General features: G+C 41.8%; 54 protein-coding genes and 3 tRNA genes (2 of these 57 only partly in view). 17 read left to right on the forward strand and 40 right to left on the reverse strand.

What is annotated here, in order from left to right; translation table 11 throughout:
* Positions 1-81 carry the 5' end (the start) of a hypothetical protein gene (locus tag EL162_RS08335; RefSeq protein WP_126331391.1) on the reverse strand. Its footprint begins 420 nt before the window's first position, so the window shows 81 of its 501 coding nt (coding positions 1-81); its start codon is at positions 79-81; its stop codon lies off the left edge, out of view.
* Positions 1-275, reverse strand: partial view of a polymorphic toxin-type HINT domain-containing protein gene (locus EL162_RS10410; protein WP_126331721.1) — the 5' portion only. It extends 31 nt beyond the left edge of the window; the window shows 275 of its 306 coding nt (coding positions 1-275); the start codon lies at positions 273-275; its stop codon lies beyond the left edge, outside the window. The genes EL162_RS08335 and EL162_RS10410 overlap by 112 nt, the downstream gene beginning before the upstream one ends.
* Positions 271-549: a colicin immunity domain-containing protein gene (locus EL162_RS08345; protein ID WP_115368544.1), complete on the reverse strand. Its 279-nt coding sequence runs from the start codon at positions 547-549 to the stop codon at positions 271-273. The genes EL162_RS10410 and EL162_RS08345 overlap by 5 nt, the downstream gene beginning before the upstream one ends.
* Positions 546-830, reverse strand: coding sequence for a colicin D domain-containing protein (locus tag EL162_RS10055; protein ID WP_227543395.1), 285 nt, complete (start codon positions 828-830; stop codon positions 546-548). The genes EL162_RS08345 and EL162_RS10055 overlap by 4 nt, the downstream gene beginning before the upstream one ends.
* Before the next feature lie 203 nt (positions 831-1033).
* The gene (locus EL162_RS08355; protein WP_126331393.1) at positions 1034-1726 is read right to left on the reverse strand and encodes a hypothetical protein; all 693 of its coding nucleotides are present in this window, start codon (positions 1724-1726) and stop codon (positions 1034-1036) included.
* 53 nt (positions 1727-1779) lie between these two features.
* Positions 1780-2190 carry a hypothetical protein gene (locus EL162_RS08360; RefSeq protein WP_126331394.1) on the reverse strand — a complete coding sequence of 137 codons (411 nt, stop codon included), beginning with the start codon at positions 2188-2190 and terminating at the stop codon, positions 1780-1782.
* A complete protein-coding gene (locus EL162_RS08365; protein ID WP_126331395.1) occupies positions 2187-2966 on the reverse strand; it encodes a hypothetical protein in 780 nt (259 codons plus the stop codon). The genes EL162_RS08360 and EL162_RS08365 overlap by 4 nt, the downstream gene beginning before the upstream one ends.
* On the reverse strand, positions 2963-3550 hold the full coding sequence (locus EL162_RS08370) for a hypothetical protein (RefSeq protein WP_126331396.1): 588 nt from the start codon (positions 3548-3550) through the stop codon (positions 2963-2965). The genes EL162_RS08365 and EL162_RS08370 overlap by 4 nt, the downstream gene beginning before the upstream one ends.
* A gap of 14 nt (positions 3551-3564) precedes the next feature.
* Positions 3565-5304 carry a hypothetical protein gene (locus tag EL162_RS08375; protein ID WP_126331397.1) on the reverse strand — a complete coding sequence of 580 codons (1740 nt, stop codon included), beginning with the start codon at positions 5302-5304 and terminating at the stop codon, positions 3565-3567.
* On the reverse strand, positions 5301-5747 hold the full coding sequence (locus EL162_RS08380) for a hypothetical protein (protein ID WP_126331398.1): 447 nt from the start codon (positions 5745-5747) through the stop codon (positions 5301-5303). Before EL162_RS08380 ends, EL162_RS08375 begins: the two co-directional genes overlap by 4 nt.
* A 15-nt stretch (positions 5748-5762) precedes the next feature.
* A complete protein-coding gene (locus EL162_RS10330) occupies positions 5763-6731 on the reverse strand; it encodes a hypothetical protein (RefSeq protein WP_126331399.1) in 969 nt (322 codons plus the stop codon).
* Positions 6732-6737: 6 nt separating this feature from the next.
* Positions 6738-7037 carry a hypothetical protein gene (locus EL162_RS08390; protein WP_126331400.1) on the reverse strand — a complete coding sequence of 100 codons (300 nt, stop codon included), beginning with the start codon at positions 7035-7037 and terminating at the stop codon, positions 6738-6740.
* A gap of 1 nt (position 7038) precedes the next feature.
* On the reverse strand, positions 7039-7932 hold the full coding sequence (locus EL162_RS08395) for a hypothetical protein (RefSeq protein WP_126331401.1): 894 nt from the start codon (positions 7930-7932) through the stop codon (positions 7039-7041).
* 81 nt (positions 7933-8013) lie between these two features.
* Positions 8014-8346: a hypothetical protein gene (locus tag EL162_RS08400; RefSeq protein ID WP_126331402.1), complete on the reverse strand. Its 333-nt coding sequence runs from the start codon at positions 8344-8346 to the stop codon at positions 8014-8016.
* A complete protein-coding gene (locus EL162_RS08405) occupies positions 8346-9122 on the reverse strand; it encodes a hypothetical protein (RefSeq protein ID WP_126331403.1) in 777 nt (258 codons plus the stop codon). The genes EL162_RS08400 and EL162_RS08405 overlap by 1 nt, the downstream gene beginning before the upstream one ends.
* A 442-nt stretch (positions 9123-9564) precedes the next feature.
* On the reverse strand, positions 9565-18024 hold the full coding sequence (locus EL162_RS08410; RefSeq protein WP_170161442.1) for a two-partner secretion domain-containing protein: 8460 nt from the start codon (positions 18022-18024) through the stop codon (positions 9565-9567).
* Entirely contained in the window at positions 17969-18283 is a 315-nt protein-coding gene (locus tag EL162_RS10415; RefSeq protein ID WP_126330325.1) for an ESPR domain-containing protein, read from the reverse strand. The genes EL162_RS08410 and EL162_RS10415 overlap by 56 nt, the downstream gene beginning before the upstream one ends.
* A gap of 165 nt (positions 18284-18448) precedes the next feature.
* Between EL162_RS10415 and EL162_RS08420 the strand changes: the two genes are divergently transcribed.
* Positions 18449-20329, forward strand: coding sequence for a ShlB/FhaC/HecB family hemolysin secretion/activation protein (locus tag EL162_RS08420; protein WP_170161443.1), 1881 nt, complete (start codon positions 18449-18451; stop codon positions 20327-20329).
* Between the two features lie 516 nt (positions 20330-20845).
* On the opposite strand, the gene EL162_RS08425 is transcribed toward EL162_RS08420, so the two are convergent.
* A complete protein-coding gene (locus EL162_RS08425) occupies positions 20846-21166 on the reverse strand; it encodes a hypothetical protein (RefSeq protein WP_126331406.1) in 321 nt (106 codons plus the stop codon).
* A 40-nt stretch (positions 21167-21206) separates the two neighbouring features.
* Positions 21207-22418 (reverse strand): NADH:flavin oxidoreductase/NADH oxidase family protein, encoded by a 1212-nt coding sequence (locus EL162_RS08430; RefSeq protein WP_126331407.1) that lies wholly within the window; start codon positions 22416-22418, stop codon positions 21207-21209.
* Between the two features lie 1393 nt (positions 22419-23811).
* On the opposite strand from EL162_RS08430, the gene EL162_RS08435 reads away from it, so the two are divergent.
* Both EL162_RS08435 and EL162_RS08440 read left to right on the forward strand, forming a co-directional pair.
* Entirely contained in the window at positions 23812-24294 is a 483-nt protein-coding gene (locus EL162_RS08435) for a hypothetical protein (protein WP_126331408.1), read from the forward strand.
* A gap of 36 nt (positions 24295-24330) precedes the next feature.
* Positions 24331-24885 (forward strand): DUF6630 family protein, encoded by a 555-nt coding sequence (locus EL162_RS08440; protein ID WP_126331409.1) that lies wholly within the window; start codon positions 24331-24333, stop codon positions 24883-24885.
* 145 nt (positions 24886-25030) lie between these two features.
* Here EL162_RS08440 and EL162_RS08445 read toward each other — a convergent pair whose 3' ends face one another.
* From EL162_RS08445 to EL162_RS08455, 3 genes are all read right to left on the reverse strand, one after another.
* Entirely contained in the window at positions 25031-26032 is a 1002-nt protein-coding gene (locus tag EL162_RS08445) for an NADP-dependent oxidoreductase (RefSeq protein WP_126331722.1), read from the reverse strand.
* A 788-nt stretch (positions 26033-26820) separates the two neighbouring features.
* Complete coding sequence (locus EL162_RS08450) at positions 26821-27282, reverse strand: DMT family transporter (RefSeq protein WP_076556220.1); 462 nt, start codon at positions 27280-27282, stop codon at positions 26821-26823.
* A 537-nt stretch (positions 27283-27819) separates the two neighbouring features.
* Positions 27820-28149, reverse strand: coding sequence for an ArsR/SmtB family transcription factor (locus EL162_RS08455; protein WP_076556218.1), 330 nt, complete (start codon positions 28147-28149; stop codon positions 27820-27822).
* 276 nt (positions 28150-28425) lie between these two features.
* Between EL162_RS08455 and EL162_RS08460 the strand changes: the two genes are divergently transcribed.
* The 4 genes from EL162_RS08460 (at position 28426) to EL162_RS08475 (ending at position 32090) form a co-directional block, all read left to right on the forward strand.
* Entirely contained in the window at positions 28426-28899 is a 474-nt protein-coding gene (locus EL162_RS08460) for a YiiD C-terminal domain-containing protein (RefSeq protein ID WP_126331410.1), read from the forward strand.
* A gap of 173 nt (positions 28900-29072) precedes the next feature.
* The gene (locus tag EL162_RS08465; protein WP_126331411.1) at positions 29073-29504 is read left to right on the forward strand and encodes an organic hydroperoxide resistance protein; all 432 of its coding nucleotides are present in this window, start codon (positions 29073-29075) and stop codon (positions 29502-29504) included.
* Between the two features lie 265 nt (positions 29505-29769).
* On the forward strand, positions 29770-31305 hold the full coding sequence (locus tag EL162_RS08470; protein WP_126331412.1) for a methyltransferase regulatory domain-containing protein: 1536 nt from the start codon (positions 29770-29772) through the stop codon (positions 31303-31305).
* A gap of 23 nt (positions 31306-31328) precedes the next feature.
* Positions 31329-32090, forward strand: coding sequence for a BUD32 family EKC/KEOPS complex subunit (locus tag EL162_RS08475; protein WP_126331413.1), 762 nt, complete (start codon positions 31329-31331; stop codon positions 32088-32090).
* A 50-nt stretch (positions 32091-32140) separates the two neighbouring features.
* Here EL162_RS08475 and EL162_RS08480 read toward each other — a convergent pair whose 3' ends face one another.
* The 12 genes from EL162_RS08480 to EL162_RS08535 form a co-directional block, all read right to left on the reverse strand.
* Complete coding sequence (locus EL162_RS08480; protein ID WP_126331414.1) at positions 32141-36286, reverse strand: exodeoxyribonuclease V subunit gamma; 4146 nt, start codon at positions 36284-36286, stop codon at positions 32141-32143.
* Between the two features lie 124 nt (positions 36287-36410).
* The gene (gene lptB / locus EL162_RS08485) at positions 36411-37136 is read right to left on the reverse strand and encodes an LPS export ABC transporter ATP-binding protein (RefSeq protein WP_126331415.1); all 726 of its coding nucleotides are present in this window, start codon (positions 37134-37136) and stop codon (positions 36411-36413) included.
* Positions 37137-37145: 9 nt separating this feature from the next.
* Positions 37146-37673 carry a lipopolysaccharide transport periplasmic protein LptA gene (gene lptA / locus EL162_RS08490; RefSeq protein WP_076555723.1) on the reverse strand — a complete coding sequence of 176 codons (528 nt, stop codon included), beginning with the start codon at positions 37671-37673 and terminating at the stop codon, positions 37146-37148.
* 51 nt (positions 37674-37724) lie between these two features.
* On the reverse strand, positions 37725-38300 hold the full coding sequence (lptC, locus tag EL162_RS08495) for an LPS export ABC transporter periplasmic protein LptC (protein WP_076555722.1): 576 nt from the start codon (positions 38298-38300) through the stop codon (positions 37725-37727).
* A gap of 26 nt (positions 38301-38326) precedes the next feature.
* On the reverse strand, positions 38327-38851 hold the full coding sequence (locus EL162_RS08500) for a KdsC family phosphatase (protein ID WP_126331416.1): 525 nt from the start codon (positions 38849-38851) through the stop codon (positions 38327-38329).
* Positions 38852-39168: 317 nt separating this feature from the next.
* Positions 39169-40143 (reverse strand): KpsF/GutQ family sugar-phosphate isomerase, encoded by a 975-nt coding sequence (locus tag EL162_RS08505; RefSeq protein WP_126331417.1) that lies wholly within the window; start codon positions 40141-40143, stop codon positions 39169-39171.
* 253 nt (positions 40144-40396) lie between these two features.
* On the reverse strand, positions 40397-41032 hold the full coding sequence (gene hfq, locus EL162_RS08510) for an RNA chaperone Hfq (RefSeq protein WP_126331418.1): 636 nt from the start codon (positions 41030-41032) through the stop codon (positions 40397-40399).
* Between the two features lie 45 nt (positions 41033-41077).
* Entirely contained in the window at positions 41078-42196 is a 1119-nt protein-coding gene (gene miaA / locus EL162_RS08515; protein ID WP_126331419.1) for a tRNA (adenosine(37)-N6)-dimethylallyltransferase MiaA, read from the reverse strand.
* A complete protein-coding gene (gene tsaE / locus EL162_RS08520) occupies positions 42196-42648 on the reverse strand; it encodes a tRNA (adenosine(37)-N6)-threonylcarbamoyltransferase complex ATPase subunit type 1 TsaE (RefSeq protein WP_126331420.1) in 453 nt (150 codons plus the stop codon). The genes miaA and tsaE overlap by 1 nt, the downstream gene beginning before the upstream one ends.
* The gene (locus tag EL162_RS08525) at positions 42645-43244 is read right to left on the reverse strand and encodes a 6-pyruvoyl trahydropterin synthase family protein (RefSeq protein ID WP_126331421.1); all 600 of its coding nucleotides are present in this window, start codon (positions 43242-43244) and stop codon (positions 42645-42647) included. The genes tsaE and EL162_RS08525 overlap by 4 nt, the downstream gene beginning before the upstream one ends.
* A gap of 127 nt (positions 43245-43371) precedes the next feature.
* Positions 43372-44622 (reverse strand): saccharopine dehydrogenase family protein, encoded by a 1251-nt coding sequence (locus EL162_RS08530; protein ID WP_126331422.1) that lies wholly within the window; start codon positions 44620-44622, stop codon positions 43372-43374.
* Positions 44623-44806: 184 nt separating this feature from the next.
* Positions 44807-46009, reverse strand: coding sequence for a carboxynorspermidine decarboxylase (locus tag EL162_RS08535; RefSeq protein ID WP_126331423.1), 1203 nt, complete (start codon positions 46007-46009; stop codon positions 44807-44809).
* A 242-nt stretch (positions 46010-46251) separates the two neighbouring features.
* On the opposite strand from EL162_RS08535, the gene EL162_RS08540 reads away from it, so the two are divergent.
* Entirely contained in the window at positions 46252-47022 is a 771-nt protein-coding gene (locus EL162_RS08540; RefSeq protein WP_227516576.1) for a hypothetical protein, read from the forward strand.
* A gap of 54 nt (positions 47023-47076) precedes the next feature.
* Here EL162_RS08540 and EL162_RS08545 read toward each other — a convergent pair whose 3' ends face one another.
* From EL162_RS08545 to nrdB, 3 genes are all read right to left on the reverse strand, one after another.
* On the reverse strand, positions 47077-47811 hold the full coding sequence (locus tag EL162_RS08545; RefSeq protein ID WP_126331424.1) for a hypothetical protein: 735 nt from the start codon (positions 47809-47811) through the stop codon (positions 47077-47079).
* 121 nt (positions 47812-47932) lie between these two features.
* Positions 47933-48250 (reverse strand): 2Fe-2S iron-sulfur cluster-binding protein, encoded by a 318-nt coding sequence (locus EL162_RS08550; RefSeq protein ID WP_126331425.1) that lies wholly within the window; start codon positions 48248-48250, stop codon positions 47933-47935.
* Positions 48251-48322: 72 nt separating this feature from the next.
* Positions 48323-49453: a class Ia ribonucleoside-diphosphate reductase subunit beta gene (gene nrdB / locus EL162_RS08555; RefSeq protein ID WP_126331426.1), complete on the reverse strand. Its 1131-nt coding sequence runs from the start codon at positions 49451-49453 to the stop codon at positions 48323-48325.
* Positions 49454-49750: 297 nt separating this feature from the next.
* Here nrdB and EL162_RS08560 point away from each other — a divergent pair, with 297 nt between their 5' ends.
* Complete coding sequence (locus EL162_RS08560; protein ID WP_126331427.1) at positions 49751-50164, forward strand: ACP-like domain-containing protein; 414 nt, start codon at positions 49751-49753, stop codon at positions 50162-50164.
* Between the two features lie 41 nt (positions 50165-50205).
* Here EL162_RS08560 and EL162_RS08565 read toward each other — a convergent pair whose 3' ends face one another.
* Positions 50206-51450, reverse strand: a complete 1245-nt coding sequence (locus tag EL162_RS08565) for an O-succinylhomoserine sulfhydrylase (protein ID WP_126331428.1) — start codon at positions 51448-51450, stop codon at positions 50206-50208.
* Positions 51451-51753: 303 nt separating this feature from the next.
* Between EL162_RS08565 and EL162_RS08570 the strand changes: the two genes are divergently transcribed.
* Both EL162_RS08570 and EL162_RS08575 read left to right on the forward strand, forming a co-directional pair.
* Positions 51754-52842, forward strand: a complete 1089-nt coding sequence (locus tag EL162_RS08570; protein WP_126331429.1) for a sulfate ABC transporter substrate-binding protein — start codon at positions 51754-51756, stop codon at positions 52840-52842.
* A gap of 262 nt (positions 52843-53104) precedes the next feature.
* Positions 53105-53180: transfer RNA gene (locus EL162_RS08575), tRNA-Gly, on the forward strand.
* 85 nt (positions 53181-53265) lie between these two features.
* On the opposite strand, the gene EL162_RS08580 is transcribed toward EL162_RS08575, so the two are convergent.
* Both EL162_RS08580 and EL162_RS08585 read right to left on the reverse strand, forming a co-directional pair.
* A complete protein-coding gene (locus EL162_RS08580) occupies positions 53266-53625 on the reverse strand; it encodes a hypothetical protein (protein ID WP_126331430.1) in 360 nt (119 codons plus the stop codon).
* A gap of 181 nt (positions 53626-53806) precedes the next feature.
* On the reverse strand, positions 53807-54508 hold the full coding sequence (locus EL162_RS08585; protein ID WP_126331383.1) for an IS1 family transposase: 702 nt from the start codon (positions 54506-54508) through the stop codon (positions 53807-53809).
* Positions 54509-54616: 108 nt separating this feature from the next.
* Between EL162_RS08585 and EL162_RS10340 the strand changes: the two genes are divergently transcribed.
* The 6 genes from EL162_RS10340 (at position 54617) to EL162_RS08610 (ending at position 57324) form a co-directional block, all read left to right on the forward strand.
* A complete protein-coding gene (locus tag EL162_RS10340; protein WP_259772323.1) occupies positions 54617-54799 on the forward strand; it encodes an arsenate reductase/protein-tyrosine-phosphatase family protein in 183 nt (60 codons plus the stop codon).
* Positions 54771-55076 (forward strand): arsenate reductase/protein-tyrosine-phosphatase family protein, encoded by a 306-nt coding sequence (locus tag EL162_RS08590; protein WP_259772324.1) that lies wholly within the window; start codon positions 54771-54773, stop codon positions 55074-55076. Before EL162_RS10340 ends, EL162_RS08590 begins: the two co-directional genes overlap by 29 nt.
* A 69-nt stretch (positions 55077-55145) precedes the next feature.
* Positions 55146-56189, forward strand: coding sequence for a UDP-N-acetylmuramate dehydrogenase (murB, locus tag EL162_RS08595; RefSeq protein WP_126331431.1), 1044 nt, complete (start codon positions 55146-55148; stop codon positions 56187-56189).
* Positions 56173-56901 (forward strand): YdcF family protein, encoded by a 729-nt coding sequence (locus EL162_RS08600; protein WP_227516563.1) that lies wholly within the window; start codon positions 56173-56175, stop codon positions 56899-56901. The genes murB and EL162_RS08600 overlap by 17 nt, the downstream gene beginning before the upstream one ends.
* Positions 56902-57102: 201 nt before the next feature.
* A tRNA-Ser gene (locus EL162_RS08605) sits at positions 57103-57193 on the forward strand.
* A gap of 40 nt (positions 57194-57233) precedes the next feature.
* Positions 57234-57324: transfer RNA gene (locus EL162_RS08610), tRNA-Ser, on the forward strand.
* Positions 57325-57671 lie beyond the last annotated feature (347 nt).

A 57671-nucleotide genomic window follows, 5' to 3' on the forward strand; every position in this document is an offset into this window, starting at 1 on the left:
ACTCGCAGGACTACCCAACAAATCATTATCAGGCTCATATCCATTTGGGGTGTCTTTATAAGCAAAGATGCTTTTAGCCAACCAGTCTCTTTAATCCAAAATGAGTGTTCTGCTGTGGTTTCTAGGGTTTCTATTTCTCCTTGGTTGTTTTTGACCGTGACTTGGAAAATGGGTTGGTCAGGCGTTGCTTTGGTGGCAATGACAGGGCGATAGCCATATTCTGAGGTGATGTCATTTCGTGTCCAAATCAGCTCACCATCTGTGAAGGTTTTAATTACAAAGACTTTCGAACAACACTAACTCCTCAGATATTTTTGAGAATAATTCCGCCTCATTGAACTCATATTCTTCTTTGTCGCTTTCTGGGTTGTATAAATCAACCATATAAAATATTGAAGATAAGAATAAATTTAACTTTTCTTCATCCATAATTGAAAGCCCCAAATCCGCCTCGATTCTCCATAGCTCAATATAGGCATTCACAAAGCAACTAGCATCGATTCTTTCAGCCACATATGCTTTTGTGAAATTTAATAGCGTTACACTCATCTTAATACTCCATTTTTAAAAAAATTCTCATATTGTGCAGTGCCAGGCACTAAGCGAAAGCCAGTATTAAAGCTTCCATCTTTTGTCACCACAACAATATTATGAGAAATTTTATTGTAAAAAACTTTTGAATCTGGTACAAAACCATAAGTACCAAACTGAATTGTATCTGGGCTTCTCATATGGTTTTTGATAGCCTCACCAAACTGATTAATAGTTTGTGTGTTTTTCTTGGTGGTAACAATGCCAAAATCCGCAGCGTGTTTAAATTTTTTATCCAATTGTCTTGGACTGATTTCTTTTAAGGAGGCAATATTGGTAGCTTTCTGACTAAATTGTTGATAATTCGAAGATTGTCTAGCTGTTTGACTATTAGCTACATTTGCCTCAACTTTTGCTCTTTGAGTTTGCTCTACCGCCTTATCAAGTTCTTTTTTGCTCTTAAAAGAACGAATGACTTTGACACCTGCTTTACCTGCGACTTTTAAACATAGCCACCACCAGCGGTCGCAACGATAAAGGCAACTTCTTCTTTTGTGGTGGGTGCTAGTATGGATGCAGCAACCTTAAGATGTTCAGGGTAATCTCTGCATTGGCTAGCATCTCGTTTGCAGGCATTTAATTGAGCAATAATTTGTCTATCACTGCACTCTACACCTGTACAAGCTTCGCCATTGATTCCAGAGGCTTCATAACTCCAAACCCCATCGCTCTCCTTCTCCCCCTCCAACTGCGCCTTGTTCTCATCCAAGATTGCTTGATTTTGAAGGGTTGTTTGTGTATCTTTGCCATCCCCAAGCTGTGCTTTGATGGGGTTGATTTTGTCTTTATTAGCACTGATGGCAGCTTCGGTGTTGAGCTTGGCGGCAAGTCCTGCTAGGTCTGCCAAGGTTTTGTTTTTGTCACCACGAACATGGTCTAGTTCATGAGCTAGGGTTTGGATACTATCTTGTCTTAGTTCATCATGAATGTCAATGACGGTAAGTTCTTTATTGGTGGCTCCTTGTATGCCTTGGTGGGCAGTGATACTGGTAAGAAGTACTTCTGTACTAACTCCTGTAGCATCAGCTAAGGCTTGCAAAGCCTCTTGGCTTAGGGTTAGATTGTGATACTCGCCTTTTTGATAGGCATCTAATATAGCACCTACTTCTAGGTAGTCTTGGATGACTTTTGCCATTTTGGCAGGGGCTTTGGCACTTTCAATAGCTTGGGTTAGGGTTTGGTTGCCTGTTAAGACATTTGAATAAAGGAGGGTTCTTTATCATACATTATGGGTAAAATCTCATAAATATTAAGCATAACTGCAAATCTTTCCCCCATAAAATATTCCCTATCATGCCTAATAGTTTCTATAAATATTTTTGAATTTATTTTATAAATATAAAAAAAATCATTATAATGGTTTATTATTTCTAATTTATTAGTATTTTCAGTCAGACATATTGAATATGGATTAAATAATTCTGATTTTTCTCTAATAAATGCAAATAATTCTTCACTAATTTCAATTAGTTTCTCCACTTGACCAAAACCATTTTCTAAATTGCAACTTAAAAAAAATTGCTCACAATATCTATAGATTACAAAATTATCTTTTTTATTATTTGATAAGTAATAGATGAATAGTAATTTTTCATTCATTTTTTATCTCCAAGTGTGATTTCTGTAATGATTAAATGATCTTTGGTTAAATCAGCAATGCCTTCTGTTGTCCCATTAGCAGTTTTGCCACCTAATAACCACTGAGAATTAGCACCTCTTTCGTTTCCAGATGGTATTTTAACATCTAAACCATTTGGACTGATATGAAATATTTTTGTATCAGCTTTAGACAAATAACCATCGCCCAAACTAAGCTTTCTTTCAATATAGGATAAATTTCCACCTGATTCTTTTAGAAGTTTATCCAGTTCTTTCTTGGGCAAAATAAACGCTTCTGAAGACCCAATCGTTTGATACTTTTGAATATCCGACTGCTTTACAAATCTTACAGCCCCATCCGACCAAGAGCTTTCCCAATTTTGGATATATGCTGGAGAAAGATATGATGATGGGTCTGGTCTTTTTCCACTCGGAGTTTGGTAAATTTTTTCGTATAAATCATCTATTACAATATCAGATTTTAATTGAACACCATTTTGACCTAAAAATCCCTGCATTATTTGTGGATTTCTAACAATTGTTGGGACTTCCCAAAAATACTCTCTAGGCAAAGAATTGTCTAGCAAATTATTATCCACATTCACATTATTGTCAATAACTGTTTTGGGATTAGCATCCAATCTTGATAATGCGTTTGCACCATCAATCACCCCATCCGCACTCTTGGCAATTACAACTGCACTAACGCCAGTACCTAAACCTGTGCCAAGTTTGATAAGATTGGCATTTTGTTCATCTACACCAAGGTGTTTCAAACAAAGTTACTATCATCAAATATTTGAAATTCTGTGTTAGTTTTTGTAATTCTATAGCAATAATTAAACCATTCTTGTGACCATCTTATATGCCTAAATTTAAAATCTTTTAAAATTAATTGATTTTTATTTACAAAATTATAAAAAAGCTCAACATCAAGTAAGGGATCTATTGATAAACTTTGAATAATTGAATGATCATTTAGTTCTGGCAAAAAAGGCAATAAAAATGGATATCCCATTTCATCATCAGTATGGTCTATTGAAAAAAAACCCAATTTATTTTCATAGTTTTCATCACAATATTCTTCTGAAAAAAATCTAGTCTCCATAATTGAACACATATTTTCTTCAAGAATTAAACAATTATAATTATGAAAGGAATCAAAGTTTTCATAAAGTTTTTTGAGTAAACCAAATGGTAAATAGCATTTTTTTCTTTTATACGGACCAAGGTAGGATAAGTCAACAATAACCCCCTCATGATCAAATAATCCCCAGTATCTACTGTAACTTCTTAAATTACGACCAATTGTTATTCTCTTAAAATTAACAATATTGGTATAAACATAATCTAAACTCATAATTTTACTCCAAGTTATTTTTTAGAAAAATTGCTTAAATTTTGCAATGGTATTATTACATTTCCAAGTTCGTCTACAACAATGATTTTTCTGTCACCAACTTTATCTTTGCTAAAATTCCCAAGTTTTCCTTTTATGTGATTAATATCAGAAGCTTGAGAATTCGCAGGAACTTGAACAGCTATAATATCACTCCCTCCTTCTCCTATGGCTTTATCTAGATCATTTCTAACTTGATTTTCAAAAGCCCTAGAACTTCCAGTAGATGCCTTTACTTGAATGGTTTTTAATTGAGTTATCCTATCATAAGATGAAATCGTGATTACATCTGGCCCAGCTACATTATCTCCAGCAATTTTTACAATAGAACCTGATGGGGCAGTTGCTTGAAGTATAACTTCTGCACTTTCAAATGTTAATTTTGCACCTGATTTAGAATGCTCATCCACAAGTTGTTGTATGTCTCGCTTGTTTGGATAGATGGTTCTAGGTACATCAAAAGTTACCATATCATGCTTTGGTATATCTCCACGACCATCAGCAGTATAGTTTTGATAAGGATTATCCACATTCACATTATTGTCAATAACTGTTTTAGGATTAGCATCCAATCTTGATAATGCGTTTGCACCATCAATCACCCCATCCGCACTCTTGGCAATTACAACTGCACTAACACCAGTACCTAAACCTGTGCCAAGTTTGATAAGGTTAGCATTTTGTTCATCCACACCAAGATTTTTTAGTCCAAGTGAAGCGATTTGTTCGTCAATGGATTCATTGTAATTGACAAAAGCAGTTGAAACATTATCAACACCATCAACAATGATTGCTGTGGCAACCACACAACCTGCGACACTAGGGCAAGTTGTAAGGGTGGTTACACCTCCAATAACCTCTCCAATACCCAAAGCAGCTTGAGCAAGGGGCAGTCCTTTTTCCAATCCTGCTTGAATAAGTTTTTGGGTAGCTATGCCATTTTGAATTTTATCATAATAATAGACGTCAGATTTTTTGAATTCCCTGAACTGCTCATCACTCCAAATATACTTTTCATCTCTCATTTGTTCAATAAATTCTTTTTTATAAAATAAAATATCGTCTTTATCAGTGCGAGTTTGAGCCTCCTTTGCATTCATAAGGGTATCATTTGCATAATATTTGTTGCCAATGAAAGGGATAAAAATTGAATCAGAAACTCCCATCTCTTTCATAGCTTGACTGACTAACTTATAAAATTCTTCATCGTTTGCTTTAAAGACATCTGGATAGTTTTGCTGCAAATAATCATAAACCATTTTTTGGGTGCCATTAAACATTTTATGGCGAGCAAGTTGTTCTCCATCTCTAGTTGTAATAATATACTGCCAATTTTCTGTGTTTTTTACCCAGTCCTTAAAGAAGGTCTTATTATTCCCCTTAAGCAATGCTTGATTTTGAAGGGTTGTTTGTGCGTCTTCGCCATTCCCTAGCTGTGCTTTGATGGGGTTGATTTTGTCTTTATTAGCACTGATGGCAGCTTCGGTATTGAGCTTGGCGGCAAGTCCTGCTAAATCTGCCAAGGTTTTGTTTTTGCCACCACGAACATGGTCTAGTTCATGAGCTAGGGTTTGGATACTATCTTGTCTTAGTTCATCATGAATGTCAATGACGGTAAGTTCTTTATTGGTGGCTCCTTGTATGCCTTGTTGGGCAGTGATACTGGTAAGTAGTACTTCGGTGCTGATGCCTACGGCATTAAAGAGGCATATCAATCATCATAATCTGCCAGATAATCATTATAATCAATAATCTCAATAATAAATAAGTTATTTTTTTGTGCTAATCGCTGAATATCATTCAACACATCTTGATTGGGGATGAAAATAAGGTCTGTTCTATCATACCCACCCTTGACTAGAATTTTCTTTTCATGATAGTAAATTTCTTTCAGGGATTTTTCCCTTAAACTATTCAATAAAATTTTCTGAAAATTTTTTGATATTGTCTTGAAAACATTACCAGTTTTTACATCTTCAACAAAATCAGAAATTTCAGTATAAAAACTTAAAAATCTTTTTTCTCCCTTGAGGTATTCATCTATTTTCTTGTTATCTTTTGCAATATCAAAGGTTAAAATTTGACAGTCATCAGCTTCCGCCTCTGTAAGCCAATGATCAAAACAAGATAAATAACAAACGTACATAAAATTATTCATAAAAATTACCTATTGTTATTTTCGTAAATATATACCATCTTTTGAGAGTGTGCCTATTCTGTTGCCATGCTTATCTAATAGTTTCCAGTAACTTCCACCATGAGCGGTTGGCTTTCCAGCTGCATTATCTTTAACCAACATATAACCCTTATCATTCCTATATGCTGGCTTTCCGTTGTACTTAAAGTTATTACTAGAACCTCTTGTGAATTTAGATAAATCAACCTTATCCCCCTTCTGCATATTACTACTAACTTCAACATAGTCATCCTCAGGCGGAGGCTCAGGAGGTGGCGTAGAGGCAACTTGGGAAGTCTGAGGAGGTGCGTTATTGGCTTTATTTTCTGATTTCTTTTTATCAGAACTAAAAATCCCAACTGTATAATCAATAATAGTATTGGTCGCATCTCTTGCTGCTTTTTGCGTGCTTTTAAAACCATCTTCAACTGCATCAGAACATGCCTCTGTTGCACTACAGACCGCAACTCCAGCTCCAGCAGCTAACGCTGTCAACTCCGTTGCACCAATTGCCGCAACTCCTGCTGCAGGTGCTGCATTCAACCGTAGTAAATCTTGATTTTGTTGAAACTCAAGCAGGTATTGGTCAAAATACTCTTGTTCTTCGGGACTTAACTGACTTCTAACTTCTTCAATCTTTTTAAGAATCAGAATGCTTTTATAGGCATCACTGGCGATATCATAACCTAATTCAATATCACTGACAATGTCATCTTTAATTTTGTTAAGGTTTTGACCTAACCCCACCTGCTCCTTTTTAATCTCCTGTCTGCCTGTTTTGGTGAATATTCTGGTATCCACTGTGGTATTAAAGTCAAGACCACCTGTTTTTTGGTCTTTGATGACTTTTTGGGTGTTTAGGGCATCGGTGTTGATGTTTGTTTGGCTAAGGTCGGTGGTGGTTTGGCGTTGTCCGTTATGGGTGATGGCATCAGTTTGGGTGGTTGTGGGTTGGGCTAATAGCAATTTTTTTTATTGTTTGTAAAAATCATTTTTTACCATATCCACAATTAATAAGCAATCATTATAATTTTTTATAAACAAAGATATACTATTAGGAAATTCCTCCCAAACAATCTTAATGACTTCATCCTGAAAATACACTTGACCAACCCCAAAATCAATGTATTGCTCATAATAGCCATAGCGTAAATTATTTTTTTCACAAAATTTTTTTATAGTATCCTCAATGCTATTATGAAAGCAATACATACATTCTGCTGAAAGCTCTATATCCAATATATACATATTGTCAGATTTTATAATATTCATGTTATCTATTAAAACCTTTTGGTGCGAAGTCTAAGTCTGAACCATCTGCTTTACTAGCAGAATCTATAATTTCTTTCCAAGTCTTTCCTTTTTGTCTCAAATAATGAGCGGTTGGACCCAAAGCATTTCCGTATTTTTCAATATTTCTTAATTCTATCTCTCTTAACTTCTCAGGAGGGGTATTTCCTCTGTATTTAACTTTGAGTTCGTTTCTTTTATTTATAGCCCAAACAGCTACCTCTTCTTCGGTCTTTCCTTGACTTAACATTCTTTGCGTATGGCTAGATATAGATTGAACTTCATTAACATATTCCATCCTTAAATTTGCTATTGGTTTTCCGTTAACAATATTTGATTCAAATTGAGAGCCGTCTCTATAAACATTGTTCTCAATCCTCTTAGCCTCCGCCACCGCCTTATTTAGTTCATCTTTACCCTTAAAAGAACGAATGACTTTGACACCTGCTTTACCTGCAACTTTTAATACATAGCCACCACCAGCAGTCGCAACAAGAAAAGCAACTTCTCCAGGGGATGTTGGCACAAGTAACGAAGCAATATTCTTTGCTCTACTGACACTTCTTGCCCATATATAGGCTGAGCAATCACTGGAGCTAACACCTGCCTGACGACATTCTTTTTGTCGAGTTTTCCCCACACCCTGAGCAACACCTGGCTGATCCCAAACCTCATCCCCACTCTCCGTCCCCTCAACTCTTTGCATTTCATTGGCATTGAGTAGTGCTTGATTGTCTTGTTTGATAGCAAGTTGCTCTTCTGGACTTAGGTTTTGCAGGGTTTTTTCAGTTGGTGTGATGGTTTGTCTATGGGTGCCTATCTCCTCTTGGTTAAGACTGGTACCGATATTATAAGCAAAGTTACCGATTTTGCCCATTCTTGTGGCAGAAGTTTCACCTTGTCCATTGTGGTGGGCGATTTCGTGGTTTAGGTTTTGTAGCTATTATAAAGGACTATCTTATGACCTCATGGATACAGATTTAATTGATAAATTATTATCAACAATTAATTCAAGAAATTTATTATCAAAATAACCAGGAATTTCTTTAAAAAATACTTTAATATTATTGTTAAATAAAGTAATTCTATCAACTCCTTCCTCGTATAGATGAGATATTAAAAAATCATTGCAATATAGCTTAATATCAATAAAATCATAGCAATCTGTAAGTATACTTAGCTTAAATTTTTGATAATAAAATGTTGTTAATTGTGTAAAATCATCATTCAGTATGCTATCGCAACCATATCTAGAGATATAATCATCACAATTGGGAAATAAAATACTCATTATGAACCACCCTTTACAATAATAGTTGTTAGTTTTCTTTGTCCATTTGGCATTATCTCAAATCCCATTTCAAGTTTTCTAATACCACCTGGACCGATGATCAAAGTCTCTCTTCTTTCTATATCATAATATAAGCCATCCCTACCAATTTTTCTTTCAGCAGAAATAATATTTGAAGAAGAACCGACACTATTTTCTACAGTATCGGAAATAATTTTTCTACCTTGAGCATTGTCGTGAATACCTATGCTTGCCAACTGCTCTTTATTTTGTAACGAGCGAGGAGTGTTATGTGGATCATTTTTCACTCTTCCAAAGAAATAATTAAATTTATCATTTGGAATAAATGTTTTTGGTGTAGAATTTGTTACTGTAGATCTAACAGGACTCCTCCCCACACCACCACGATAAACACTCGCCAAGACCATCGCATCTTCAGCAACCGTGCCTAAATTATCTAAATTTTGTTGTCTGATATATGAATGACGGTCTTCTCTAGAAACGCCTTGTTCAGCACAATAATTGTATTTATTTTGAGCAATTTGACCAGCAATAGTTTTGCTCTCTAACTCATCTCCACTCTCTAGCTCCTGACTTAATTGTTTTTGATTGGTATCAAGCAAGGCTTGATTGGATTCATGAATGGCGAGTTGTTCTTTTGGGCTTAAGCCTTGTAAGGTTTGAGCGGTTGGTGTGATGCCTTGTCTATGAGTATTGATACCCTCTTGATTGAGACTTGTGCCAATATTATACGCTAAGTTGGTGATTTTGCCCATTCTTGTGGCAGAAATTTCACCTTGTCCATTGTGGTGGGCGATTTCGTGGTTTAGGGTTTCTATGGTTTTACAAATCTTAAGTCATTATTACGTTGCAACTCGCACCTAGCAACTTCGCCCAGTTGTTCTATTTGGATATTGGTGTATTTTAATAGAGCACCTATTGAATAATAGTATGTTGCAGGATGCCAATATACAAAAAGACCAATTGAGATAATAATAAATATAATATTGGTAGTTGATTTTTTTTCTTTAAAGAAAAACCAAAATAAGAAAAATAAAAAATTTAACAAAAACAAAATAGAGGATAGAATTATGGCGACAACTACGGAACTATCATGATAAATACATACCCCCTCGGAAATACCCCAAGAATCATACTTGTTTAGAAAGAAAAATATAAGAAAACAAATACACATCGATAATATAATATTAATTATTTTCATTTTATTAACTCTTTTAGTTTGTATTTTCTTTTCAAAATGCTATCTCCGTATGATGTATTTTGCATAATTTGTTCCTTTGTTAACTCTAGCCCTCGATTGTATCTTGCACCAGCAATTCTAATATGTTCATCACCCATATCTTTTGCAGGAATACCAGCATAATCCACATTTAGAGCCACTCTTAAATGTTCTGCCGTCAATTCAATATTTTTTTCTGGAATCTTTAGCGATGCTATAATTCTAGCATTACTCCAAGTAGGGTGAGCCTCTCTTACCCTAGCAATTTGAATACTTGTATTGCCAAACGATGTTTTGTCAGCTGGATTTCCAGCACCTACAAAATTAAGGATGGAGCGTCCATTGTATGCCACATCATCCACAATTAAAGGATCTCCTCCAAACTCATTATACATAACACCAGCTAATAACTCTGGAGGTATGTCATATTGTTTGGCATACTTCTCAATCTCATATTTATAATCAGACACAAACAATTCTTTTTTTCTATGCAAAAAACCACTCCCTTGTATTTGCCATTGGGCAAAATCATAAGAACTCCAAGTTGCCTTCTTATCATTTTGGTATCTGGTGCACATATCTGCGGATACCTGTGCAACTTGACACATTTGTGCTTTGTGTTGCCTTTCACTTTCTTGTCTATTGGTACCAATCCGACCAGCAACAGTTTTATTTTCAAACCCATCCCCACTCTCCTTCTCCTCCTTAAGCTGTTCTTGATTGGCATCAAGCAAGGCTTGATTTTGAGCGTGATAAGCAAGTTGTTCTTTAGTGCTTAGGTTTTGTAGGGTTTGAGTTGTTGGTGTAATTGCCTGCCTGTGGGTGTTGATGTCCTCTTGATTGAGACTTGTGCCAATATTATACGCCAAATTACCCAGTTTGCCCATTCTTGTGGCAGAAGTTTCACCTTGTCCATTGTGGTGGGTGATTTCGTGGTTTAGGGCTTCTATGGCATTGTCTAGATGGTCTATGTCAAGGTAGGTGTGTCCTTTGGTGGGATTGGCAAGCCCTTGAACCATTTCACCTTGTGGATTGGTGGTGTTTTCGGTTAAAAAGACAGTCGTGCCATCAGCACTGGTGTTTTGGGTCAGCTGTGCGTTGAGCTCATTTAGGATATCTTGGTTTTGGGCGACATCGGTTAGGTCGCCATCAATGATGGCATCCACATGGGCGTTTAGGCTGGTATTTGCTTTATCTACCCCTGTTAAGAGGTTATTTCTGGCTTGGGTTAGATTGTCTTTGGCTTTTTGAATACGAGTGTTATCATTGATGGTTTTTTCATTATCCATTAAGCCTGTTGTGATGGCAGCAGCTGCGATGGCTGGCATGCCAAAGGCAGCTTTGGCGTTGTTGGGTAGTTCCTTTTGCTCCTTTTTAATCTCCTGCCTACCTGTTTTGGTGAATACTCTGGCATCTATGGTGGTGTTGATGTCAAGACCACCTGTTTTTTGGTCTTTGATGACTTTTTGGGTGTTTAGGGCATCGGTGTTGATGTTTGTTTGGCTAAGGTCGGTGGTGGTTTGGCGTTGTCCGTTATGGGTGATGGTGTTATTGATGGTAGCACCTTGACCAATGGTGGCAAGAGCAAGGGTTTGTTTGTCATGACCTTGATTGTTTGCAGATATGCCGATATTGGATAAATCAATATCGCCTTGTTTGTTGGTAAAACCTACATTGATACCAAAGCCCTTGTTTTGGCTAGATTCTGTTGCCAGTAGGTCTTGGGTGATTAGGGTGTTGGTGGTGAAGTTTAATTGACCATTGGTTTGATTACCTTGCTCATCTACATTGATGGCGGCAATGATACCACCCGTAATAGAAGTATGATTGGCAGTTAGGCTGTGGTTTGGTTTATTGCCAGTGTTATCTGTAGTGATATAGACAATGCCTGATGGTGTATTACTGGCAGTGATATCGCTTTGGCTGTTTTGCTGATTATAGCCTAGGCTTAGACTGTTGGTACCAACGCCGATATTGCCGCCTTTGCTACCACTTTGGCTTTTTTGGGTATTTTGGCTGGTGGTAATGTTAAGCGTATCTGTGCTGTAATGACCGCCTTGTGCGTTGATGGTAGCACCGTGTAAAGTGGTGTTTTTGGCATGACCGTTCAGCTCACCCAAGTTAAGTTTGGTGTCATGAGCGGTCGTGCTTGTACTATGGCTGTGGCTTTGTTGTCTGCCCATGCCTGCTGATAGATTGCCTGAAGTGCTGATACTGGCATCAATGGTGCTCGTACTACTTTTACTTTGGCTTGTATCTTGGGTGGTGGCATGGGTTAGGGTTAACTTGTTTAGGTGGTCAATATTAAGCTTATCAATGTCGGCTTGCAATCCTTTGGTGGTAAACTCATCACCAACCAGCGTTGTATTGGCGGCGGTGATCTGAGTGCTTACAAAGTCTTGGTTGGTTTGTGTTTGATGGCTTTGGCTTTGGGTATGCGTTGCACCTAATTTGGCACTAAAGCCAAGTGTCGGTGCCGTATTAGCCGCACTGGCTGCTACTGCCCCTAAAGCGATTTGGGCATTGGCGATGTTGGCGGTTGCCATAGCCAGATTGGCTTCATAGTCGTTGATGGCATCCGCTTCAAGTTTGCCTGCCGCCACTTCATCTTGAGCATTTTCTAGTGCTTTGCGAGCATGATTGGCACTTTGGATAGCTTCTTTGACGTTTTCGGCAGCTACAGCGGTATCAACGGCGGCATGATGAATACTGGCTTCAAGACGAGTGGTATTGGTTTCGTTGCTTTGAGTGTGAGTGCTTTGATTGATGGCACCATCAAGCAAGGTGTTTTTGGCACCAATGAGTAAAGTACCTGATGTGCGATCCAAATCAAAGTTGGTAGCTTGCGTGGTTAGACTGCCGTCATTCATATCGCCAAGTACAGCCGCACTATTACCACGAACGGTTACGCCATCATGAGTGGTGCTTTGGGTAGTTTGGGTATCTGTCGTATCTGTATAAACTACAGCACCAAGTTGTAAGCGATCTTTGCCAAATTGCATACCCTCGCCAGTGATGGTTTGGCGTGTTTGGGTTTGTGTGTTTGTTTGACTGTGCTTGGCGGTGGTAAATAAAATATCATCACCCAAGACGCTGACAAAGCCGTCATCTCCTGCATCTATTACACTGCCTTGTGCGGTAACTTGGGATGCACCCAAATGGATTTGATTGGCGTTGAGTTGAGTGGTAGCCTGGGTATGGACAGTGGTATGATTGCTTTGCGATTCGGCAAGTGCAATACCCTTACCAAGTCCTAAAGCACCAGTTACCACGCCAACACCTTTCATAACATCTTTGACAAAACCACGATAGGAGCTAGAGCTTTCTTGCCAAGTTTTATTGGTTAAATCTACTGTGCCTAAATTTAGGTGCTGCATGTCGCCTGATAGGACAATGGGCTTGCCATTGTCATCAAGCTTCAAGGTACCATCATCATTAGTGGCAAGATGGGCATTGCCAACAGTGATGACTCCGTTGGGAGCTTGTAACTTGACCGCATTTAAATTGGTAGAGTTTCCTTGAATGTCAATACTACCCGCACGAACACCTGTTTGAGCAAGGGTTTCTTGGTAAAAACCATCGACATTGCCTGTATTTTTATAAAAGTTTTGAGTGGTTTGGATGGTGTTTTGATAAACACGATCTTTGACGGATTCGATGGCGACATCACCTTGCTTGGCACTGATGCTTGCTTGCTCGTTGGCTGTGATATTGGTGCCAAAAAGATCAATATCAGAATTTTTTGAAATGACATATATCTCATCGCCATCTATGCTGCTAAGCACAGCAGTGTTGCTGCTGGACTCATAGATTTTTGTAATGTCTTTGGAGCCATACCATTTGCTCTGTTGATGGGTGGATGAGCTTTGAGTACTACTTGTCGCGCGCCCTTCGCTAAAATGCACACCACCTGTAGCAATAACAGCACTTACACCCCCTGACCGAATATTGGCGGCCTTGCCTGTAATGTCTGCCCCCTGACCTGTTGTTGCAATCACAGTATCACCATAACTGCTAATATTTGGCCCCACATCTTCTGTTTGGCTGTACTTAAAGTAATTGTTGTCATCTGCCACCGCACTAATATGGTTGCTTACGGTAACAGTGCCAATGTCGATGCCGTTTTCGGCGGTGATGTCGGTACTGCCGCCATCGTTTTGTATGTTGGCAGCTTTGTTTAGGACATAGTTACCCGCTTGGATGTTTAGAGTGGTTAATGGATTACCCTGTTCATCTGTTTGGTCTTTTAAACCATCTCCCACACGGATGGTGGCGATGTGTGTGATGGTGGTGTTGGATGAAGAGCTTTGTCCTTGTGTGTTTGTTTGGGTAGCTGTTAGGCTTTCGTTGATGATTTGGTTTTTGGCATCAAGGCTCATGGCACTGTTTGCGTATATGGTGCCATGGTTGGTGATGTCATTGTTTGCTGTGATGGCAATAAAGTTGCCTTGCACAGCACCTTTATTGGTGGCGTTGTTTGCGGTGATGTTTATGCTGTCTTTGGCAATGACATTACCGTTGTTATCTAGATTGCCCGTCAGCTCTATGTTGATGTTTTTGCCAGACATGGCAGCATACCTACCATCAGGGCTAAGTGTGCCTGTCGTGATATTGGCAGATCTTAGATATAGCTTGGGTACTAAGGCATCTTGGGTTTTGGTGATGGTATTGCCATCTTTGTCTTTGGTGGTGTAGGTGATGGACTCTTTGACCAGCCAGACGATGTCGGTGGTTAAGTTTGCCATCTGATCAGGCGTAAGTGCCGTGCCAAGTGTGTAGCCGAACTGTTTGGCTGCCGTGATGCCTTGATTCATCAGCTGTTTAAAGGCTTGTTCTTGATTGGTATAATCGGTGTTGATGTGTCTGCCTGTTAATAGCTGATATTGTTCTTTGAGGTATTGCTGTTCTTTATAGCCATCAGATAGGCGTTTGTGGATGTGATTTGGGTCTGATTGTAGTGCTTTTAGCATATAATCGGACGATAGCCACTGTTTGTAATTGGTAAAGGCGGCATCGGTCTGAATCAGCGGTTGATTTGGGTCATCAGCATTGATGGTGTATAGGGCTGATGTTGGGATGATGATGTTATTGTCATTGCTGTTGATATCAATAATGACAGAGTTGTTATTGATTGTGGCTGGCTTATCAATCCTTGTGCTGCTTGCTGTGGTGTTGATGGTGGCGTTTAGGATAGGCAGCTCGTAAGTTGCCAGCGGAGCAAAGGATTGTACAAAGGCACCGCTGCCGATATCAATACGCTTATGCCTACGACCTGCACCAGAGGAGACAACTGTGCGGCTGATAAAGCGGCCATTTTCGGTTACTTTGGTTTTTTCACCATACAGACCGTTGTCAGGGTTTTGGATGACAGTATCGCCAAGCACTGCAAAGCCTGCGCCTGCATTTATCTGACTTTTATCATTAATCAGTGTATTGCCCTGAATGATAAGGTTGCCTCCTGCCACCATGCGAGCAGGGTCAGAGGTTAAAGTTTTATCCTCATAAACAACAAAGTCTACAGTGATTTCATCAATCTCTTCACCAACACGCTGGTGGCTGCCATTTGCTTGTTTGACATACAAAGCCCCAGTTGGTGCACCTTTACGGCTGGTTGGACCTAGGTAGGCTTCATCGGTGGTGTAGATATTGAGAGCCAAATCAACATCACTTTTGGTTTTGTTAAATTGGCGGTTGTATGCTCTGATGGCAAGTTCCAATGCTTCAATGGCAGCAGCATTGTTCTGTTCCCATGTTAATAAAGGAGCCATGGCTTTGGTGTAATTTGCCAAGTCTTCATTGTATTGTGTGCAGGCTTGGTTGCTTTTAGGTGCCAAGGCACAGCTTTGGGTGGTTTCATTTTCTGGCAGATCAGGCTCATCTAACAGATCCTGAGCTTTAATGCTTGGGATAGGCTCTTTGGGCGGCTCAATTTTAAAGTACGACCAGATGGCAGAATCATTGCCGTAGTTGATGATGCAGTCGCTACCCTCTGGGCAGTCAAACAATCCTGCCATTGGTTTATTGCCCAAATCATCAGTATTGGTGCTTTTTTGAATGACAGGAGCTGCCCCTGACTGCTCACGGTTGCGATAGAGTGTTTGTCCATAGACAGATTCTTCCTCTACCTTGACTGTATGCTTGTTAAAGTCGGCATTGGTGTTTAACAAGGTTTTGGTATTAACCTGCATCTGCCCACCAGATTCAATGGTTGCACCGTTATTGATGATGGCTTCGGCTTTGCCTGTGGCATGATGATTGTCATCAAGACTGCCGCCAATGTTAAGACTGTCAAGACTTGTGATTAAAGCTTGACTGTCGAAGTTTTCGTTGAATTTGCCCGCTCTGTCAGGGTTGGGGTTGTTGTTTAGGGTGTTTACACCAATATCCAGACGCTCTCTGGCTGCAATGACTGGGGCGGTGTGATGGCTGTCGGTATCACTGGCTTTGGCTGGGGTGTTGTTTAGTGTGTCGGCAGTAATGGCAAGGTGTGTGCCATAGATACGACCACCAGCCAAGTTATCAATGGTGCCTGCAGCTTTGATGAATGTGTTTTCACTGTTGATCAAGCCTTGGTTTGTGATGTCATTGGCATTCAGTGTCAAATCTTGATCGGCGGTAAATTGACTTTGGTTAATCAGCTTGCCACTTGTTGTAAACGCTAGGCGATTGGCAACAAGCTTATCCTGATCCGTGTGGGTATAGTCTGCTTGTTGGGTGATGGTCAGCGTATCAGCCGTGATAGTACCGCCATTTTGTAATTCTTTGGCAGTGATATCTGCTTGTTTGACTGCGGTAATGGTGCCGTCTTGATTGATAATACTGTCCTTGGCGATAAGTATCATATCACCACCGCTTGTCAAACTACCCTCTGCATTAATGATGGTAGATTCACTGTCAATCACCATACCATCTTTGGCACTAATATCGCCTTTGCTGTTGTCAAAGCTGGTTAATTGCCAGTTAACGGTGTCTAAGGCGATTTTACTGTCGGTGTTGGTAAGAGTCTTGGTGTTTAAGGTTTGTGCGTCAATGGATGCTTGATTGGTGTTCTTTGTCTGATTGGCGGTGATACTAATGTCGCCTGTGGCTGTGATGAGTGCTTGATCGTTTGTGTTGGTCAAAGATTTGGCTGTGATAAAACCATCAGCACTTGGTACTGGGATGGACTGAGTTGTGTCTGTGGTTGCAGGTAGTGATGGGTTTGATGAGTTGGCAGTGTTGGCTGTTGTATTGTCTTTAGAATCACTACCAATAGTACCAGCACTCTGATCGCTGCTTGGCGTGCTTGGTGCATCGAGGGTGGTTTGCTCATACAGACTTTGACCGATGACGGCTTTATTGCTGTTGGTGAGTGTGTCTGTGCTGATATTAAGACGGCCTGTGCCTGTTTGGATGAGTTTGCCTGTATTATCAAGCTGATTGGTGGTAAGTTGTAAAACACCGCCATAAATACTGCCTTGATTGTTTAAAGTATCAGTGGCATCAATTTGGGTGGTCTGAGTGCTGTGGATGGTGCCTGCACTCTCAAGGTCTTTTGTATTGATGGTGAGATTGGCTTGTTCGCTAAGCAGTGTGCCATCGTTTAGAACAGAATGATTATGGGTATTGATGGCAAGTTTGTCTTTGGCAGACAGTATGCCAGCATTGACAAGATTGCCCTGAGCATCTAGGGTGAGTGTACCGCCTGCCTGTACGCCTTTGCCAGTTGCGGTGATGACACCAGTGTTATTAACCCCAAAGCCTTTGTCCGTGCCAATCAGATGGATTTTACCAGCATACATACCACCCAAAGATGAGATGTCTAGGGCAACGCCTCGCTGTTCTTTATTGGTGGTTTGACTGGCGGATAATGCACTGGTTTGTTTATTAGTGGCATTAAGCTTGGTAAAATCACCATTTTGAAGACTGATTTGATTTTCGCCTAGAATAATATCAAGCGTATTACCTGCATAAATCTTATCATTGATTTGGGCAGTTTTGGTAATTAAAGCGGCATAATCGGTGCCTTGTAGGTTTAGTTTGCCATTGACTTCAATATGAGCAGCAGAGTTGCCACTGACTTGATAACCAGATACCTGCCCTTGATTGACTTGGCTGCCTGCTGCTGCCAGATGGGCATTGCCTGCATTGATAAGCCCTGCACCATTGACCACTAAGCCTGATGGATTAGCAATGATGACATCTGCCTTTTTACCTGCCACTTCAATGAAGCCGTTCAAATGACTTGGCTTGCTTGAATTGATTTGGTTTAAGATGGTAGAAGCTTCACCACGAGCCATAAAGGGGTTGGCTGCCACAAAGCCTGCAATTTGGGTATTTGTTGCTTGGCGGTTGTTATTTAAAATAACACCAGAACTGCCGACATCAAATTGGCTATAATGGTTATTGGATAAACCGCGAGCATTGGGGGGTGGTGATGTTGACTGAAGTGATGCCACTGGCTGTGGGTAGAACAATGGGTTGTAGTGATTTATCGGCGGATTTGTCGGCTAAGATGGTTGTTGGGGTGTTGGCGTGGGCTGACTGTAAAGCCACAAATACTGCAAAGGATAAAGCGGTTACTTTGCCCATCATGCCTTTTATTGACGGCTTGTTGCCAGCACTGACACTGTTACAAGACACACCACGAGCATATTCACAAACCGCCATCCAAGTCTGTGTGGATTTATTAAAGACGATTTTATAAATATGGTTCACGGTTCAAATCTCTGACAGATAAAAACAATAGTGATATGATTGTAACATTTTAGTATAATGATAGCAATAATTAACAATTTGTGCAGATTAACACCGCTTGATATATTCTTTTTGATATTTTTGGGAAATTTGGTGATGGCTAGATACTCCGTTCTTTTTATTTGCATGACAGCAATTTTTACTCACGGCATCGCCCTTGCCAACACCAAAAGCCAAGCCCTCCTGCAAACCCAAGATGCTCGCAATCAAGCTCTGCTTAACCAATTGGTACCCAATCCAACGGTATTAACAGGTATTGATTCCATCCCGTCTGCCATCAACGATGAGCAAGCTTTGGCAGATGATAGCAATATTTGCTTTGATATTTATCGGATTGGCTATTCGGTGTTATCACAAGATGATATTGCCTTTGCAGACAAGCTTGGCTTTGCTTTACTTCCTGAAATTATGGGCAATGGTAGTGTGTTAGGCAAGTGTATGGCGGTAGGTGATATCAATGCTGTCTTGACTCGTGTACAAAACCGCTTAATTGAACAAGGCTATGTTACCAGTCGTATTATGGTGGCTGATCAGAATTTATCTGGAGGTGAATTAAGATTAACCTTAATTCCTGGTAAGATTGCTAAAGTGCTGGTAAATACAGCAGATAGTAAAGTGCCTGTCTATGTTAAACAGACAAACATGGCTTATCCTGCTGTTTTAGACACAGCACTTACCACACAAACAGGCAAGCTATTAAACATCCGTGATTTAGAAACCATGCTTGAGAACTTTAAACGCGTGCCAAGTAGTGATGCTAATTTTAAGATTGTGCCGTCTGGTGATAAGCGTATTGGCTTTAGCGATATTTTAATTGACTATAGTCAAAACCGCCGCATTCGTGGCAGTCTAAGCGTCGATGATTCAGGCTCTAAATCCACAGGTAAATATCAAGGCATGGCAACCTTGAGTGTGGATAATTTGGCAAATTTTAATGATTTACTCTATTTAAGCTTTGGGCGGGATTTGGGTAATCAGCTTAATGACGATAAAGATTATCCGTCTAATAAAAGCAAAGGCTCTAAGAATTATGGTATTGGTTATGTATTGCCAATTAAAAATAGTTTATTACAACTAAATGCCAATCGCTACACCTATCATCAAACCGTAGCAGGCAGCACCCAAGATTATGTTTATGGTGGTACTTCTCGTGGGTATAATGCCAAATTATCACACTTAATACACAGAGATGCTCATAGCAAAAGCCATGTGTATGTCGGTGGGTTTATCAAATCTCAAGAAAGTGATATTGATGGTACAATCATCGATGTACAAACTCGTAAGATTGCTGGTTATCAAATGGGCATTACTCATGAAACCTACCTAAAACAAGGCAAGCATCAACTTACGACAGATATTTCTTATAAACGCGGCAGTGCAGCTTTTAATGCCTTGCCCTCACCAGAAGAGCTGTTTGATGAGGGTTCTGCCCGTGTCGGTATTTATCAATTAAACGCCAATCTAACAAGTAAATACAACCCAAGCATTAACAACAAACCACTACCCATCATCCACAGTACCACACTCAAAGCCCAATACGCCACAGACAGTCTAACACCAGATTTAAAGATGGCAATTGGTGGTAGGTACACTGTTAGAGGCTTTGATGGTGAGCGTTCATTGTCTGCTGATAATGGCATCTTGGTAAGACAAGACATCAGTTTTTATCCAAGTTTTTTAAATAAACAACGGGCAAATAATCAAGGCATCACAATCAACCAAAACAACCCACAAAACAGCACACGAAACAGTCAATCAAGCCATGCCATCTATTTAGGGTTGGATACAGGATACATCACCAACCACAACAAAAGCCAAAATGAGCTATTGCTTGGACAGCATCTAGTAGGTGCCGCCATTGGCATTAAAGGGCAATACATGCCAAATACAAACAACCCCTACCTAAGTTTTAATTACGACATTTTCACCTCAAAAGCAATCAGCGAGCCCACAGGTTTTTCAAACAAAGATTGGGTGAGTGGGGTGAGTTTGGGGGTGGGGTTTTAGCTGAGCAGTTTTTTAAAATTGATGTTTATCAATCAGCTATCACGCTTACCAGAGTGCAGTCATCCGCAATGAGGTGTTTAAAGCCATGAAGTCGTGGCAAGTTTTATTACTAGGACTTGCAAACTCTCAACAGGTAGAATTTCATCAACTCTTGCTTGCCTTGAATGGGTTCAGGAGAGCAAGCGAGATTATTATTTTAATCTAGTTTACGGGCTGTGATGAAGCTTTGATTTGATCAGCATAAAGTTTTGAACAGTCTTCATAATTTTGAATATTTCTTCTATGTAGTTTAGTCTATAGCACCAGATTTTACCATTTTGCAATTTATAGGCAATATATAATAAGATCAACTCTCTGTCACTTTTGATATCATAATTTGAGAATTTTTATCACAAAAGTAATCAAAACCTTTTAGGTTGTTATCTAAGAAAAATTGATTTTCAATCACATCACCCTCTTTGGTTACTTTAAGATAAAATATTTTTACGACACTATTATTTCAAACACCCAAAGCCTTTAAGCCTTTTCTAACAATCCATTGTTTGGGCTGCGAAAAATCGCACCATCAAAAGTAATCAATCCTCCCTGCACTAGAAAATCCTGCAAATCATACTTTGATTTCAATACATTGTTATCCAAGTCATAATTAAGCTTTTTTTCAAATCTGGATACAATGAATAATTTATCCAAAGATAGAATATTATTGATAATATGATTGTGAGAAAACAGATTTTTTTCATCAATCATTTCCTTTTGTGAAAATTTTCTTGAAATAATCACAAAACCCCATATAAAGCCTATCGCTTTATATGGGAAATAAAGTTGTAATTTTAGCACATTTTACACCTGCCCATTGTCCGACTGGGCAGCGGTAGGTTTAGCTTCGCCCTGTTGATAGCCCTGCCTTGCCGTTTGTCCAGAGTGCTTTGGCAAGCACCCGCCACGGCGAGAGCTTGGGATTGGGTTTTTGACCTCGTCCAATCAATGCCATTTGTGCCATATACCAGTCCATCTCAAGCACTGCACCGACTTTATTATCAACAAAACCAACGCCTGTTTTGATGCGGTTCGTGGTGATGGTCTGATAACTGTTGTTTTTGATTTGATTGGGCAAATCAGGCATCAGGGCAAACGGGCGTGCCATGCCAACAAAGTCTAAATGCCCACTTTGCAGTGCTTCATTCATGACATGGGTTGAGCGAAAACCGCCTGTAATAATCAGCGGAGCAGTGCAGACAGCACGGGCTTTTTCGGCATAATCAAGGAAAAAAGCCTCGCGTTTTTTGGTGCTTTCTTTGGCAGTGAGCATTTCTGGACTTTCGTAATTACCGCCCGAAATTTCAATAAAATCAATGCCAAGCTCTGCCATTTTTTGCACCACTTGAATGCTGTCTTGCTCATCAAAACCGCCTTTTTGAAAATCGGCAGAATTTAATTTCACCCCCACCAAAAATCCAGACGGCACAGCAGCACGGATTGCCTGATACACCGCCACCAAAAACCGCATACGATTTTCAAGGCTGCCACCCCATTTGTCGCTACGGCGATTGTGGTGCGGTGAGAGAAACTGGCTGATTAAATAGCCATGTGCTGCATGAATCTGCACGCCACTAAAACCAGCCTTGGCGGCGATTTTGGCAGTGTCGGCAAAATTTTGTATCAAAGTCTCAATCTCATGCTCTGCCAACTCTCGCGGCGGATTGATAAAACCGTCCATGCCCTTCAAAGCAACGGCACTGGGAGCGACTGGCGTGGCATTCACCACTTTTGGCGACTGCTTACCTGCATGATTAATCTGCATAATCAGCAAAGTATCATTTTGCGTCCCTGCCTTCGCCCATGATTTGAGCATATCCATGCTTCGCTCATCGGTCAGCACCACATCGGCCAAAGAACCCTTGCCGTTCTCAGCAACCATCACATTGCCCGTTACCAACACACCTGCACCGCCCTTTGCCCATGCATCGTACAGATTGACCAGCGTCTGTGTTGGCTGGCTTGACTGTGCCAACTGCTCCTCCATTGCGGATTTAAAAAAGCGGTTTTTGGCGATTTGACCAGTTGCAAAACCAAATGGTTGGAATAGCATAATAGCTCCTTAAAGTTTATAAGTTTAAATATTTAAACCTATTATAATAAAAAAATCAGCCTTGTCAAGCAAAATTATCAGGCTGCCCTACTTTTTTATGGCCCAGCGGTACAAAATCCACAACCATCGCCAAATCGCCAAATCGCCAAATTTATGCTTGGATTATATTTGCAGAAATAAAATTGCCAAAGTCTCTAAAGTTCTGCGGCTTATTTTTCTAATTTTTTCAATCCTTTTTCTAGAATTAAAATTTAAACACCTTCGCTCCCCTTTCGTGGGATTTCTAGCAACCAGAGATTTTTTTAAATAATTCAACTCCTTCAATGGTTTAATTTGATTGTTTGATAGCCAAATCAAGTTGTATATTCCCAGCTTCATTAAATGGCATTAATCTGTCAATAAATTATTATCTATACGCAAATAAGCACCTTAGCAGTAGCAATCTTAACCAGTTTTCATTCTCTGAAACTTTAGCATATTCGGAAAAATTATGTCTTTAGCAGAGATAAAGCAGTGGATACTTGTGTTGCTAGAAAAAGAATAAGACATTAGTACCCCAATTCTTCCGCCCTATCAATTAAATAATTGTCAAAATCGAACGATTGGTTGAAATAATCTTTATCGTTATTATTTTCTGTAGCCCCAAGCAAAAACCTGAATACAATACCATCAATATTATTATCGTATATGATACCAAATAGCTTATCATTTAAATCCCACGCCAGATCATTTAACTCATCTAGATTGACTTGGCTATCTTTTGCAATTCTTTTAAATGAAGAAATTGTTTTTCATGGATATTTAATTCATCATCGCATCTGTCTAAATAATCATATAGTTCTTTTATTTCAGCTCTCATTTTAAAGTTACTCCTAGTTGTTCAGATACATATTGACAAGCTAGACAGGGTTTTTTAGGTGTTTGATACTAGTATTTTTTGTAGAAAGGGGTGTAAATCTTTCATTGGAGTTATGCCACTCACTCCAGTTATGTGCGGAGAAATTCGTTGGGGCATCAATGGGGCTGCCTTCAAATTTATTTTTTACACACCATCAATCAAATCATAGTTGATGCAATTTCCCAAAATTGGGTCATAGTATCCAAATCGGTTATATGCCAGCCTGCTTTCTTCATCTAGCCACTGTCCAGCAAACAGTATTTTGGGGTCAAGCGGACCGGTTTTCGGTAGTCATTCGGGAAGCATAATCCCCAAAGCGTCAGTTTTTCTTTTCGCCAAACCGTTCTGCCCCAAGCTAAAATATTTCACACTTATCGCCAGCACAGACTATCAAAATAATACCATTCCAGCTAAAATATACCCCATCTCTCGCCAAATGCCATTTTGGCTGGGTTTAGCACCAAAAATAAATTAAAAATCCATCGGAACAATAAGATGACTGTGCCGTTTATCCTTGTGGATCTAATTATCATCGCCATGATGATTTATACGCTATTTAAAATATTCAAAGGCAAAGAGATTTTTACCACAGAAGTCAAACCACAAACTTTGGAATTTATGATTGAAAAATCAGGATTTTATGCCCTTTGGATACACGCCAAATTACTCAAATTAAACCCTGCCCGAGCGTATCCTGCCACGATTTTAAATCAAGACAAACAGCCGCTCCTTCGCTTTCCGATTACTGGCTATGTTGCCAAGAATAGTTTTGCAGAGGGCAGGCAGATTTATCGCATCTGGTATCTAAAAGCTGGGCGGTATTATTTGCATATCGAGCACAAAGCACCCAAATTTTTTAAGCCCAGCGAGCAGCCAAATGCACGCTATCAACTCAAAGAAACCATGCCACTGCTGGTGCCGATGGGAGTTATACTGCTTGTGGTGCTTGCCAATATCATTATCCAGCAGCTAAGTTAAATTAACCAACTATCAATAAATCAATAAGGAAACAATATGGGCTGGCTTGCTCAATTATTCGGCAAAAAAATCAACAAACCCAAGCAATCGCTCAAAGAAATTTATCTGCAATTTGCCCAAATCATCAGCGATAATGATGACGCCGTCTTGGACAAAGTCCGAAGCCTATTTGAACAAACGCCGATATTTTTGGCGACACATCAGCACTGCTATGACGAACGAGGCATAAACCCCGAGCAAATATCGCAAGAGGCGTTGTATTGGATTAGTTTTGCTGATATTTTGATTACCCATCATTATGCTGCCGAATTTGACTGGAAAGAAGAGCTGGTAGATTTTGAGTATTTTTTGCAAAATTTACAAGGATTTAAATCATTTCCTACGATTGATTTTCCTGTGCTGGATGCAAGCGGAGCGGTTCACTTGTGGATAGAGCAAATCAATGCCCATTGGCAAAACCAACCGCTTGTGTTGATGCAGCAGGATATTGACAGTGATAGCCACATTGTTTTTCCGATAAAAAAAGAGTATATGGCTTTTTTAAAAACAACAAGCGAACAAATAGGGCAGAAATTTGCCGAGACAATATAAAAACGGCTGCTTTTAGCCCATGCCACAACTTTGGCAACATCAGCAAACCTGCTTTGGCTAAAAGCACCGTTTTTTAATACCACTTAACAATCAAGAGCTGTTTTATTTGATAAATTGGCTTTCAGGCAGCCTAAAAGCACCCTGCTCAATTCCGCATCGCAACCACAATCTTGCCTCGCGTCCGCCCTGTTTGCAATTTGGCAAATGCCGCAGCAATCTCATCAAAAGCATAAACTTCTTGGGTTTGTGGCGTGATATGCCCCTTTTCAACCAACTGGGCAATCTTGGCAAGCTGACCGCCGCTTGCTTTCATAAATAAAAATTGATAATCCACCTGTTTTTGACGACAGGCACGGCGGACTTTGTAGCTAAGCAGCCACATCACCCCCTGCAGCAGCTTGTTCAATCCTGCCTGCTTGGCATATTCTGGCGTTGGCGGCCCTGAAATAGAAATCAGGCAGCCGCCTTGTTTTAGCACCTGTAGCGAATCAAGCAGCGTTTTTTCGTCCAGACTGTTTAGTACAACATCATAATCCTGCAAAACATCGGCAAAATGCTGCTTTTTATAATCAATCACCACATCAGCACCCAAGTTTTTGACAAAATCTACATTGGCAGTGCTGGTCGTGGTCGCAACAATCGCCCCCAAATGTTTGGCAAGAGCGATGGCAACCGAACCCACACCGCCTGCCCCTGCATGAATCAGCACCTTTTGCCCTGCCTGAATCTTGGCAATCTCCACCAATGCCTGCCACGCTGTCAAAGCCACAAGCGGCAACCCTGCAGCATCAGTCATTGAAACATTGGCAGGTTTTTTGGCAGCATCATCTTGGCAAATGGCGATTTTTTCGGCAAATGCCCCTATCCTGCCATCGCGTGGACGGGCAAAAACTTCATCACCCACTTGAAAATCACGAACATTGCTCCCCACTGCCACAACCGTCCCTGCTACATCATGCCCCAAAATCAGCGGAAATTGATATGGCACCAACAGCTTCAACTCGCCACTTTTAATGCGTAAATCTAAATGGTTCAGCCCTGCGGCAGCAACCTGCACCAACACATCATCATCACCGACCATCGGCTCGGCAACCTCGGCCAAAGTCGCAGGTGTTTTTTGATAACGGTTAATAAAATATGCCTTCATCGCCCTGTACTCCAAATAATTATCAAGTTTAAAAACATCAATTTTTGTCAATGACCATCATCAGGAAAATCAAACATACTACCATGCCCACCTGCCAAATAATACCGTCAAATCAGCAGCCTTATTTGACTGACAGAGTGGGTGTTTGCCAATTACCGCACAAACTTGGCAGCGTCTTTACAGTCTTTGAGACTTTATCCAAGCCAAACAGCCTTAGACTTTTCAGGGTTAAGTGGCGTGTGTCCGCCTTTTAAGCTGGCAACAATCACTTGCAATCCTCATTGCCGTGCCTACCCATATAAAGATCGGCTCTGAGCTACAGCCCTGTTTGGTGGGCTGGGTTTGGTGGCAATCCTGATAACAACTGCCAATAAATGAGCCATATTGACATTTTTATGGTTATAAGTTTAAAAATTTAAACTTATTATAAGACATTATTGGCAAAAATCAAGAAATTTAGCAAATCAATGTCAAAAATCAACTTATCTACCAAGGGTAAAACCTTGTTTTTATTTTTGATTCGGTTCCGCCAATCTTTTGTTTTAAAAATCAAGAACTTGACCAAATTATCAGCAATAATCACATGCCAAGACAATTACATCTTTAAACCAAATAATTTGAGCATAATGGCGGATATGAAAGAAATTTACACGATAAGGCAGTTTAGATTTATCTTATTTTGCCAAATCATTTGGCAGGAATATTGATTGGGTTATATCAGATAGTACAATCATCTGTTGTGAATAAAATTGATTTAAAAGCCAAGTTACATACCGTGCCAAATCAATTTAGTTGCCACGGCTTTCGGCATAAATCATTACCAAGCCACCAGCAAACACCAGTCCCAAGCCGCACAGTTTGAGCCAGTTCACCTTTTGCACAGGCAAACCAAACCAGCCAGTTGTGGCAAGCAGTGTAGAAAACAGCATCTGCCCCAAAAACACCCACAGCAAGGTGTTGGCGGCACCGATTTTTGGGGCGGCGATAAACATAAACAGAATATAAAAACTGCCCAAAAACCCCGTCAGCCACATCCACCACTGAGCATATTGCACTTGTGGTGGTTTGATACCACCGCTAAACACCAGCGACAGCACCAGTGATGCTATCGCCCCACCTACATACAGATAAAAAGTGGCTTGCAACTGGCTGGCGTGCGTGCTTTGACGAAATGCATTCACCATCGCCAGCTGCAACGGAATAATCAGTCCGCCCAAGATGCTAAACGCAATATAGGGAAGTGGGTTCATGATAATTCTTTTTTAATTCCAGTCCAAAATAAATTTAGATTTGTCAATAATTCATCAAATTCTTGTTGAAATTTGCTTTGTTTTTTATCAGTATCGATAAATTGCCAAATTGTTTGATTTAGGTCTTCGGCATGCCTAGCCCCTGTACCATCTAAGTGAATTTCATAAAAATCAGCAATATCATGTCATTGTGATGGCGAAAATACACCCTTTGACTGACTCTTGCCTTGATAAAGCAATTCCAGCTGTGGTAAAGCGTGTATTTCTTGAGCTAGTGCAGCCCTAACATTACATACACATCTTGCTGAAATAATTTTTCTGCACCAGATTTCAAGCTCATTGTGCTTGACAATCCTTTTGAAAAAACCAAATCTTTTTGGTATAGACCATGAGCATATACACAAGATGATTTGTTGAACAAAAAAGCATGTGAACTTTCTTTGCTCACTCCTTCATTAAGAATAACAAAGAATACATTAACACGCAAGCAGAAAAATCATAAATACATTTGCAACTCTTTAACTTAACCACTCTAAGTTAAATTATCTCGTTCTCCGCCAAATCAGGGCAATGCTCTGCCATCAGAGCAACCAACTGCTCCAGTCGCTCAATCGGCTCGTGCATGGCAATGGCATAAAACCGCTCCTTGCCAACCTGCTCAACCGACACCGTCCCCGCCTGCAACATGAGCTTTAGATGGTGCGAAACCGCAGGACGCGACAGATGCAGCCGCTCGGTCAATCCACCAACATTCATCGCACCGTTTTGCAGCAACAGGTACAAAATCTTGTGGCGGTTTTCATCTGCCAGTACCGTAAAAATCGGAATGCAGTCTTTTAGCAATTGCAAAGTTTGTTGATGGCTCATTGTGTTTATATATTTAAAAATTTAAACCAATTATAAAGAAATTTTGGCAAAAATCAAGCATTTTTATGATTAAGATAACTTTTATTAATTAAAAATTAAACCATTTCAAATTAATGCCAAAATAACCAAAATTTTATCCATCAAATATCCAGCACAAGGTAGCTTGCTCGTTGCTGATGGTCAAATTTTTTACTATAATGATTTTATAATTCTTATCAATCAGAATATCGCACAGGGATTTTTGTTTTATAAAATAAAAATCAATAAGGGCAATCAATGCAAAATCTGACACAATTGCAGTACTGGCTGTATGAACATATCCCCGCCTGTCAGGCACTGGGATTGGTGCTACAGCAGGCAGAAGCTGGCAAAGTAACTTTGTCGGCAGATTTTGCCATTAATCGCAATCACCATGGTACGATTTTTGGCGGCAGTCAATCACTCATGGCAACTGCGTGTGCATGGCTTGCTGTGCATACGCAATTTACACAAGCACAGGGCAATATTGTCATTCGCCAAAGCCACATTCGCTATCTTGCTCCAGCAAACGACAAGATTGTTGCTTCGTGCCAGATTTTACCAGAACAAAAACACGCCTGCCAAACCATGCTTGACAAAAAAGACAAAGGCAAAATCACCGTCCTATGCCAGCTATCATGCCACAAGCAAACTGTGGCAGTATTTGAGGGCGAATTTGTCATCAATACCGCAAGAAGTTCAAGTGATAAGTACAACCACGACAGTAAATGACACACTTTAATATCTTATAAAAACCCAAAAACTTAGAGAATCAGGCAAGAGTTTTGGATAAATAAGATACCAGTTGTTAGACAAACTTGCTAAAATGGTTTTGGATTTTTGGCATGGTGTCAGAATTTGTGGATGATTCACCCTGATGTTTTATTTTATTTGATGGAGTTTTTATGAAAATTTTTTATCACACAAGTGCAACAGCAACAGGCGGTCGTGATGGACATACCCAAGTTGATGATGGTTCAATGGGTTTTGATTTGGTTGGTTTTCAAAATGACAGTGGAAAAGTTGGCACAAATCCAGAACAGCTTTTTGCGATGGGCTATGCAGCGTGCTTTGACAGTGCGATGAATCATGTTGCTCCAACCTTAGGTATTAAACCTAGTAAATCTAGTACTACTGTGAGTGTTGGTATTGGGCAAAAACCAGACGGTGCGTTTGGTCTTGATTTGGATATTACCATCACGGTGGAAGGATTGAGCGAAGATGAAGCAAAAACCTTAATCAAAAAAGCCCACGAAGTTTGTCCATATTCCAACGCCACCCGTGGCAATGTGGAAGTACGTTTGCATGTTAAGGTGGTGAGTTCGTTTGATTTGTAAGTTTTTATAAAAATACAATTATTTAATAATTAACCAATGTGCATAAATATAGCACAAATGCAAAGCCATGGGCAGCATGATTAATCCCTGCTATTTGCAGCTTGAAAAGTCGGGTAGCTAATATCCGACTTTATTTCTTGCAGCACACAATCGGTCGAATGTTTGCGATATCAAGCACGGTCATGCCACACAGTCAAAAATTGCAAAACTTCATTAAATCAGCTATTATAATCATTTTATACGATAGTTTTATAAGAGAAATTTTATGACATCATGGTCTGAAGGTTATGTCAGCGACATCAATTATACCTATGGTTATTATAGCGAGCTAAATCCACAGAATCTCACCGTGCCTTTTTTGATGGCGGGTATTGCCCCACCAAAAATTCGCCATGCTTGCGAGCTAGGATTTGGTCAGGGATTATCAATCAATATCCACAGTGCAGGCAGTGATATTAATTGGCATGGGACAGATTTTAACCCAGACCAAGCACTATTTGCCCAACATCTCTCAGCACAAGCCAACACAACGCACAAAACGCAGCTATACGATCAAAGTTTTGCTCAATTTTGTTCGCGTGAAGACTTGCCAGAGTTTGATTATATCGGACTGCATGGCATTTGGTCGTGGATTTCTGATGACAATCGCCGCATTATTGTTGATTTTATTCGCCGCAAATTGCGAGTCGGTGGCGTACTATATATCAGCTACAACACTCTGCCTGGCTGGTCTGGATTATCGCCCTTGCGTCATTTATTCGTTGAGCATGATTTAAAAAATTCATCAAATGCCAACACCAGACAGATTAACACTCAGCAAGCCATCAACCAAACCCAAGCTGTGCTACAACTTAGCGACCGCTTGATTCGCCAAACGCCAGAGCTATTAAACAGAGCCAATGATTTGACAAGCAAAAATATGAACTATCTGGCACATGAGTATCTCAACCGTGATTGGCAGCCCATGTATTACTCGCAGGTTGAAGATTGGCTGGCTGATGCCAAAATGAGCTATGCCTGCTCTGCTTATTATTTGGACGATTATGATGATTGCCTATTTAATAATGAACAAAAAGAGTATTTAAATAGCATTAACAATAAATCGCTCAAACAAACCACCAAAGACTATCTGCTCAACCGACAATTTCGCCGCGACTACTGGGTAAAAGGCAGCTATCAGCTCAATTCGGCAGAATATCTACAAGCGTGGGAAGAGCTGTCTGTGATACTCATCAAAAATCCAGATGAGCTAAATGCGTCCATCACCCATTATCGCAACATCACCATTATGGATGAATTGTTCTTGCCTTTGGTTGATATTGTTAAAGATGGCAAAATTCACTCTGTCAAAAAACTTATTGAACAATTGGCAGGCAAACTAAGCAAGCAGCAAGTCATCAGCCTGTTGGCATTGTTGATTGGCAAAAATGACATCGCCCTTGCTCAAGACAAAGAGCAAATCAAAGCAAGTCTGCCACATTGTCAAAAACTCAACCTGCACCTAGTGAACCGTGCCAAAACCAGCGGTGAGATTTACCATCTTGCCAGCCCTGTAACAACCTCTGGCATTGGTTTAACTCGTATTGAACAATTGTTTGTGCTGGCACATTATAATAAAGTTGCCAAAGATGGCTGGGCTGATTTTGTTTGGCAAATCCTAAAAGCCGACAACCAAACACTCATCAAAGACAATCAGCCACTCTCTGGTGATGAAGACAATCTGGCAGAGCTGCAATCTTTGGCAGAAAAGTTCATCAAAACCCAAATGCCGATTCTCAAGCGATTGCAAATCATTGATTAACCAATCCGCCAGCAAGGTGAATTATGAATCATGCACAGCTACTGGCAGAGCTTGTCGCCACGCAACAAGGGGCGATTGCTCGCCATCAACTGCCCGACCAATCATATGTCTGGATAAGGCGAGCCAGTCGTCGCCATTCTATACATAAATACCGCCTGCTGGGGTTTTTTAGTCGCTTGCTTGGCTTGCCATTATTAAGCCCTGTACAAAATTTTGGGGGTACAGCTGCCATCGCAACAGAAGTGCATCGCTTGACCCAGTTGCGTCAGGCTGGTGTTTATGTGCCTGTGCTACTTGCCTGTCAAGATGATGCGTTGATGATGAGTGATTTGCAAAGCGACACGCTTGAGCATAAAATTTGGCAAGCCAATGCCGATGAGGCGGTACGATGGTTTGAGCAAGGCATTCAAGCCATTACTTTAGTGCATGAGCGTGGTCAGTACCTAAGCCAAGCCTTTGCCCGCAACATCATCGCAGGCGAGCAGATTGGCTTTATTGATTTTGAGGATGACCCCATCAAGGTGCTAAGCCTTGCCCAATGCCAAGCACGAGACTGGCTGTGCTACCTACAAAGCACCGCCATTTTGTTAAACAACAAGGGCAGACTAAATCAAGCACGGCAAATCTGGCAAGCCACTGCAAACAGCCTACCTGCACAAATGCGTGATGAAATTTATCGCACCGTCATGCCGTTGCGTTGGATACGGCATTTTAATCACCGCAAGTTTGGTGGCGATACCGTAAAACTTGCCTCACTGGTCGTACTGCTGGATAAAAATGGCTAAATCCCAGCCATTATGACGGTGTACGCTAAAGTGCGGATTGCAAACATCCATCAATCAACCGCCGTCAGACAATCAACCAACGGCTGATATAAAATATCAGCAAGCTGCTCGGTATCTTGGATAACGGCCAGTGGATTGTTATCGCCGAGCAGTCGTTGCCATGCCTTTCCAAGATAACCATCAGCATAGCTATTTTCTAGCCATTGGCTGAAATTTTTACTGCTAAAATCCAGCTTCCCCTGCCTCTTAAGATCAACGATTGTCAGGGCGTTTGCAGGAGCAAGGGCGATCGGCAACTTATTGATAAGCAGTGCAGTAAGCAAATAAGCTGTTAATAATCGTTTGGCAACAAGGCTTGTTATTGGGCGAAACATCATTACAGATTTTTTGGCAAAACTCAGCCCTGTTAGCTCACTACCAACTTTGGTAAACTGCCAAATACTCGTCCCACGCCCTGCATGGACATCAGCCTCGCTGGTATTTCGCCAAACCTGCCACGCCAAATGCAGTAGCCAAAATTTCAAAAGCTGCGTTACTGTTGCTGTATTGGGCAACACTTGCAACCAAAGCTCTTCATTGCTTGCTGGCACTTGTGCCACAATATTAACGGACAAATCCGCCAAGTCCAGCAAAATGCTACGCTCATCAGTTTTGCTTATCAATAGCGAATACACAAAAGTACCGTCCGCTGCGGTTACGCCAGCTGGCAACGATGATTGTAACTGTGCCAAAGTTTCGTCATCTGCGTCTGTCAGCACTTGATAAAACTGCTCTGTCAATGCCAACAGCTGCTGTACTTGCTCATCAAGATTACTCAGACGATTTGCCCCTGCTGGCAATACATTGCCAAAATATAGCGAAAATATTCCTTTGGCAGCTGCCGTTTTCTGTGCCGTACCCCAATCCAACTGCTGACAATCTGGAGCTGCGTTCATATTCATCAGCTGCTGATGATAAGGTAGGCTTGCTGTTTTTGTATCAAACAACCCTGCCGCCATCGCTTCGCATAATGTCTGTTTTAGCCCAAAACCATCAAGAGTCGCCAGCACCAACGGCTCTTCGCCCTGCTCATCAAGTTGCTCATCAAAAACTGGTAATTTTTGTTCAAGATAACCGCTGGCAGGATTGCGTAAATTGCGATGCAGCTGCGTAATATTTATTGTCGTTGGCAGACTGATTTGCCAATCACGCAACAAATCATCAGCAGGCATAATATCGCCATCAAGCACCGCCGTCAGTACATCGGCAAGCAGTTGATATGTCTGCACATCAAGCAAAGTGATTGGTGATTTTTTGCCTGCTTGTGGCTCATCAAGCAAAGCTCGCACCTGCTGCCACAAAGGTGCTGGCGGCAACTGGTTGCGTTGTGCTTGTTTTAGCACGAGCTGCTTTTGGATAAAATCTGCCATCGGTTGCTCGCAATCATTATCATCAAGATGATAAAACAGCGAAACATCAAATGCTGTCGGTGCGTGCCAAGTCAGCAAATACGCCTCAATCAAACGAGGTAGACGCTCGCTAAGTTGCTGATATTCTGCCGCCGATTCATCAGCCAACGGCGAATCAGGCAATTGCCAATTAACATGATTTTTAAAGAATTCTAACAACTCTCCCACTGGCGAAGCTGGCAAAAGCTGCGTGCCATCACCAGCGACAGCGGTATAAAAAATTGCACAAGCATCACGACTGCACAGCAATGCGTCCAAAAATGCCCCATTGTCATCATCTTCATTAAACCTGTCGCCACGCCGCTTTAGCCCTGCACGCATCAAATCCATTCTCATGACACGATCTTGTCTTGGGAAGGCGGATAAATTCATCTCAAGCATCAGCGTTAGCCCAAACGGAATGCTACGCAATGCCCCAAAACGAGCAAAAGTAATCACGCCAGAATGCTCGGCACTGATGGCTTGGGTTGCGACCAAGTGGCGAATGCTTTCTAGAACAAACGCCAAAGACAGCTGAATTTGCTCTGAATTTTGCGAGGTATTTGGCAGATTATGATAGTATTTATTGGCACGGACGCTGGCAGCAATGCTGTTTTTTGCCTCAAAAATCGCACGCATTTGTGGCGTTTGTTGCCATTTGGCAAAATACGGCTCAATAACTTGCGTTTCGATTTTGTCCAGCCAATTTTCAATCAAATCAATCTGGTTGTAATCCTCTCGCAATTTATCAAACGCTGTGTAAATCGTGCAAAGCATCTCAACAATGCTCTGATCAGCCAAAGTAACACCTGCCAAAGGCAGACTGGCTTCGGCAAATTGCTGCTGCCATCTAAAGGGGTATAATAAGCTGTTTGGCTCTGTCTCCACGCTTGGCGTTATTAGCCCCAAAACAATCCTATCTAGTGCATAGGCAAAACTATAGCGATAGTCAGTGTCCGCCCCGTCAAGTGTTGCTGCAAGGTGCTTGGCATCAAAACCGCGAACAAAACCTGCTTGCTCAAGCAGCCAACAGGCACGGCTAACCTCATCAAAACTTAGCCCAAAGCTATCGTACACCGCTGGCATCATCAGCCACTGACAAAAATCCTCACGATAAAACCGCGAACCTGTCGCCCCCAGCAAGGAATAAAACCCTGTAATCGCCTCCATCAAATCATCAATTTCACGGTTGGTTGTTCCTGTGATTTTGGCAGGCAAAACCAACCCATCAAGACACACACCCTCACCAAATACCAAGCGAATCAAAGGCTCAGCAGCGGAAACATCAGGCAGATACACCACCACATCAGAAAGCTTTCGCTGACTGCCATCATCGTTTGGTTCATTAAGATAACGAGCAATCAAGGTGCGTGCGATTTCTAATTGGCGTTTTAGATTATGGCAAGCATGAATGCTTAAACTTGGCAAGCGTTCGGTAGCATCAGGCAGCTTCATCAGGCTTGGTGGCTTGGTTTTTTCTGCAAGGCTTTGTGTGAGTGTTGATAATACCGATTTGCCAAGCCAATCCTTCGCCCCTTGTTCATCAAGCATCAAAATATCAGCTTTTAATTGTTGTAGCAAGCCATCACCTGTCGGCGTGATAAAATCATCATGCCAATGCACCTGCCAGCTTTGTGGCATTTGTTCATGATGATAAAAATCATTAGGCACGCTGTCTTTTTCATAATAAAACTCACCACCTGACATATCGGCAAGCATGGCAAAAGTCTCTCGAGATTCTTTGCCAAGCCGAGAAAGCAGTGCATGCCCATGGTCTTTATAATAAATAAGCTCTGGCTTGATGATACGCTGCTTATCCAGCCACTGTTTATCAACAATGTCCGCCCAGAACATCTGCGAAGGGTTCAGGTGCAGTAAATGCACATCAATGTACACGGACAGTTGCTTTAAAAACTGCAACTCCACCACAGGAATTTGTTGTACGGTGAACAAATGTAGCGTACTTGGCAATAATTGATACGCCTCATAAGCCAGCTGGCTACCTCTCTTGCCAGCAAGCACCGCCCAAAATCTCTGCTCCAAATTCTCACGATAAGCATATACCGCAGCAAATAATTGTTGCCACAGATAGCCAAGCAGCTTTTCAAGATGTTGATATTGCTCCACCAGCCAATCGGGACTTGCCTCAGTATCATCATACTTGGCAGCAAATCTATCCTTATCGGCAAGCATTTGCTCCACACTGGTTGGCAGCGGTTTACCATGCGTCCAAGCGTGCAGCCATTCTGGACGATGAGTTAGATAGCGTACATACACCGCCGACAATTCCTCGCAGGCTTGCCAAAGGCGATGCTCGGGTATTTTTTGCTGTTTGTCATCATACAAACCGAGCAAAAATTCGCACAAAGGGTGATTGTCATCGGATAAAATTGCTGACAATTGCGTATCGGACAGTGCATTAATATGACCAAAAATTCGCCAACGCATGACCGAGCCTGACAAAACCGCCACTTCAGGTACTTTTAAGGCATCATGAGGGTGATGTTCGGCATCTGCCTGTAGCACTTTTTGGATTAACTGCCACTGATACTGACCCCAAAATTGTGCCACAAACAGCGTACTGATGCCAATTTTGTCCGCCACGGCACGCATAAGCCAATCGCCCAGCACCATTGAGGGAACAATGACGGTGAATTTGGCAAACACCAAATCGGCCAGCGTTTGCGTTTTTGCTGCATTTTGTCGGTATTGTTCTACCAAATGCTCAAGCAAAATGGCAGTATCATTTGATTGCGTAATGCGAAACATAATAGTCAGCTAAAATCATCTATGGCGGACAAATTGCCGTATTTTAGCAATTTGACCACAAAAAGGCATTTGGCACATGGTGATATAATCTGTCAGATGATACATTTGCCCAATCAAGCAATTGCTACACCACAAAGTCTTTGCCCAGATAGACCTTTCTGACCAATTCATTGGCCAAAATTTCATCTTTGTTACCTGCGGAGATAATTGTACCTTCAGAGACAATGTAGGCTTTTTGACAAATAGACAGCGTTTCACGCACATTATGGTCGGTAATCAGCACTCCAATGCCACGCATACGCAAAGATTCAATCACCTGCATAATATCGCCAACCGAAATCGGATCCACCCCTGCAAATGGCTCGTCAAGCAAAATAAACTTTGGATTTGATGCCAGACAGCGGGCAATCTCACAGCGGCGACGCTCACCCCCAGAGACGCTCATACCCAGCGAATGACGCACATGCTCAAGATGAAATTCCGCCATCAATTTCTCAAGCTCATTGAGTTGGGCTGCCTTGTCCAGCTCCTTACGAGTCTGCAAAATCGCCATGATATTTTGTTCGATGGTTAATTTGCGAAAAATTGATGCCTCTTGGGGCAGATAACCAATGCCCTGTGCAGCACGCTCATGCATGGCGTATTTCGAGATATCTTTGCCACCAAGCATAACCTGCCCTTTGTCCATCGGCACAAGCCCAATCACCATATAAAAACTGGTGGTCTTGCCTGCACCATTTGGCCCCAAAATCCCAACAACCTGCCCTTGTTCAATCTCAAACGAAACATCTTTTACCACCCAGCGTTGCCCATAACGCTTGCCAAGATGGTGCATTGATAAGGTTGTCATAGCAGCCCCTTAGCGTACGCCTCGCCGTGAGCCTGACTCACTGGGCGGAAAAACCAGCTCAACACGCTGACCACCCCCTGCATTGGCCTCAACATCTCCTGCTGATAGGCTGTAGCGAATAACATTACCCGAAAAACTTGAGCCAGCTTGAGTAAGTTTGGCGTTGCCTGTCAAAGTTACAATGCCCGTAACCGCATTATAGTCAATGCGATTGGCCTGACCTTTGGCAAGTCCTTTTTCTTGGGTGATGATTTGTTGCATGGTTGCAGGTCTGCCTGTTGCCACAGCTGAATTGATGCTGCGATTGGCAGTATTTAGATTGACCGTGAGGTTATCTGCGGCAATTTTTAGCGTGCCTTGCTCGATGGTTACATTGCCCGAATAAGTGGTAACACCTGTGCGTTCGCTGTAGGTGGCACGGTCTGCCAATAGGCGAATCGGTTGATTGGCATCAGATGGCAAGGCAGCTGCAATCAATGGCGTGATTGATAAAGTTAGCACCAATGCTGAATTTTTTAATAAATTTTTAATAAACATACCAAGTACTCAAACCTAAATTATCCAATAAAATAAACATCAACAATCAAGCTAAAATAACGGCTTATTTTGGCGTTTGGGTGCATTGAACAACACTTCAATTTTGTCAAATTCATAATCGCCAGTTTGTAAATTGGCACGAAATCCCGCTGCCTTAAACTTGTCCTCACCTTGCGTAACCACCAAAGGCTCTTGGCTTGATACCGTGCGAGATTTGGTATTGCCAAGCAATGCTGCACCCTCAATCACCATTTCAGGCTTGGTGGCTGTAGCAGCTCGCACCATGCGAAAGCCCTGCGACAGCGACAAATCACCCGTTGTCTGTGCCAAAGTGGCACGCTTGGCAGTGAGCGTGTATTTTTCACCTGCTGGCGGTTGCCAATGAATGCTTGCACCCAGCATTTCATCTTCGCCACTTGTGTTTTGTACCAGCGAATCAGCAGTGAGCGTGTATTCGGTTTCGCCAGTTTCTGGGTTGGTTTGTACAGCACTAATCTGCACAACTTCAGAGCTGGCAACAGGTGCTTGTGGCAAAGCAGGTTTTATCTCCACTTCCTCTTGATAAAAAAACCATGCTGCGACAGCCAATGCCATCACACCAAGCACGCTGAGAATTCGGATATTCATTACATCAAGCCATTCATTTGGTTATATTATTGAAATTTTTTAACAAAATCATCAAATTTATCTTGTGCCTGCAAAATCAGCTCACACACCTCTCGCACTGCACCCTGTCCGCCTGTTTTTTGGGTAACATAGTCTGCCACCGCTTGCGTTTGCATACAGCCATTGGCAACGCTGATGCCAAAACCTGCCTCACGCACCGCCTTTAAATCTGGCAAATCATCGCCCATATAGGCACACTCTGACAAATCCAAACCCAGTTGTGCCGCCAAATCCATCAAAGCGACAAACTTATCGTCTCTGCCCTGTATCACATGGGCAATGCCCAATTCTTTGGCACGCCGCTCAACCATCGCAGAACTCCGCCCTGTGATGATGGCAAGCACCACGCCTGCCTGCCTTACCGCCTGCAAACCCAGCCCATCTTGCACAAAAAACGCTTTGGTTTCCACGCCTTGTGCATCATAGATGATTTGCCCATCTGACAGCACGCCATCAACATCCATCGCAAACAGCTTGATATTTTTTGCCTTTTGTAAAATTTGCTCACTCATGTCATAACATCTTATCGCATTGATGAATTAACTTTAATTGATATTAAAGCTATTTATCATTATAAATTCATAAAACAGCCCATCATTTTCTTGGGCTTATCACGCCAACAACCAACATTATCCCACATCACAGAATGCACAATTGGGCAAAATTAATCGGTTTTTATTTATTGTTAATAAATAAATTCTTAAAATAGAGCTTGAATTTTGATAAAAAATCGCAAATTTTGAGTTGATTCATGTCAATAAACCAACTGCTTTTTGCAAGTTTATGGCAAAATTCCCAATCCGCCAACCATACCACAAAGTATGATTCATCAGCTCACACCTGCTTTTAACAAATCATGGATACTAATCACACCGACCAACTTATCCGCCTCCACCACCAATAATTGACTGATGGCATGCTGATTCATCAGCGTCAAAGCATCTGATGCACGCATTTGCCCATCAATGGTTTTTGGCATGGTGGTCATCAAATCAGCAATGGCAACGGTCAAATCTTGATTCTCGGCAAGTTTGCGTCGCAAATCACCATCGGTAAAAATGCCCAACACCCTATCAGATTCATCAACCACCACCGCCAAGCCCAATCGCCCATGCGTCATCACCAACAAAGTTTCATGCAGGCTTGTTTGCTTATGCACCACAGGCAAATTGTTGGTATGCATGACATCTTGTACTCGCGTCAATAGCTTACGCCCCAATGCACCAGCAGGGTGCGATAAGGCAAAATCATCACTGGTAAAGCCTCGTGCGTGCAACAAAACCACTGCCAAAGCATCGCCCAGTGCCAGTGTTGCTGTTGTGCTAGAAGTAGGTGCCAGACCCAATGGGCAAGCCTCTTCGGACAGACCAAGCGTCAAAGCAATATCGGCAGCCCTTGGCAACACGCCCCGTGTATCACGACTGATACTAATCATCGGAATGCCCAATTGCTTCACCACAGGCAACAGCATACGAATCTCGTCAGACTCGCCAGAGTTTGAGATGGCTATCAGCACATCGCCTGCCACCAACATACCCAAATCTCCATGCCCAGCCTCACCGGGGTGCATAAAAAACGCAGGCGTGCCTGTAGAGGCAAAAGTTGCGGCAATTTTGCGACCGATATGCCCCGATTTGCCCATGCCTGTTACCACCACACGCCCTTGGCATGCCAAAATCGTCTGGCAAGCTGCCACAAAACGCTCATCAAGCTGCTCAATCAACAAATCAAGTGCTCGCTGCTCTGTGTTAATGGCAGTAATGGCAGTCTGAATAAAATCAATTGTCTGTTTGGCAGTTGTCATACACGACCCAAATTGACCCAGCTATTTTTGCAAAGATAACATTAAATACCGCTATAATAGCATATTTTGCAATAAAATTTGCTGATTATTTGTGTCTTTTGTTATTTATCAAGGCTTTATCCTGACCATGCGGAGGTAGCCCGCCAAAAGCCCAGACGGCGACACAACAATGCCCACAAAATCCAAAGACACTGTGGGCATTTGTATCGTGCAAACCTTGGCAAAATCATCAAGGCAGAGGCATCAATCAGGCTTATTGTTCAAATTCATCGTCTTCGGCGAATTTGCCATCAGGTTTGCTATCAAAGCCTGTGCGGTTAAAGCTACGGTTATCGGAAGCGTCAAATGATTTGCCATCAAAGCCACGCTCCTCAAAGCCTGTGCGATCAAAACCCTGTCTGTCATAGCCCATACCGCCTCGCTCAAAGCCAGACTGATTCATGCCACCAATGGTTGATGATTGATAAGCTGACGATCTATCAAAGCCCTGTCTATCATAACCTGATTGTGGCGTGCGGGTAAATCCCCCTTGTGGACGCGTACCTGTAGCCTGATACGCCCCAGCTGCCGAACGCTCAAAACCAGTTTGTCTCTCAAAACCACCTTGATAACTGCCACTTGTCATCACACCCAAACCGCTTGCTTGATAGCCGCCTGTTTGCGGTGTTTGACCGCCTTCGGTGCGTGGATTGCGTGTTGGCACAACCGTTGAAATGGCGTGCTTATAAACCATTTGGCTAACTGTATTTTTTAACAAAATTACATATTGGTCAAATGACTCAATTTGTCCTTGTAGTTTAATGCCATTCACCAAAAAAATTGACACAGGAATACGATCTTTACGCAAGGCATTTAAGAAAGGATCTTGCAAGGTTTGTCCTTTTGACATAACGCTCTCCAGTTAAATAGCTCAGGCAATGCAAATGGTTCTACCCTAGTATTGCATGAATTGCTGTTGTACTTGTTGTATGCTATCAAATGACGCTATTGTTAAATTAGTTGTCGTCGCTTTGTCTATCAAGGCAAGTTGTCTTAGCCAAGTGTACTGGCGTTTTGCCAACTGCCTTGTTGCATATAATGCCTTATTTTTCATATCTTGACAAGCCACAGCCTCTGTGTTTGTTGTAGTTTTTTGCATTTTTTTGTCAAAATGGTGATTATTTGATATGTTTTGGGGCGAGATGGCAGATTGTTTGAGCAGATAATACGGCTGCAAGCCATGATGATTGACCACACATTCATGATGGATTGCCACCAAATAGTCCAAAACTTGGCGATAGCCCACCGCTCGCATTGCGGGCATTTCGGCGGTCAGATCTGGATAACTGATTAACAACTGCACCACTTCATCAACAAATCCCGCCGCCCACATCAACTGCAAACGCCGCTCGATTCGCTCATGCAGCCACGCTCTGTCTGGATTGACAATGATACCATACCACCGCCATTGCGGATTGTCGCTTAGGGCAATTTTTGGCAAAGTCTGCCAATAACTCATCGGTTGTGCTGTTTGTAAATGCACCTCAACCGCTCGTGTGATTCGCTGAGTATCGGTTATTTTTAGTTTTTGGCAAATTATCGGGTCGTGCTGCAAAAGGTATTCATACAAAGCAGCATTGCCCTGCTCATGCAGCCACTGTTGCACCTTTTGGCGAACCGACTGCACGGTTTGTGGTACGCTTGAAATACCATCAAGCAGTGCCATGTAGTACATCATCGTACCACCGACAAGCAGCGGTATTTTGCCTTTGGCATGAATTTGCCCGATCAACCGCTCAACATCGTGGACAAAATTTGCCACGCTATAGCTGTCAGTTGGTCGGATAATGTCCACCAGATGATGCGGAAATTCTCTCAACTCTTCAGCGGTTGGCTTGGCAGTGCCAATATTCATGCCCTGATAAATCAATGCACTGTCCACCGAAATTAACTCAAATCTGCCCGTCTGATACAGCTGGCACGCCAAATCAGTTTTGCCGCTGGCGGTTGGCGACATCAAGCACACCACGGCATTATCAGGCAGATTGTGATAAGTTGGTAATTGGCACAGCATCAAGCAAGCTCCAAGCCAACCAGCTCCACATAACGACTGTCATCATCACGGCGTGTCAGCTTGATTTGATAGTCAGGTGGTGGCAATACCGCATCAGCACGGCTTGCCCACTCAATGATAAGCAGAGCATTCTCTTCAGAAAAATATTCAAAAAACCCAATAAAATCAAGCTCTTCTGGGTCATTTAATCGGTAAAAATCAGCATGATAAATTGGCTTAATCACACCATTTTTGGTAAGCTGATAAGGCTCAACCAGTGTATAAGTCGGGCTTTTGACCGCACCATTATGCCCCATCGCTTGTAGCCAATAGCGAGTCAAAGTGGTCTTGCCCGCCCCCAAATCGCCAGACAACCACACACTGCCTGTTAGATTTAATGCTGCCAATTTTTTTGCCAAAATTTGCGTATCTGCCTCAGTTGCCAAAATCATCTGACTGGTTATTAGACTCATGATACATCAACCTGCAAAGCCACTTTGGGATTGATGAATTTTTCGCCATTGATGAGTTTGTTATACATCAATGGATCATGCCACTCGGCACGCACTTCATCACTAAATTCAAAATCCGCCAAGTTTAATTTGCCCATTTGCTCATTTTGCACATCTTCAATAAAACACTGGGCATAACCCGTTGCCGTCTCATGCACAATCACCGAATACACCATCACATCACTTTCACCATTTTGCATTTGGGTTTGTTGCAAAATCGCATCAGCCCAGAAAAATATCACCCTGCTAAATTGCTCTGCTGAGGGTGATACTGGCATTGCCACCCATCTGGCACTAAAGTTTTTGCACGCTGCGATATACTCTGGATCGTCTTTTTGCCAAAAGGTAATGGCATGATCAAAACTATCAATAATGTCCTTGATTGCACTTTTTAATAAGCCAAAATCATACACCATCTGCCCATGGTCGAGTCGATTTGCCTGCAAAATTAGCTCAACTTGGTAGCTATGTCCATGAATTGAATATTTGCAGCGATTTGATGAACAATTACGCACAATGTGTGCATTTTCAAACTTGAATAATTTGCGGATTCGCATAAGTTGCCTTTTAATAATCAGTCAATTTTATTATTATATCACAGTGCATCTTGGCGTGTACAAAGCATCTAAGGCTCAATCAAAAACGCACCGAAAGTCTCGATGCGTTTTCTTAATCGTAAAAATCTTAGGCAAACTGCAACAATCTATCGCCGTCAGCATCACGGATACGAGTTGGCAAGCCCATTTGGTTTAGCAGATTGATAAATGGCTTTGCGTCCAATTCCTCAACATTAACCATCGTGCCGACATTCCACTGCTCTGTCGCAATCAACAAAGCAGCAGCAACAGGTGGCACGCCTGCTGTGTAAGAAATGCCCTGACTGCCAACCTCTGCATAAGCCTCTTGGTGATCGGCGATATTATAAATAAAAATCTCTTGCTCCTTGCCGTCTTTTGTGCCTTTTACTTTGTTGCCAATGCAGGTCTTGCCTGTATAATTGGCGGCCAAACTTGAAGGGTCTGGCAATACCGCTTTAACAACTTTTAATGGCACAACTTCCAAGCCCTCTGCTGTTGTAACAGGCTGCTCGGATAACAGGCCTAGATTTTTTAGTACGCCAAAAACATTCATATAATGCTCACCAAAACCCATCCAAAAACGGATATTTGGCACATTGAGGTTTTTGTGCAATGAATGCAGCTCATCATGACCGCTCAAGTAGCTGTTTTGTACACCAACGACAGGCAGGTCATCTGTGCGTTTGACCTCAAACATTTGGTTGGTTTGCCACGCATTATTTTGCCAAGAATATACCACGCCAGTGAATTCACGAAAATTAATCTCAGGGTCAAAATTGGTGGCAAAATATTTGCCATGACTGCCTGCATTAATGTCAATAATATCGATATCAGTTACACTGTCTGTATCAAAATACTCAACACCAAGCCGTGCATACGCATTGACCACACCGGGGTCAAAGCCCACGCCCAAAATTGCCGTTACGCCTGCGTCCTTAAAGGCATCTCTTTTTTGCCATTCGTAATTTTCATACCATGGTGGTGTTTCGCAAATTTTGCGTGGATTTTCATAAATTGCCGTATCCAAATAATGCGTCTTGGTTGCAATACACGCATCCATGACACTCATATTAACAAAAGGCGAACCAACATTGATGACAATATCTGCATCAATCTTGGTAATCAACGCCGCCACTGCCTGAGTATCTAGTGCATCTACAGCATGCGTATGCAATACCGCCGCACGCTTAAAACTGCCCTTGTCAGCAACGCTTTGGGCAATCGCCTCGCACTTTGATAGCGTGCGTGAGGCAATGTGAATCTCACCAAAAATATCGTTCGCCATCGCACATTTGTGTGCAACAACTTGAGCAACGCCGCCTGCACCGATAATGAGTACATTTTTTGGCTGTGTCATAAATCCTCCTTCGTGTCCCAACCAGACCAATCAACTGCGTGCATGAATTAAAAAGGAAGACTTCAGAAAAATTCATGCACCCAAATTTATACCCTTTGGCAAACCAATCATGATAGCGATTTTTTGCTAATTTTTCAAGCATTTATCACGCCATGTAGCTGTATTTCATCTTGCCAGCATTCACTTAGGATAAACTTGCTTTATAATCTTGATAATCAAACTGCCTTTGGATAACGATTTCGCCATTTTCACGGACAATGACTATCGCAGGCATATCCACGCCATTGAACCAGTTTTTTTTCACCATGGTATAGGCAGCTGCATTGGCAAAAACCACTTTATCGCCAACTTCTAGCGGTGCATCAAGTACATAATCGCCAAAAATATCCCCCGCCAAACAAGATTTGCCATAAATACGCACCGAGCCGTCATCGCTACCATCACCATCAAAATCACCCCCTTTGATGTGATAGGCGGTTTGATTAACGCACGCCAATGGTGCCGATTGGCGATAGATTAATAAATCCAACATATGTGCCTCAATAGAGGCATCAACCACTGCCAACGGCTTGCCATTGTGCAGCGTATCCAGCACGGTTGTTACCAGTTCAGCCGCTTGATGCACCGCAGCCTCACCCGGCTCAAGGTAGATTTGTACACCATAGCGTTCGCTAAAATCCTGCAACCGTTTGGCAAATGCCGAAATGGGGTAATTATCAGCGATATAATGAATTCCACCGCCAAAACTCACCCAGTCTAGCTGATGAAATAATGCAGAAAAACGATTCTCAATCTCGGTTAGGCTTTGGTTAAATGCATCAAAATCGTCATTTTCGCAATTATTATGAATCATTACGCCGCTGATGCGATCTGCTACAGCCAAGATTTTATCAACATCATGCTCGCCCAACCGACTAAAAGGTCTGGCAGGATCGGCGATTAAAAAAGAAGAGTTGCTTGTTTTTGGGTTAATGCGTAAGCCCACAGCGACGCCTGCATCGCGTGCCTTTTGCTCAAATCTTGTCAGCTGGTTAAATGAATTAAAAATAATCTTATCAGCATAACTTAATACTTCATCAATCTCATGGTCAGCATACGCCACACTATAAGCGTGCGTCTCCCCTCCAAAGCACTCACGACCCAATCTCACCTCATTTAGTGATGATGAAGTCGTTCCAAATAAATACGGCTTCATCGCCTCAAACACGCCCCAAGTGGCAAAGCATTTTAAAGCAAGCAATGGCTCGGCACCCGACTGTGCTGATATTTGTTGGGCGATTTTTAAATTATTCACAATCGCTCGCTCGTCAAGCAAATAGTATGGCGTTTTGATGCCACTAAGTGTCTGTTGCTGCTCTTTGGATAATTGAGCAAATAGTGAGGCCATGATTTTCCTTAAGTTATCTGGATAGATTATTTAAAATATTTAATTAATTTGTCAAAATATGCCCAAGCAATGATTGTCAGGCTTGCCAAAATTGTAACAAAAAATGGGTAGATTGGGCAAGCCCTGATGACTTGATACCAACCCACCGCCACTCATCAAAGCTACAAAAAGCTACGCAGAAAAACACATTTTATTGATAAAATTTGCTACAATAAGTGATATTTATCAATAATTGACATATTATGAGCATGGAAAATACCAACACAACCGACTTTTCTACCGATGCAACAAGCCTGACAGACACCAGCGTGCTGGCTGGTAAGTTTGGCGATGGCTTTTTATTGGGTTGGCAACAAATTTTTGGCAATATCAAGCACAGCTACAGCAAGGTTGCTGATAATTTGGTTGATGAAATTTTGGTCAGCTTAAGCCAAAAACAAGTCAATGACGCACTGTATCAGTTTGTTACCAAAAATGTTGGGCTGCTACACAACCTAAAACTTGACATTCATGATGGTTGGCTTAGGCTAACTTGCACGGTTGATACTATGGGAATTTTTGCAACCGTTGCCAGCAATTTTGAGTTGGTGCATCTACAGCTTGATCGCCACACTCAAAGGCTGGTTCTACGACAAATCAGCAATACCGAGGTCATTGAACTGCACAGCAAACAATGGTACAAAGCTCCTGCCGCTCGTTTTGCCGTTGCCAGTTATCGTTTAATAACAGGTAAAGATCCCCTACCTTTTATCTTAAACAGCATTAAAATAAAAGGCATTGCATTTACCGAGCATAAAGGCGATGTTATTTATCTGGAGATTGGTCGCTGGCTTAAGGGCAACGAAACCATCATGAACACGCTCAAAAAAGCCCAAGTCAATACTGGCACACTAAAGACCCAACAGCTTTTGCTAAAAATCCAGCCAAATTTTGGTGATATTTTGAGTTTGGGCGACCCCAATGCCGATATCATTAGCGAAAAAGACAACCCTGATAATCAAGGCAAAAAATAACCAAACGCCCACTTAATTATTAATAATATTAAATAATTTATGTTATCTGTATTATTAATTTTGCTTGGTTTGTTTGCTTAAGACAATCAATTTTTCGAGCAGTTCGATAACCACTTGTTTCTCAACGGCTTTGGTATTGATTTGATAAAATTTATCAGCAATGATGATGGCCACGCTGTAATAAACCAAGCCTTTTTTGTCGGTAAATTGCTCAAGCAAAACTGGCGTGTCGGCTATTTGGTCATTTTGCAGTTCAATCACTCGCTCAAATGGTGCATCAGCACTCAGCTGCGTCTCAAAAATCTCAATGCGTGCCTTAGTTTCTGGATATTCAAATAAACGATAAAGCGACCCATATGCCCCTGTAGCATTTGGCTTACCTTCGTATTGCCGACCTGTTAGCACAAATTGCTTTGGCAAAATCGCACCAAACGCCACTGGGGCAAAGGTCGTTGGCTTTTTTTGCCCAAAACGGTAATTCATCTTGGCATGAGTGGCTTGCTTAAATTGCACGCCAAGCCCTTGGGTGGTATTGCCATAACGCTGTAGCGATTTTAGCTGCTGGGCTGCTTGTATCTTATTGCTACTTTGTTCAATACTGACATCACGCACATAAATCGCTGCGTCAGGCGTTGTGGCACTTGCCTTTTGTATCGGTGTGATATCGCTGGCAACAACCTTCTCAACAATCTCTTTGTTTGCACTACGCCAATATGTCAATGCCAGCAAGGCTGCCCCTGTTAGCACTACGCCTGCTGCCAGCTTGTGTTTCTTGCTGATTTTTTGCATTATTTCCCACCTTAGGATAATATCTGCCTGTTTGCAAAGCGTTATTGTGCCATGATGGGTATGGCTTGATTGTTATTTTTTGTAGTTGTTGCCAAATCTGAAAGGTTGGCTTGACAAAATGCTAGGCGGTGGATTTGGGCGGATTGGGGCTATCAAACAAAGGCAGCTGCTGCTCATCGGCAGCATGATAGCTGACTTGAGTTGTGCCAGTAAATGTGCAGCAACACGCCAAGACCTCATTATCAGCAAGCGTGGCGATTGGTTTCTTAATATATTTAACCTCACCTGTATGAGCAACCACGGTCATGCGACAAGAGCCACAATAACCCTCTTGGCATTCATAACGCACCTGTTTATGCTGTGTGCGAATCATGCCATTTAGCAACGTTTCGTGTTCATGCAGATAAAATCGCATTTCATCGGTAAATACCCAGCCCATATTATCACTGCGATTTATCAATAAAGCATAAAAGCCACAAACTGCTGCCGTTATCAATCCAGTCTATTGTTATCACAGCTCAAAGTCGTCCAGATCCACATCGTCCAAATCCGAATCAATCTGACCGACCAGATAGGTGGTGATTTCGGTTTCTTGTGGAGCGACTTGCACATTATCTGATGCAAGCCAAGCATTAATCCAAGGAATCGGGTTGCTTTTGGTCTCAAAAATCGCTGGCAAACCAATCGCTGCCATGCGTGTGTTGGTGATAAATTCAATGTATTGGCACAAAATATCTCGATTAAGACCAATCATTGAGCCGTCTTTAAACAGATAATCCGCCCACGCTTTTTCTTGCTCGGCAGCACTTTTGAAAATCTCAATCGCCTCATCTCGGCAGGCTTCGGCAATCGCCACCATCTCTGGATCATCACGACCCTGTCGCATCAAATTGATGATGTGCTGCGTGCCATTAAGGTGCAATGCCTCATCACGAGCAATCATCTTGATAATCTTGGCATTGCCCTCCATCAGTTTACGCTCAGCAAAGGCAAAAGAGCAGGCAAAAGATACATAAAATCTAATTGCCTCCAACACATTCACAGCGACAATGCACAGATACAGTTGTTTTTTTAATTTGGGTAAATTCACCTCAACTGACTCGCCATCAATATCATAAACCCCCTCGCCGTGCAAATCGTATAATTTGGCACACAGGTGCAAGTCATCATAATATTTGGCAATGTCAGCTGCTCGCTCCAAGATATATTCATTATCAACAATATCTTCAAAGATTTTGCTAGGATCATTGACAACATTGCGAATAATATGCGTATAACTGCGAGAATGAATCGTCTCGCTGAATGACCATGTCTCAATCCAAGTCTCAAGCTCTGGAATCGACACCAAAGGCAGCAGCACCACATTTGGACTGCGACCTTGGATACTATCAAGCAAGGTTTGGTATTTTAAATTGCTCAAAAAAATGTGCTGTTCATGCACTGACAACTCAGCAAAATCAATGCGATCTTTGGATACATCGATCTCCTCTGGTCGCCAAAAAAATGACAATTGCTTTTCGATTAATTGCTCAAAAATTGGGTGTTTTTGCTGATCGTAACGAGACACATTGACAGGCTGACCAAAAAACATTGGTTCAAGCAAGGCGTTATTTTTGGTTTGGCAAAAAATAGAATAATGCATAAGTTGTCCCAATTTCTCATTAAAACTTATAATTAGATTTCGTTTTGATTGATATAAATGAATCAAGCCAAAAGACACGGCACGCAAGTATCAATTGTAACACAAAATGCCAAGTTAGCAACCGATTGCACAAGTTTTTTAGCAAAAATATGCCACCATTGGCTTGGCTGTAACTTACCGAAAATTTTGCAATAATTTCTTACAATTACACAACGGAAAATGCGTTTTGTTCTGACTTATAATGCAATTGCTTGCTAAACACAAGCCAAATTAAAAATTTTTTTATAGGAGCGTAACATGAAAAAAATCATTCCTGCTGTTATGGTCGCCTTGATTAGCACCACTGCATTTGCCAACTCTGCCCCGCAGTCAGATGCACGCCAAGCAGACGCAGCAACCAGCAAGACTCGTGTCGTTAATTATACTTGCCAAAATGACCAAAAAGTCAGCGTCCGTTACGGCTTTGATAAAAACAACAAACCAACTTATGCTCAAGCAAACCTAAATGGCAAAGACCGTTTTATGCCAATCAACCCAAGCCGCACTGACGAGACAGGCACGGTGTTTGGTGATGAAAACAACTTTAGCCTAATGGCAAATACCATCACGCCAAAAAATGTCAAAAAATCTCGCATGAGCATTCAAGACCCAGCCAGTCAGATTATTTACAAAGACTGCAAAACCACCAAAAAAGGCAAAAAACGCCGCTAATTATTCCACATAAAAACAGCTCTAATTGAGCTGTTTTTTGTTTAATTAGCCAAACTGTCCAAGCCTCGTGATAAATCTGCGATGATATCTTGGACATCTTCAAGCCCTACCGATAGGCGAATCAAACCATCGCTAACGCCTGCCTGCATACGAGCCTCTGGCGTCATGCGAAAATGTGTCGTGGTTGCAGGGTGAGTGATGGTGGATTTGGCATCGCCCAAATTATTGGTAATGCTAATCATCTGTGTGCTGTCAATCACCTGCCATGCTGACGCTTGGTCTGCAACCTCAAAACCAATAATCGCACCAAATGCACCGCCCTGCACGCCTGTCAATGCGTTATGCTGGCGTTTTGCAATTTCGTGGCTTGGGTGCGTTGGCAATCCAGAAAAATGCACGGCTTTTACCTGCGGATGATTGATTAAGAATTGGGCAACTTGGTTGGCATTTTCGCAGTGTGCCTTCATGCGTAATGACAGCGTCTCAAGCCCTTTTAGCAGCACCCAAGCATTAAATGGCGATAAGCTAATTCCCCCTGTACGCACCACGCCAAATGCCTTTTCCATCAGCTCGTCCGAACCAATCAACGCACCACCCAGCACACGACCTTGACCATCGATATATTTGCTTGCCGAATGAATCACCACATCAGCCCCCAAATCAAGCGGTTTTTGTAATACAGGGGTGGCAAAGCAATTATCAACTATCAATAACGCACCATGCCCATGTGCAAGCTCGCTTAAAAATTGCAAATCGGCAATTTGTGCCAGAGGGTTGGACGGGCTTTCACAATACAAAACCTTGGTATTTGGGCGAATCGCCGCTGCCCATGCAGCATTATCAAAGCAATCAACATAGCTGACCTCAACCCCAAACGCCTGAAAATAAGTGTCAAACAACGCCACCGAAGAGCCGAATAATTGCTTGGCACACAACAAATGATCGCCCGCTTGCAAATATGCCAAGCACATGGTCAAAATCGCCCCCATGCCACTGGCGGTGGCAACACAGCGTTCGCCATTTTCAAGCAATGCCAATCGGCGTTCAAAGGCTCGCACGGTTGGATTGGTGTGCCGTGAATAGACATTGCCTTTTTTATTACCATTGAAATGATCGGCAGCATCTTGGGCATTTTTATACACATAGCTGCTGGTGGCAAAAATCGCCTCGCTGTGCTCACCCTCGTCCGTACGATGATACCCGCCACGCACCGCCAAAGTTTGCTCAAAAAAACCAAGGCTTGGATCAAGTGCATCTGATTGCCAATTTGGGTCAAGTTGAGTCATGATAAATCCTTACAATGATTAATGATATGCCAAGCAGTTGCAATGCTTGTTTTGATAATGATAAGCATAGCACAGTTTTTTAAAATTTTCAGCAAGACAAGCAATCCATGGTTATTTTGCCTTACGATGCCATTAATTTATTAAATTTTAATAATTATATTTTTAATAAAAAATAATTTTCTATTTATTTACAAGGGATTAATTCCAAAATAGAAAATCAAAAGTCAGTTTTTTTGCTGGATTTTTGCTGGATTTGGCGTAAAATAGCGACCCAATATCATTATCCATAACAAAGAGTCGATTATGTCAAAATTACATTCGCTAAAAAAATACGCACTCATCGGTGCGACCATCAGCGCAGCACTAAGCTTGACCGCCTGCTCAAAAAACGAGCCAGCAGCAAGCAATGAATCCGCCAGTACCGCAAGCACTACCAGTGATTCAGGTGCGATTGAGCTGCTGAATGTTTCATACGATGTGTCAAGAGATTTTTATAAAGAATATAATGAAATCTTTAAAAAATACTATGTGGGCAAATATCCAGATGCCAAAATCGACATCAAACAATCACATGGTGGCTCAAGCAAACAAGCCCTTTCTGTTAAGAATGGCTTGCAAGCTGATGTAGCAACTATGAATCAGGGTTCGGATATTGAACTGCTTGCTGATGCCAAGCTGGTTGATAGCAATTGGCGTCAATCCTTCCCAAATAACGCCATTCCGTTTACCAGCACCATCGTATTTTTGGTGCGTGAAGGCAACCCAAAAGGCGTAAAAGACTGGAATGACCTTGCCAAACAAGGTACCGAAATTGTCATCGCCAACCCCAAAACCACAGGCAATGGCCGCTATGCGTTCTTGGGTGCTTATGGCTATGGCTTGCAGACATTTAAACAAGATGAAACACAAACCAAAGCCTTCGCCAAGCAGCTACTTGGCAATGTCAAAGTCTTTGAAAACGGTGGTCGTGCAGCAACCACCACCTTTGCACAACGAGGCATTGGCGATGTTTTGATCACCTTTGAAAACGAAGCCAATGTCATCAAAGGCAAATTTGGCAATGTTGAGATTGTTTATCCAAGCTACACAATCAATGCAGAAAATCCTGTTGCAGTAGTCAAAGCAACCACCGACAGCAAAGGCACAACCGAAGCTGCCACCGAGTATCTTAACTATCTGTACAGCGATGAAGCACAGCAATTGGCAACCAAGTTTTTCTTACGCCCAAGCAATGCTGACATCTTGGCACAAAACCAAGACAAATTCCCTGCCATGACCACCTTCTTTCCAAATGATGTTTTTGGCGACTGGACAAGCATCATGAGCACCTATTTTAGCGATGGTGGCATCTACGATCAGCTCGCCGTTGAGGCACAAAAGCAAAATAAATAAAGCGATCGCAAATCCAGCCAAGCTGCCAACAGGTTGCTTGGCTATTTTTTGGCGATTTGCATACTTTTATTGTTTTTAAATTATTTACTTAAAAATTATTAAATAATATAATCTGAAAATGCCAAAAATTGAGAAATATTTTAAATAAAATTTATTTATCATGTCAGATATACCGATATTTCAGCAAAAATCAAAAAATTTTCAAAAAAATGCTTGACGGCAATTTTATTTACTGTATAATACGCACCCATAAAGCAAATATGCGGGAATAGCTCAGTTGGTAGAGCACAACCTTGCCAAGGTTGGGGTCGCGAGTTCGAATCTCGTTTCCCGCTCCAAATTCTAAAAGTCCAAGTCAATGATTTGGGCGGTTTATTTTGTTAAAAAATAAACCCCATTGCTGGGGTTTATATATCTTAAGCCTTAAAATAAAATACGACCGATTAACGCTATTCCAGCAATGCCTTTAAAGGCATCAAACAAATTAAACACACTGCCTGAGAATGGATTGCCCAGCCTAAATAAGATAAAGGGGTCTAAGATACCTATCATACCCAATTGCATAGACATCAATTGTAGCAATAAGATGGTAGCAGGTTTTTTGCCTATGGCTCTGGTTAGTACACCTTGAAAGCGTATAAAGAATTTCATAAACATAAACAATCCCATTCTATCTAGGTACTGTAATGCCATGTGCTGTGGTACATCAAAGTTTAAGAATATACTTTGTGCTTCTGCTGCTGCTTCATTAAAGCTCATGCCTTTACTTCTACGGTGTTCCATCAAAGCCACCTTAGCTGAGAAGTCAGAGAATTGTATTAACCCGCCCTGCTGATAATAGTTTTTCTTCCTTCTTCGTGATTCACTGTTTTTAAGAATAAGTACAACTCTTTGCCATCTATTTATGATTATGAAATTTATAATTATGCCTAAATAATTTTTCGGCCCTGGTTCAAAAAGTATGCTACACCCACCCATAGTTGATATAATGAAACACCAAGTCAAATGCTTTAAGATGATTGGTTAGGTTTTTAGAGAAACAACACGTTTTTCTAAATGCTCGCCTAGCAAAGGTTCTAAGCCTTGTGTTATTGCCTTCAATACCAACGGTGAAGCGTTTACCCACTTGTTTGATAGAGTGCTTAAAAGCCGTCAGAAAGCTGTCCCAATCATCACAAGCAATTTTATCAAAACTTATACCTAAACTCATCAGTTTTGACCTTAACTGTTTGGCAGTAGCAAGGTTTCTTTTGCCCCATACATAGGCAACAATCTCACCTGTGTGTCTATCGTACGCATAGATGAGCCAAACTTTGTTTTTCTTGTTACCCACATAAGTCCAAAACTCATCTATCTTTAAGGTATTGTAATGCTTTTGTCTTGGTTTGATTTGGTGATTACTGTTTGCAAGCACACTAAGCACTTTGCCCTTACTCACTTGTTCAAGTATCACAATGTCAGCAATGCTACAACCACGAACTAACATTAAGCGTATTTTGTTATCTATGTAAGATTGACAACCTTTGTAAGTAAGCTGTAAATGATGAACAAACTGTTTATGACAATCTTTGCAAAAATAGTTTTGTTTGCCATAGCTTTTTATGCCATTTTTCTTTATACTAACCGATAGGCAACTTGGGCAAGTAATGGTAATTTGTGTCTTCATAACCGTAAATTACCAACTTTTGTGCAAGTTGTCTTTTTAGTTTTTGTTACAGCATACTTTTTGGGCTACTGCCATATTTTTTATCAAAAACTGTTATTAGGAAAAATAATGAAACCAAAATCCGCCCTGTTTGTTTGTCTTGGTAATATTTGCAGAAGCCCATCTGCCGAAGCCATCATGCGTCAAAAATGCCAAGAGGCACAGCTTGATATCCGCCTAGATTCAGCAGGCACCGCAGCTTTTCATATCAACGAAAGCCCCGATGATCGTGCCATTCAGCTTGGGTTATGATTTAAGCACACTCAAAGCTCGGCAGGTATCTGTGGAGGATTTTTATGAGTTTGAGATGATTTTTGCGATGGATAAGAATAACTTAAAAGATCTAAAAACCCTGCACGCTCGTGCTGTACTATACGCAGACAACCGCAAAGTTGCCACACTTGGGTTATTTGACCCACAAGGCAAAGCCGTTACCGACCCTTATTATGGCGATATCAAGGATTTTTTGGCGATGTTTGAGCATTTGGAGAGTATTGCTGATGGCTATCTTGCCACATGGCAAGCCTGATAGCCTTTTGCGATTGACTTATAAGCCCAGCAACGATTATAATGCCTGAAACTTAACACGATGATGCACATGATTCAAACTTATCACAATTACGACTTATCCGCCATGAATACGATGGCACTCAACTCATGTGCAGACACTGCCATCGTGGTGCATGATGAGGCAGCCCTGCCGAGCATTCACCCTACTGGCAGATGGTTTGTGCTTGCTGGTGGTAGCAATGTGCTGCTGCCAAGCGTGCTAAATGCCACCGTCATTTTGCCACGCATGCTTGGCAAACATATCCTAAACGAAAACGATGATGAGATTTTGCTTGAGGTAAAAGCTGGCGAAAATTGGCACGACTTGGTTAGCCATTGCACCCTGCAAGGCTGGTACGGCATTGAAAATTTGGCACTGATTCCCGGTTTGGCTGGTGCCGCCCCTGTGCAAAATATCGGTGCTTACGGCGTGCAGCTTGAAGATGTGCTGGTCTGCGTCAAGGTCTACGACTGGGAAAATTCACAATTTCTTACACTAAGCCGCGAAGAATGCCAATTTTCCTATCGGCACAGCATCTTTAAAGAACAACCAAATCGCTATCTGATTACCGCCATTACTTTGCGACTGCACAAAACCGCAACACGCATACAAAGCAATTATGGCGATTTGCACAACCAAGCCCTAACACTTGCCACCGCCGCTGGTCGTGATGACATTCATGCCATTGATATCTATCATGCAGTTATTGCCATTCGTCAGAGTAAATTGCCCGACCCTGCAATTCTGCCCAACTGCGGATCGTTTTTTCAAAATCCAATCATTAGCCATGGGCAGTTTCGGCAATTGATTTGCCAATATCCGACCATGCCTCACTATCCTATTAATGATGCTTTGGTAAAACTGCCAGCTGGTTGGCTAATTGAGCAGGCGGGTCTTAAAGGTGGCGGTATCGCCCCTATCCTAACTCACACAAAACAAGCACTGGTACTGACCAATCATGCTCCGCAAAGTGCCACGCAACATGATATTGCAATCACTCAAAATCACATCATTGTCAGCGTGCAGCAAAAATTTGGCATCACTTTGGTGCGTGAACCTGTTTGGGTGAATGCTGATGGCAGCTATCAATAAGACCAAATCACGCCTACTGCTCGCCAAAAAAATAGTCATCATAGGCAGCACCGTCCTGATACTGGGTGCCGTCAGTGCAATCACGCCAATTTTTGCCAATGTTGGGGCAGCTCTGCTCTCGCTGTACTCAACCTTAAGCTTGGATAATATTGATAAAGCGGATAGCATTATTGTGCTAGGTGGTGGTCTGACACGAGATTCCAAAGGGGCAATCGCACTTAATCATTATAGCCAAAGCCGTGCAAATCAAACAATCATCAGCTACCAAAATCAGCCAGCCACCATCATCACCAGTGGTGTAGAATCACCTTGGATTAATGACTATTTACAAGAAAAACTAAATAATCAGGCACAAATCATCACCGAAAATGCCAGCATGAATACCTGTGAAAATGCCAGATTCAGTGCCAAATTATTGACACATTATCAACTGCCAAAAACCGCCTATTTGATCACTGACCGCTACCACATGGCACGTGCTCGCCGTCAGTTTGCCCAAGCAGGCATTGCCACCGTTGCCACGCCTGCTGATTTGGCAATCCCCTTAAACTGGCTAACGCCTCGCAACAATCTTGTGCATACTCGCCGCACCATCTATGAAATTGTTGCATTGGCACGAGACATCATCGCACCACAGGTCAATTGCCGCAGCAGTGAACAGGTCAGCATTGAGCAATTGCACACCCCCAGAAGGCAAGCAAAGCTGTTTTGATTGGTGCCACCATCTCTCACCAAGTTTGATTTTATATTATTTAGAAAATATCAATAATAATTGCCCATATGACGCTGCCTTGCTATTTTTATTATCGTGATTATGCCTGATTAAATCACCCATCTTAAGCCAAAAAATTTTATAAATATTACAAAAAAAACGCTTGCATTTACAAAAAATTAAGCTATAATACACGGCATTGGAAGCTTGGCAGAGCGGTTGAATGCACCGGTCTTGAAAACCGGCGTGGGTTTATAGCCCACCGAGAGTTCGAATCTCTCAGCTTCCGCCATTATTAATAAACAGTACCGTATGGTACAATAACCGCTTACGGAAGCTTGGCAGAGCGGTTGAATGCACCGGTCTTGAAAACCGGCGTGGGTTTATAGCCCACCGAGAGTTCGAATCTCTCAGCTTCCGCCATTATTAAATGCCCCAGTTTTGCTGGGGTTTTTTAATGAAAACACACCCTGCCCCAAACTGCATTTTCCCATCTGTTATTAACACACTCAGCACAAGCACCCTGCCCTTTACTCCAAATAAATGCACCAAACATTGACCTTAATCTGGCAATTTAGATTCGTACAATGCCAATTTTCAAAGTTTATTCAACAACCAGCCTAAAATTTTTAATCACAATCATAGACTTTATTTACAAAATATAAAAATATATCACTACCCCCCCCCCTGAGATTTTTTGTTATAATCAGGTTAAGATAGCTTGCGTATTTGTATTTTTTGCAAAGATTGATTCGCTTTTATTGCTATTT

Source organism: Moraxella cuniculi (assembly GCF_900637105.1).
Taxonomy (GTDB): domain Bacteria; phylum Pseudomonadota; class Gammaproteobacteria; order Pseudomonadales; family Moraxellaceae; genus Moraxella; species Moraxella cuniculi.

Excerpts from the sequence above, each read along its gene's own strand:
- EL162_RS08345 (WP_115368544.1), bottom strand. The coding sequence starts at position 549 with ATGAGTGTAACGCTATTAAATTTCACAAAAGCATATGTGGCTGAAAGA.
- EL162_RS08355 (WP_126331393.1), bottom strand. The coding sequence starts at position 1,726 with ATGGCAAAAGTCATCCAAGACTACCTAGAAGTAGGTGCTATATTAGAT.
- EL162_RS08360 (WP_126331394.1), bottom strand. The coding sequence starts at position 2,190 with ATGAATGAAAAATTACTATTCATCTATTACTTATCAAATAATAAAAAA.
- EL162_RS08370 (WP_126331396.1), bottom strand. The coding sequence starts at position 3,550 with ATGAGTTTAGATTATGTTTATACCAATATTGTTAATTTTAAGAGAATA.
- EL162_RS08380 (WP_126331398.1), bottom strand. The coding sequence starts at position 5,747 with ATGAATAATTTTATGTACGTTTGTTATTTATCTTGTTTTGATCATTGG.
- EL162_RS08390 (WP_126331400.1), bottom strand. The coding sequence starts at position 7,037 with ATGAATATTATAAAATCTGACAATATGTATATATTGGATATAGAGCTT.
- EL162_RS08395 (WP_126331401.1), bottom strand. The coding sequence starts at position 7,932 with ATGGGCAAAATCGGTAACTTTGCTTATAATATCGGTACCAGTCTTAAC.
- EL162_RS08400 (WP_126331402.1), bottom strand. The coding sequence starts at position 8,346 with ATGAGTATTTTATTTCCCAATTGTGATGATTATATCTCTAGATATGGT.
- EL162_RS08405 (WP_126331403.1), bottom strand. The coding sequence starts at position 9,122 with ATGGGCAAAATCACCAACTTAGCGTATAATATTGGCACAAGTCTCAAT.
- EL162_RS08420 (WP_170161443.1), top strand. The coding sequence starts at position 18,449 with ATGACAGCAATTTTTACTCACGGCATCGCCCTTGCCAACACCAAAAGC.
- EL162_RS08430 (WP_126331407.1), bottom strand. The coding sequence starts at position 22,418 with ATGCTATTCCAACCATTTGGTTTTGCAACTGGTCAAATCGCCAAAAAC.
- EL162_RS08435 (WP_126331408.1), top strand. The coding sequence starts at position 23,812 with ATGACTGTGCCGTTTATCCTTGTGGATCTAATTATCATCGCCATGATG.
- EL162_RS08440 (WP_126331409.1), top strand. The coding sequence starts at position 24,331 with ATGGGCTGGCTTGCTCAATTATTCGGCAAAAAAATCAACAAACCCAAG.
- EL162_RS08445 (WP_126331722.1), bottom strand. The coding sequence starts at position 26,032 with ATGAAGGCATATTTTATTAACCGTTATCAAAAAACACCTGCGACTTTG.
- EL162_RS08450 (WP_076556220.1), bottom strand. The coding sequence starts at position 27,282 with ATGAACCCACTTCCCTATATTGCGTTTAGCATCTTGGGCGGACTGATT.
- EL162_RS08455 (WP_076556218.1), bottom strand. The coding sequence starts at position 28,149 with ATGAGCCATCAACAAACTTTGCAATTGCTAAAAGACTGCATTCCGATT.
- EL162_RS08460 (WP_126331410.1), top strand. The coding sequence starts at position 28,426 with ATGCAAAATCTGACACAATTGCAGTACTGGCTGTATGAACATATCCCC.
- EL162_RS08465 (WP_126331411.1), top strand. The coding sequence starts at position 29,073 with ATGAAAATTTTTTATCACACAAGTGCAACAGCAACAGGCGGTCGTGAT.
- EL162_RS08470 (WP_126331412.1), top strand. The coding sequence starts at position 29,770 with ATGACATCATGGTCTGAAGGTTATGTCAGCGACATCAATTATACCTAT.
- EL162_RS08475 (WP_126331413.1), top strand. The coding sequence starts at position 31,329 with ATGAATCATGCACAGCTACTGGCAGAGCTTGTCGCCACGCAACAAGGG.
- EL162_RS08480 (WP_126331414.1), bottom strand. The coding sequence starts at position 36,286 with ATGTTTCGCATTACGCAATCAAATGATACTGCCATTTTGCTTGAGCAT.
- lptB (WP_126331415.1), bottom strand. The coding sequence starts at position 37,136 with ATGACAACCTTATCAATGCACCATCTTGGCAAGCGTTATGGGCAACGC.
- lptA (WP_076555723.1), bottom strand. The coding sequence starts at position 37,673 with ATGTTTATTAAAAATTTATTAAAAAATTCAGCATTGGTGCTAACTTTA.
- lptC (WP_076555722.1), bottom strand. The coding sequence starts at position 38,300 with ATGAATATCCGAATTCTCAGCGTGCTTGGTGTGATGGCATTGGCTGTC.
- EL162_RS08500 (WP_126331416.1), bottom strand. The coding sequence starts at position 38,851 with ATGAGTGAGCAAATTTTACAAAAGGCAAAAAATATCAAGCTGTTTGCG.
- EL162_RS08505 (WP_126331417.1), bottom strand. The coding sequence starts at position 40,143 with ATGACAACTGCCAAACAGACAATTGATTTTATTCAGACTGCCATTACT.
- hfq (WP_126331418.1), bottom strand. The coding sequence starts at position 41,032 with ATGTCAAAAGGACAAACCTTGCAAGATCCTTTCTTAAATGCCTTGCGT.
- miaA (WP_126331419.1), bottom strand. The coding sequence starts at position 42,196 with ATGCTGTGCCAATTACCAACTTATCACAATCTGCCTGATAATGCCGTG.
- tsaE (WP_126331420.1), bottom strand. The coding sequence starts at position 42,648 with ATGAGTCTAATAACCAGTCAGATGATTTTGGCAACTGAGGCAGATACG.
- EL162_RS08525 (WP_126331421.1), bottom strand. The coding sequence starts at position 43,244 with ATGCGAATCCGCAAATTATTCAAGTTTGAAAATGCACACATTGTGCGT.
- EL162_RS08530 (WP_126331422.1), bottom strand. The coding sequence starts at position 44,622 with ATGACACAGCCAAAAAATGTACTCATTATCGGTGCAGGCGGCGTTGCT.
- EL162_RS08535 (WP_126331423.1), bottom strand. The coding sequence starts at position 46,009 with ATGGCCTCACTATTTGCTCAATTATCCAAAGAGCAGCAACAGACACTT.
- EL162_RS08540 (WP_227516576.1), top strand. The coding sequence starts at position 46,252 with ATGAGCATGGAAAATACCAACACAACCGACTTTTCTACCGATGCAACA.
- EL162_RS08545 (WP_126331424.1), bottom strand. The coding sequence starts at position 47,811 with ATGCAAAAAATCAGCAAGAAACACAAGCTGGCAGCAGGCGTAGTGCTA.
- EL162_RS08550 (WP_126331425.1), bottom strand. The coding sequence starts at position 48,250 with ATGGGCTGGGTATTTACCGATGAAATGCGATTTTATCTGCATGAACAC.
- nrdB (WP_126331426.1), bottom strand. The coding sequence starts at position 49,453 with ATGCATTATTCTATTTTTTGCCAAACCAAAAATAACGCCTTGCTTGAA.
- EL162_RS08560 (WP_126331427.1), top strand. The coding sequence starts at position 49,751 with ATGAAAAAAATCATTCCTGCTGTTATGGTCGCCTTGATTAGCACCACT.
- EL162_RS08565 (WP_126331428.1), bottom strand. The coding sequence starts at position 51,450 with ATGACTCAACTTGACCCAAATTGGCAATCAGATGCACTTGATCCAAGC.
- EL162_RS08570 (WP_126331429.1), top strand. The coding sequence starts at position 51,754 with ATGTCAAAATTACATTCGCTAAAAAAATACGCACTCATCGGTGCGACC.
- EL162_RS08580 (WP_126331430.1), bottom strand. The coding sequence starts at position 53,625 with ATGGAACACCGTAGAAGTAAAGGCATGAGCTTTAATGAAGCAGCAGCA.
- EL162_RS08585 (WP_126331383.1), bottom strand. The coding sequence starts at position 54,508 with ATGAAGACACAAATTACCATTACTTGCCCAAGTTGCCTATCGGTTAGT.
- EL162_RS10340 (WP_259772323.1), top strand. The coding sequence starts at position 54,617 with ATGAAACCAAAATCCGCCCTGTTTGTTTGTCTTGGTAATATTTGCAGA.
- EL162_RS08590 (WP_259772324.1), top strand. The coding sequence starts at position 54,771 with ATGATCGTGCCATTCAGCTTGGGTTATGATTTAAGCACACTCAAAGCT.
- murB (WP_126331431.1), top strand. The coding sequence starts at position 55,146 with ATGATTCAAACTTATCACAATTACGACTTATCCGCCATGAATACGATG.
- EL162_RS08600 (WP_227516563.1), top strand. The coding sequence starts at position 56,173 with ATGGCAGCTATCAATAAGACCAAATCACGCCTACTGCTCGCCAAAAAA.